The sequence below is a fragment of the Enterobacter sp. CPE_E863 genome, from assembly GCF_046521465.1.
GTDB lineage: Bacteria > Pseudomonadota > Gammaproteobacteria > Enterobacterales > Enterobacteriaceae > Enterobacter > Enterobacter adelaidei.
The window spans coordinates 1325087-1382757 of sequence record NZ_JBKFZX010000001.1 but is presented as its reverse complement, the minus strand read 5'-3'; the positions used below and the strand labels follow the sequence as shown (position 1 = coordinate 1382757).

The window sequence follows — 57671 nt, the reverse complement described above, 5'->3', positions numbered from 1 at the left end:
GGCATTGAGGAGAACAACCCTGTCATAGGGGTGTTGCGCCAGGCGTTTGCCTAATGAAGTTGCTTTCAGTTCCATGTCCCGCCAAATCCACAAAGAGATAATTTACCTGACAGTTTAACTGCCAGTTTTAAGGTGCTCCAGCCTAAAAAAACGTTACAATCATTAGGCGTTAATTTTATCGAAAGGAAGTGAGGATTTATGCGTACCGTTCTGAATGTGTTGAATTTTGTACTGGGGGGTTTTGCCACCACCCTTTCCTGGCTTTTTGCCACGCTGGTGAGCATCGTCCTGATTTTCACACTCCCTCTGACCCGCTCATGCTGGGAAATCACCAAACTATCCTTCATCCCGTATGGAAATGAAGCCATCCACGTTGACGAGCTGAATCCCGAGAGCAAAAACGCGTTGATGAATACGGGCGGCACCCTGCTCAACATTCTGTGGCTGATATTCTTCGGCTGGTGGCTGTGCATCATGCATATTTTTGCGGGTATTGCCCAGTGCATCACGATTATTGGTATTCCGGTCGGGATCGCGAACTTTAAAATCGCCGCGATCGCCCTTTGGCCCGTCGGGCGCAGGGTTGTTCCGGTTGAAGTGGCTCAGGCAGCACGTGAAGCAAACGCTCGTCGTCGTTTTCAGTAAATAAGGACTGGCCGCGCTTATGCTAAGCCCACTGCTTCGCCGTTATACCTGGAACAGCACCTGGCTTTATAACGTCAGGATTTTTATCGCGCTTTGCGGCACGGTAGCTCTGCCGTGGTGGTTGAATGATGTCAAGCTCACCATTCCGCTCACGCTGGGGGTGGTTGCGGGGGCGCTGGCGGATCTGGACGATCGTCTGGCCGGACGTTTGCGTAACCTGGTGATTACGCTGGTCTGTTTTTTTATTGCGTCCGCTTCCGTTGAGTTGCTCTTTCCGTGGCCCTGGCTGTTTGCCCTGGGTCTTACGCTCTCAACCAGTGGCTTTATTTTGCTGGGCGGCCTTGGGCAGCGCTATGCCACCATCGCGTTTGGTGCATTGCTGATCGCCATTTACACCATGCTGGGCGTTTCCCTGTACGACCAGTGGTACCAGCAGCCGGTTCTGCTGTTGCTGGGTGCCATCTGGTATAACCTGCTAACGCTAACCGGTCATCTGATCTTCCCGGTACGCCCTCTGCAGGATAACCTTGCCCGCAGCTATGAACAGTTAGCTCACTATCTGGAGCTAAAATCCCGGCTTTTCGACCCGGATATCGAGGAAGAAAGCCAGGCCCCGCTCTACGATCTGGCTCTGGCAAACGGCCAACTGGTTGCCACCCTTAACCAGACCAAAGCGTCACTGCTTACCCGTCTGCGCGGCGATCGCGGCCAGCGTGGGACGCGAAGAACCTTACACTACTACTTTGCCGCCCAGGATATACATGAGCGTGCCAGCTCCTCGCATGTTCAGTATGCCGCCCTGCGAGAAAAGTTTCGGTACAGCGACGTGATGTTCCGCTTCCAGCGTCTGCTGTCCATGCAGTCCCAGGCATGCCAGCAGCTCGCACGCTCTATTCTGCTGCGCACGCCTTATCAACATGACCCCCGTTTTGAACGTGTGTTTAGCCATCTTGATGCGGCAATTGACCGCGTTCAGGCCAGCGGGACGTCACCGGAACATATTAAAGCGCTGGGATATCTGCTGAATAACCTGCGGGCGATAGATGCTCAACTGGCGACCATTGAGTCAGAACAGGCGATGGCGCTACCCGGGAGTGATGCGGAAAATCAGCTTGCGGATGACAGCGTCCACAGCTTTAGCGATATGTGGCTGCGGCTGAGCCGAAACTTTACCCCAGAGTCGGCTCTCTTCCGTCACGCGGTGAGAATGTCGCTGGTATTGTGCGTCGGTTATGCCTTTATCCAGATAACCGGGTTGCAACATGGCTACTGGATCCTGCTGACCAGCCTGTTCGTTTGCCAGCCGAACTACAATGCCACCCGGCACCGCCTTGCGCTGCGTATTCTCGGCACGCTGGTCGGCGTCGCCATTGGGCTGCCGGTCCTCTATTTCGTGCCGTCCATTGAAGGCCAACTGATCCTGATCGTGATCACCGGTGTGTTGTTCTTCGCCTTTCGCAATGTGCAGTACGCCCATGCCACCATGTTCATCACGCTGCTGGTTCTGCTCTGCTTTAACCTGCTGGGTGAAGGGTTTGAAGTCGCGCTGCCCCGCGTGATTGACACCCTGATTGGCTGTGCGATCGCCTGGGCGGCTGTCAGCTTTATCTGGCCAGACTGGCGTTTCCGTAATTTGCCACGCGTGTTAGACAGGGCTATGAATGCCAACTGCCGGTATCTTGATGCCATCCTTGAACAATACCATCAGGGCCGCGATAACCGTCTGGCTTACCGGATCGCACGCCGGGATGCGCACAACAGCGATGCTGAACTAGCCTCGGTTGTCTCTAATATGTCAACAGAGCCTCGTGCCACCGCAGAGATTCGTGAGACAGCGTTCCGCCTGCTCTGTCTGAATCATACCTTTACCAGCTATATTTCTACGCTGGGTGCCCACCGTGAGAAACTCACCAACCCGGGTATCCTCGCCTTGCTGGATGACGCAGTCTGTTATGTCGACGACGCACTTCATCACCGGCCAGCGGATGAACCCCGTGTTCAACAGGCTCTGGATGAACTGGCTCAACGTATTGCCCATCTGGATCCCGGAAACGACAGCAAAGCGCCACTGGTTCTTCAGCAAATTGGTCTGCTTATCGCTCTGCTGCCAGAAATTTGCCGACTGCAACAGCAAATCGCTACCTGGAGGAGTGATTCTCCTGTGGCTCAGGCAGCGCATTAAACCACTCCGTCAGCTCCCGGCGTATTCCCGCCGGGAGTGCCGCTTCATGAAGTCCCTCAATGGCACCTTCCAGCGCGAAAAGCACTTTAATACTGAGTGCTTTATTTTTTGCCCGCATCTTCAGCCAGCTCGCTTTCGCACCCAGCGTCCGAAGCGTTTCTTCATCGGTAATACCCGCTTCAAAAAGCAAGACTTCAAGCTGAAACGTCAGGTTCGGGAGATCCTTAAGCCGATTTCGTTGATGACGCTGAGAGCGTTCTTTTCTTGCCGCTCTCAGTGCGAACGAGGAGAGCTGAAGCAGCCGCTCTCTGTCCTGCCACAATCCGTCATCCACGCGATAATAGTTCAGAAGCACCGGACGCCCCCGTTTCATGAGTGTCAAAAACGAGGCGGCATTCTTTACACAGTATTTCGCACTTTCCTCACAGGCGCGGAGGTAGAGTTCTCCCTCTGACACCATGGCAAAGACCGCATCATCCACTGCCAGGGTATAGCCTCCAAACAGTGCCCGATGTTGAATGTCCCCCAGCGGAGACAGATATTCCTGGGATTTATAGATCCGTTCATAAGATATCTTTTTCATGATATTTCCTTATAAATCAAAAATTAACAACGATGTTTCTTACTAGCGGATCCGTTAGCAGGAAAATAGGCAACTTATCGCTGTTGGGCAAGATGATTTTTCAAGGGGCATCAATATTGAATGAATTTTGCGAGTCGCTTTCCGAAAATGAGGTTGATCTTTATGCATACAGGGGTTACTGTATATCCATACAGTAACTACAGGGCTGGAATGAATATGCACACTTCAGGCTATGCAAATCGCTCAACCTTTCTCTCTTCTACCGCTGGCAACGTTGCGCAGAGCACCGTCGGCAGTGCTTCGACAGGGCTTATTAGCGAAGTGGTTTATCGTGAGGACCAGCCTCTGTTAACTCAACTGCTGCTGCTGCCGTTATTACAACAGCTTGGACAGCAGTCCCGCTGGCAGCTTTGGCTGACGCCACAGCAAAAACTGAGCCGGGAATGGGTTCAGTCCGCTGGCCTTCCGCTGGCAAAGGTCATGCAAATTAATCAACTCTCGCCGTGTGATACCGTTGAGTCGATGATCCGCGCATTACGCACGGGAAATTACAGTGTGGTGATTGGATGGTTACCGGAAGAATTGACGGAAGAGGAACATTTTCGTCTGACTGAAGCGGCTGAAGAAGGTAATGCGATCGGGTTTATCATGCGCCCGGTTCATCCAGATTCTTATCGCAGAGGACAACTTTCTGGGCTAAAAATTCACTCAAATTTGTATCATTGAGTGAAATTAAGATTTTTCCTGGAATTTTTTTTGACCACAAGATGTGCTTTTAGTTCCCGGCCTCAAAATTGCGGCAAGGCTTGTCTGGTGCGGTTCTCCTTAATTTTATTGCACAAAATTCGCGCAAAAAATGTTAAATAATAGGTATACGGAACTTTTTTTTTCATATGCCTGACGGACTTCACACTTGTAAGTTTTCAGCTACGTTGTAGACTTTACATCGCCAGGGTGCTCGGCCTAAGCCGAAGATATCGGTAGATTTATATTTGACCACGCCCCCGGTGAAGGATTTAACCGTGATTCTCTCCAGAGACTTTCATGGCGAATTTTGGATGATAACGAGGCGCAAAAATGAAAAAGACAGCTATCGCGATTGCAGTGGCACTGGCTGGCTTCGCTACCGTAGCGCAGGCCGCTCCGAAAGATAATACCTGGTATGCAGGTGGTAAACTGGGTTGGTCTCAGTTCCACGACACCGGCTGGTACAACAGCAAACTGAACAACGATGGCCCGACTCACGAGAGCCAGCTTGGTGCAGGTGCGTTCGGTGGCTATCAGGTTAACCCGTATGTTGGTTTTGAAATGGGTTACGACTGGTTAGGTCGTATGCCATACAAAGGCGACACCGTAAACGGCGCTTTCAAAGCACAGGGCGTTCAGCTGACCGCTAAACTGGGTTACCCAGTAACTGACGATCTGGACGTGTACACCCGTCTGGGCGGCATGGTATGGCGCGCTGACTCCAGCAACAACCAGATTGGCAGCGACCATGACACCGGTGTTTCCCCAGTATTCGCTGGTGGCGTTGAGTGGGCTATGACCCGTGACATCGCTACCCGTCTGGAATATCAGTGGGTTAACAACATCGGCGACGCTGGCACCGTTGGTGTTCGTCCAGACAACGGCATGCTGAGCGTAGGTGTTTCCTACCGTTTCGGCCAGCAGGAAGAAGCAGCACCAGTTGTTGCTCCAGCGCCGGCTCCAGCTCCAGAAGTACAGACCAAACACTTCACTCTGAAGTCTGACGTTCTGTTCAACTTCAACAAAGCAACTCTGAAACCAGAAGGCCAGCAGGCACTGGATCAGCTGTACTCTCAGCTGAGCAACCTGGATCCTAAAGATGGTTCTGTAGTGGTTCTGGGCTTCACCGACCGTATCGGTTCTGACGCTTACAACCAGAAACTGTCTGAGAAACGTGCTCAGTCTGTTGTTGATTACCTGATCTCTAAAGGTATCCCAGCTAACAAGATCTCCCCACGTGGTATGGGCAAATCTAACCCAGTTACTGGCAACACCTGTGACAACGTGAAAGCTCGCCCTGCACTGATCGACTGCCTGGCTCCAGATCGTCGCGTTGAGATCGAAGTTAAAGGCATCAAAGACGTTGTAACTCAGCCAGCGGCATAAGTTATCGTCTTATAAAAAAACCCCGCAATGCGGGGTTTTTTATTATCTGAAGAAAACAAAAGTCTATTTTTTGCCCAACAATGCCTGAAGGTCGTTCTTCAACGTCGACATCTGGTTGGCGTACTTCTCTTTATGCTCCGCATCCTCAATCAATTGCACAATCGTTTCCGACAGCGTTTTACCACGCCGTTGTGCCAGCCCCGCCAGGCGCTGCCAGACCACGAACTCAAGGTCGATTGATTTTTTGCGAGTGTGTTGATGCTCCGCATTAAAATGTCGTTTGCGTCGCGCGCGGATAGTTTGCTTCATTCGGTTCAACAACGCAGGATTGATGTGCTTCTCAATCCAGCCGTTAACCTGTACCGGTTCATTTTCGAGGGTCAGCAAAATATCCACGGCTTCTTGCGCAGCGCTGGCTTCGATGTAGCAGGTGATCAACTCCCCTTCACGGTGCTTTTTGACCAGGTACTTCCATTTCCAGCCGCTTTCGAGATTTTCCAGTTGTTGATATTTCATTGCGATCTCAGTGTTACCACGTAACTCTGTTCAGAATATCAGTTTTTTAGCAATCTGCTGAAAAGAAATCATATATGTGAGTGAATGCAGGCAATCCCCCTGTCGAAATCCCCAATCCTGCTTGGGTAGTCCCCCTCGCTTACGGTATACTCCACGCTTTTACATCTGACTAAAAAACATCAACTTTGACCATTACGAAACTTGCATGGCGTGACCTTGTTCCGGATACCGAGAGCTATCAGGAACTGTTTGCACAGCCAGATCTCGCAAAAGAACACGAATTCATCCTTAGCGATACGCAACCACGTTTGCATTATGCGCTGGAGCAGGTGTTAAGCCCATGGGCAACGGCGCCTTTCATGTTGCTTAAAGCCCCGGAAGAAGCGGAGTACCTGACGCTTGTCGGGGACGCCATGCGCCAGTTGCAGTCGGAAACGAATGCCCTCTTTGGCGGCGAATATCGTATCGCGGGACATGATGTCACTTTCGAACCGGCAGTTCAGGCGGATGGCCGTTTTGCCGCTAAAGGCGAAGTGATTACCGCTAACTGGGTCGAGGCGGAACAACTCTTTGGTTGTCTGCGCCAGTTTAATGGTGAACTTTCGCTGCAACCGGGGTTGGTACATCGCGCAAATGGCGGTGTACTTATCATCTCACTGCGTACCCTACTCTCGCAGCCGCTGTTGTGGATGCGTCTGAAAACGATTGTGAACCAGCAACGTTTTGACTGGGTCGGCTACGATGAGTCCCGTCCTCTGCCTGTCTCTGTTCCCTCTATGCCTCTGTCGTTGACCGTCGTGCTGACGGGTGACCGCGAATCTCTGGCAGACTTCCAGGAGATGGAACCGGAACTGGCTGAGCAGGCGGTCTACAGCGAGTACGAAGACAACATCCAGATTGCCGATGCCGACGATATGGCGCAGTGGTGCCAGTGGGTAATGGCTGTAGCTGAACGCTTTTCGCTGCCAACACCTGCGGCTGACGCGTGGCCAGGCTTGATTCGCGAAGCGGTGCGATATACCGGTGACCAGGAAACGCTGCCCCTCTGTCCGCTCTGGATCGGCAAACAGCTGCGTGAAGTGGGGGTGATCAGCGGTAACGGTGCGTTCACCGGAGAACAGCTCACACAGATGCTGGCTCAGCGTGAGTGGCGAGAAGGCTATCTTGCTGACCGTATGCAGGATGAAATTCTGCTGGAACAAATTCTGGTCGAGACAGAAGGCGAACGCGTCGGACAGATTAACGCCCTGTCGGTGATTGAATTTCCGGGCCATCCTCGCGCAATCGGCGAACCGTCCCGTATCAGCTGCGTTGTCCATATTGGCGATGGTGAGTTCACCGATATCGAACGGAAAGCCGAGCTGGGCGGAAACATTCACGCGAAAGGCATGATGATCATGCAGGCGTTTTTGATGTCAGAGCTGCAGCTCGAGCAACAGATCCCCTTCTCCGCCTCGCTGACGTTTGAGCAGTCCTACAGCGAAGTCGATGGTGATAGCGCCTCTATGGCAGAACTGTGCGCCCTAATCAGCGCCCTGGCCGAAGTGCCCATCAATCAGAACATCGCGATCACCGGCTCGGTGGACCAATTCGGTCGTGCCCAGCCAGTGGGAGGCCTCAATGAAAAAATTGAAGGCTTCTTCTCTATCTGTCAGCAGCGCGGTTTAAATGGCAAACAGGGTGTGATTATTCCTGCTCCCAATGCACGCCATTTGAGCCTCAGTCAGGATATTCTGGATGCGGTGGAGCAAGAGCAATTCGCCATCTGGGCCATCGAAGGGATTGAGGATGCACTACCCTTACTGACAAACCTGATATGGGATGGCGAAGGGCAAACCAACCTGATGCAGACTATTCAGGAGCGTATTGCTCAGGCGACACAGCAGGATGCTCGTCATCGTTATCCATGGCCGTTACGCTGGTTAGGCTGGTTTGGTTCGAACTGATCGGACTTGTTCAGCGTACACGTGTTAGCTATCCTGCGTCCTTCACTAAAATAAGGCTTACTGAGAACATGGTAGATAAACGCGAATCCTATACAAAAGAAGATCTTCTTGCCTCTGGTCGCGGTGAACTGTTTGGTGCGAAAGGCCCACAGTTACCGGCCCCGAACATGCTGATGATGGACCGTGTCGTGAAAATGACCGAAACCGGCGGCAACTTCGATAAGGGTTACGTAGAAGCAGAACTCGATATCAACCCGGATCTGTGGTTCTTCGGTTGCCACTTTATTGGCGATCCGGTAATGCCTGGCTGTCTGGGCCTGGATGCAATGTGGCAGCTGGTTGGCTTCTATCTGGGCTGGCTGGGTGGCGAAGGTAAAGGCCGCGCACTGGGTGTTGGCGAAGTGAAATTCACCGGTCAGGTTCTGCCTACTGCGAAGAAAGTGACCTATCGTATTCACTTCAAACGCATTGTTAACCGTCGCCTGATTATGGGCCTGGCGGATGGCGAAGTGCTGGTCGATGGTCGCCTGATCTATAGCGCGAGCGACCTGAAAGTGGGTCTGTTCCAGGACACTTCCGCGTTCTGATATTGCTTTTCGCAATCTCAAAAAGGCGAAACCTCCGCATTGCGGAGGTTTCTTTTTTTAAAGAGACGTTATCAGGCTATGAGTGCCCTGTCGCCGATGGCTTCTCGCCAGCCTCCAAGCCATTGTGACCTTTGGTTTATCGTCTGATAAGGACACATTTCTTTAGAACGTCCAGCGATGCCGGCCTGATAACCACGTTGATGAGCCCGTTCCAGGCGATCTCGTTTCTGTCTCTTCATGCCTCGTTTCCCTCATTCTTTTGTCTGGTGGAAAGAAAACAGTGTCTGCACAAATGCACAGGCACAGATAACGAATACCCCGAATTAGTCGCAGCGTCAATGTTCAAAATTCATACGGGTGTCATATTTGTGAGCTAGCTGGAAGATCATTTGTACAAAAATTGTGACCCGGCACAAGTAACAACCTGAAGTGAAAACGAAAAAAAAACCGCAATCAGTGGCAGACCGATTGCGGTTTTTGACGATGAATTTTACTTATGGCAGCCGGGAAATTTCCCTGGCGATACTGGCCGACTCCTGTGCCCAACCCTGAGCCAGGACTTTCACCATTTCGTCATAGCCATCTTTCTGCTGCTTCAGCTCCAGATGGAAAGGACGCTTAATCAGCTGCCCCTGATGATTCAGCAGCCACTCACCGCTGATCACCACCGCACCGTCATAACGGCCGTGGAAGCCTGTTACGGTGACGTTCAGCGTATCTTGATCGTTACCCAGCGGCTGCGAAGCGACAACCCAGCCCGGAAGCTGGCTGCCCAGATTGGCCACCAGCGTGTTGCGCAGTTGCTGATCCAGCGGGCTGGCCCACAGGTTGTTTGTCGCAATCACGTATTTCACATCGCTGGTTTGGTAGACCACACCGTTACCTGCCAGATAATCTGGCACGGCAACCTGCTCAACCCAGAGCTGACGATTTCCCTGACTGGCCGTACTTTGCCCGCTATTCTGCGTACTAACAGGCAACTGGTAGTAGCTTTTATTCTCTACACCTGAACTGCACGCCGTTAATAGCAGAGCGCCAACCATCAATAGCCACTTATTCATTCTTTTGCCCTCTTAGGCTCAGGATCCTTTTTATCTTTCGCTTCGAACACCAGCGCGTTGCTCTTCTCATTGAGCGTCTTCAGAACAGGCTGCAGTTCACGTAAGACCTGATCAAGGCGCTGCATATCAGCCACCATCTTGTTGTAAGCCGCAGAACCAGGCTGGAAGCCCTGCATACTGCGGTTCAGCTCACGCAACGTTTTCTGCATATCCTGCGGCAGTTGCTGCATGCTCTGGCTCGCTGTGATCTTGTTGATGTTATCCAGCGTGGTTTGCAGACGGCGCATCGTTGCCTGGCTCTCGCTCAGAGAGTTTGTCGCGGCTTCAATCATCGGATTCAGTGGCAGATTGTTAATCTTATCCAGCGTTTCCATCAGGCGCTGCTGGATCTGCGCCAGGCCGCTGCTCACCGTTGGGATAATCTTGTAGCCACCGAATTCACGGATACCGGTAATCGGCGGAGCTTTCGGGTAGAAGTCCATATCCACATACAGAGCACCTGTCACCAGGTTACCGGTTTTCAGCGACCCGCGCAGACCGCGTTCCATCAGTTGAGAGATGTGCGTGCCAATATCCTGATTTTCGCCAATCTGATTGACCAGACGCTCTGGCTCAATGCGGATCAGCACCGGGATGCGGTAATCATCATCCAGCACCTGCTGAAGTCCCGGAACGAAGAACGGAACTTGCCCAACCGTACCAAGACGAATGCCGCGGAACTCAACCGGTGCACCCGGCTGCAGGCCGCGGACGGAATCTTTGAAGAACATCAGGAAATCAACGTGGCTGGTATACAGCGCATCCTGGATGCTTTTTTGATCGTCAAAGAGTCTGAAAGCCGTGTTTTCTGTAACCGGCTGCCCCAAATCCAGGCCTTCCGGTACGTCAAAACTCACGCCACCGCCAAACAGCGTGGTCAGAGACCCCATTTCAACGCGCATACCCGCAGAGGTCAGATCCACCGCGATCCCGCTGTCTTTCCAGAAACGGACGTTACTGGTGACCAGCCGATCGTTCGGTGCATTGATAAACAGTTGATAGCTGATCGCGCGTTTCTGCGGATCAAAGGTACTTTTCTCAACCGACCCGACGCGATAACCGCGGAACAGCACGGGATCGCCCGCCGTAAGCTGACCCGCTTTTTTACTGTCGAGGATCACGCGGATACCCTTGGCATCAGGCGGCGCAAGCGGTGGTGAATCCAGAAGCTGGTATTTTCCCGGCTGGCTACCCTTCGTACCGGGCTGCAGTTCAATATAGGCCCCGGAGAGCAGCGTCCCTAAACCGCTAATCCCTTCACGTCCTACCTGAGGCTTAACCACCCAGAAAACGGAATCGCCATGCAGCAGTTTTTCCATGCCAGCATTAAGGCGCGCCTTAATTTCCACATGGGTTAAATCATCGGTCAGGGTTGCGCTTTCAACCACACCCACATCCACGCTGCGGCTCTTGATGGTCGTTTTACCGCCCTCAATCCCCTCGGCATTGGTGGTAATCAGCGTCACTTCCGGCCCCTGATGGCTGTAGTGATAAAACAGGATCCATGCCCCGATCAGCGCCGTCACGATGGGGAAAATCCACACCGGTGACCAGTTCTTGACCTTCTGCACTTTCGCCTCTCCACTCTTATTTTCCATGCTCTTACTCTTCCTCATGGCTTGATTCAGGCTCACGATCCCACGATAAACGAGGGTCGAAGGTCATGGCCGCAAACATAGTCATAATCACGACCAGTGCAAACATTAAAGCCCCCATCGCGGGATAAATACTCATCAATCCGCCCATCCGCACCAGTGCAGAGAGAACGGCAATAACAAACACGTCAATCATTGACCAGCGTCCGACAAACTCGACCACTTCATAAATCAGGTGCATGCGTTCGCTGTCGCGTTTACCGTGACCTTTCGCATCCCAACAGAGCCAGGCGATCGCGATCATTTTCAGGGTTGGCACCATAATACTGGCGATAAAGATTACACCGGCAACCGGATACGAACCTTCACCCCACAGCAATATCACCCCGGCCAGGATCGTCGAGGGCATTTTGTCGCCCAGCAGATCGGTGATCATAATCGGCAAGATATTAGCTGGCAGATACAGCATGACAGAGGTCACCAGTAGTGCCATCGTCCACTGCAGGCTGTTTTTACGCCGCACGTGCCCTTTGGTTTCGCAGCGCGGACAAACGTCGAGATCGGCGGGCAGCACGGCGGTACAGCACGGACACGAACGTAGCCCCTGACGAATACCGGGCACCCCGACCTTTACCGTCTGCGCAAGCGTCGGCGCTGGTGCGATATCGTCCCACGCCCAGCGCCTGTCCACACACTGGAAGGCGCGCAGCTGCAGGACGCAGTACAGACACCAGGGGATAAAGCTGCTGCCAATCCCCACGTCGCCATACGCCATCAGCTTCACGAAACTGACCAGAATCCCCGCCAGAAAGATCTCGGCCATCCCCCAGCTTTTAAGCTGAAAAAGGATACGCGCGAGTTTGATTTTCAGTGACGACGGCATCCTGACACGGTTCACCAGCAGCAGGATAACGACCAGGCAAAAAGCCGGGACTATCTGGACGAAGAGCAGAAAAAAGGTGCCGAGGCTGGCGTAATCTTCTGAGAACATCACGCCCGGGATTTCGAGCAAATCGACCTGGCTGGTAATTCCGCCCACCTTCATATAGATGAACGGGAAGAGATTGGAGAGCAGCAGCATGAATAATGCTGCCAGAGCGTAAGCAGTGGGACGCTGCCGCGGTGCGTCCCACTCGGTTGTCAACGTTGCGCCGCAACGTGGACACAGCGCTTTATGTCCGTGACCAAGCTCTGGCAACGCCACGAGCATGTCGCATTGCGAGCATAATATATGCCTGTCGGCATGGTGCTGGTCACACATATGTTATCCCTGTTTATGCGCCGTTTTTCAGAGACTCAAGGTACTCCCAGCGCTCAAATGCTTCTTCCAGGGCCTTTTCAGCCGCGGACAGTTCAGCCAGTATTTTCTGAGTATAGTCGTGCGATTGGGTAAAGAATGTCGCATCAGCAACCTGAGCTTGCAGATTTTCAAGCGCGGCCTCCAGCTCTTCCAGACGCTGAGGTAGCCCCTCCAGTTCGCGCTGCAGGTTATAGCTTAGTTTAGCCGAGCTTTTCTTGACAGTTTCTGCTTTTGTTACAGCAGGTTCAGAACTTATTTTGGACTTTGACTGTTTCTGCGCCAGAGACTGCGACTGCTGCCCTTTTGCATCGTGATAACCGCCGACATACTGACCAATTCGCCCTTCACCTTCGAAGATCCAGCACTCGGTCACGGTGTTATCCACGAATTGACGATCGTGGCTAACCAGCATCACCGTCCCCTGATAACCGTCGATCAGTTCCTCCAGCAATTCCAGGGTTTCGACATCCAGGTCGTTCGTAGGTTCATCGAGAATCAACAGGTTACTTGGCTTCAGGAACAGACGTGCCAGCAGAAGACGATTGCGCTCACCGCCTGACAGCGCGCGTACCGGCGTCATCGCACGTTTCGGATGGAACAGGAAGTCCTGCAGGTAGCCCAGCACATGGCGCGGCTTGCCGTTTACCATCACCTCTTGCTTACCTTCAGCGAGGTTATCCATCACCGTTCTGTCCGGATCCAGCTCTGCGCGGTGCTGATCGAAGTAGGCCACTTCAAGCTTGGTGCCGCAGTGGATACGACCGCTGTCAGCCTGCAATTGACCCAGCATCAGTTTCAACAGCGTGGTTTTGCCGCAACCGTTCGGACCAATCAGTGCAATTTTGTCCCCACGCTGAACCTGTGCCGAGAAGTCTTTCACCAGCACTTTACCGTCGACCTGATAGTTAACGTTTTCCATTTCGAAGACAATCTTGCCGGAACGGGACGCCTCTTCCACCTGCATTTTGGCGCTGCCCATCACTTCTCGGCGCTCGCTACGCTCACGGCGCATCGCCTTCAGCGCACGAACGCGACCTTCGTTACGTGTACGACGGGCTTTGATGCCCTGACGGATCCAGACTTCTTCCTGTGCCAGCTTGCGGTCGAACTCCGCATTCTGCAGCTCTTCCACGCGCAGGTTTTCTTCTTTTTCCAGCAGATAGGTATCGTAATCGCCAGGATAGGTCACCAGCTTACCGCGATCGAGATCGACAATGCGCGTCGCCATATTGCGAATAAACGAACGGTCGTGAGAGATAAAGATGATGGTGCCGCTGAAGGTTTTCAGGAACCCTTCCAGCCAGTCAATCGCTTCGATATCCAGGTGGTTCGTCGGTTCGTCCAGCAGCAGCACCTTCGGTCCGCTGACCAGCGCACGACCCAGTGCCGCTTTACGCAGCCAGCCGCCGGAGAGCGCTGACAGCTCCATATCGGCTTCCAGACCGAGCTGTGCCAGCACTTCATTAATACGGTTTTCCAGCTGCCACAGACCGTGGTGATCGAGCATCTCCTGCACTTTCGCCAGTTCGTTGAGGTTCTTATCGCTCGGGTCAGTCATCACCAGATGTGAAATCTCGTGATAACGCTTCAGGTATTCAGCCTGCTCAGAAATACCTTCAGCCACGAAATCGTAAACGCTGCCGGTCACATGACGCGGCGGGTCCTGCTGCAGGCGAGAAACGATAAGATCCTGCTCGTAAACAATACGCCCGTCATCCAGACCCTGTTCACGGTTGAGGATTTTCATCAACGTGGATTTGCCCGCGCCATTACGGCCCACCAGACAGACACGCTCGTTATCTTCGATGTGCAGTTCTGCATTATCGAGAAGCGGTGAGTCGCTGAAAGAGAGCCACGCGCCGTGCATACTAATTAAAGACATTTATTTTTCCTTTCAGGCCGCGGTAATCAACCAGCAGTTATGGATTTGACGGTTACGGGCGAAATCCTGAGACAGCGTTTTTTGGCTGATTTCTTGTGCTTTCAGTCCCAGGGCTGCTAAGCCGTCATGATCCATACGGAAGCCGCGTTTGTTGTTCGAGAACATAATCGTGCCGCCTCTACGCAGCAGGCGCTTCAGGTCGGTCATCAGGCGCAGGTGATCGCGCTGCACATCAAAGCTATCTTCCATACGCTTGGAGTTAGAGAAGGTCGGCGGATCGATAAAGATCAGATCGAACTGCTCGTCGGTATCACGCAGCCAACCCAGCACGTCGGCCTGCATCAGGCGATGCTGACGCCCAGTTAAACCGTTAAGGCGCAGGTTGCGCTCCGCCCACTCCAGATAGGTGCGGGACATATCCACCGTGGTCGTGCTCCGCGCGCCGCCCAGACCCGCATGCACGCTGGCGCTGCCGGTATAGGAGAACAGGTTGAGGAAATCTTTGCCCTTGCTCATCTGTCCGAGCATGCGGCGGGCGATACGGTGGTCAAGGAACAGACCGGTATCAAGGTAGTCAGTCAGGTTAACCCACAGACGAGCGTTGTACTCGCCCACTTCAATGAAGTCGCCCTTTTCACCCATTTTCTGATACTGGTTTTTGCCTTTCTGACGTTCGCGGGTTTTCAGCACCAGCTTGTTTGGCGCAATACCCAGCACGGCGATGGTTGCCGCAATGACGTCCAGCATACGCTGACGCGCTTTTTGCGCATCAATGGTTTTCGGTGGCGCGTATTCCTGAATCACCACCCAGTCCGCATAGCGGTCTACCGCCACGTTGTATTCCGGCAGATCGGCATCGTACAGGCGGTAGCATTCAATACCTTCCTGCTTCGCCCATTTCTCGAATTTCTTCAGATTCTTGCGCAGACGGTTGGCGTAATCTTCCGCCACGCCCGACGGTTTGCTGTCCGCCGCTTTCTCAGCCAGATGGTAGTTCTTCTGCACGCAGTCCAGCGGGCCGTTTTTCGCCTTAAACTGGCGATCGGCACGCAGCTGCAGGCAACTCAGCAATTCAGGTGAAGCACTGAACAGGGAGAGATTCCAGCCGCCAAAGTAATCTTTCATATTGCGGCCCAACAGGCTGTGCAGGGCAATCAGCGCCGGTTCGCTGTCCAGACGCTCACCGTATGGCGGGTTACTGATAACGGTACCGTACGGACCTTTTGGCAACGGGTTGGTCAGGTTCGCCACGTCTTTCACCTCGAAGGTGACCAGCTCGCCGATACCGGCGCGACGGGCGTTGCTGCGGGCACGTTCAATGACGCGCGGGTCGCTGTCCGAACCATAGAAATGGGAGGTATATTCCGCCAGGCCCTTACGCGCACGGGTCTGCGCATCATCTTTGACCTCTTTCCACAGTGCTTCATCGTGCTGTGCCCAGCCCTTGAAGCCCCAGTGACCACGGTGCAGGCCTGGGGCACGGTCGGTGGCCAGCATGGCAGCTTCAATCAGCAATGTACCAGAACCACACATCGGGTCCAGCAGCGGGGTACCCGGCAGCCAGCCAGAGCGCATCACAATGGCTGCGGCAAGGGTTTCTTTGATTGGTGCCATACCGGTACGATCGCGGTAGCCGCGCAGGTGGAGGCCTGCGCCGCTCAGATCCAGAGAGATGCTCGCGGTGTCGCCGTTCAGCCAGACGTTAATACGCAGATCCGGATTTTCGCGATCGACGTTTGGACGTTCCTTATTTTTACGGGTGAAGCAATCAACAATGGCGTCTTTAACGCGCAGGGCACCGTACTGGCTGTTGCGGATCTCATCATTCACGCCGTTGAAATGCACCGCAAAGGTGGCATTCGGAGTGAAGATCTCTGTCCAGTCGATCATCTGTACGCCGGTATAGAGGTCAAGGTCGCTATAGACCTTGCACTCTTTCATCGGCAGCATGATGCGCGACGCCAGACGGCTCCACATCAGGCTCTGGTAAATAAGCCGCGTGTCGCCCTCAAAATGGACACCACCCTGAACTACCTGGCACTCTTGCGCGCCCAGGGCTTCCAGTTCAGTTTTTAACAGCTCTTCCAGCCCACGGGCCGTACTGGCAAACAGAGAATTCATATCGTCACTTTTACTCTTAGAAAATTGTCGCGCATTATAGCTAATATGGCGTGTATGTCATAAAGTTGAAGGCTTATTTTCATTCGAGGGAGTGTGCAGTGGCGACGTTATCCAGGCTTTTTATTCATCCGGTGAAATCCATGCGCGGCATCGGCATTTCTCACGCACTTGCCGACATGAGCGGATTTGCCTTCGATCGTATCTTTATGATCACCGAGCCTGACGGTACGTTCATTACTGCACGCCAGTTCCCGCAGATGGTTCGCTTTATCCCTTCCCCCCTTCATGACGGTTTGCATCTTACCGCGCCGGATGGTTCCAGCGTGGTGATCCGCTTTGCTGATTTTGCGCCTGTGGATGCGCCAACAGAAGTGTGGGGCAATCATTTTACCGCGCGTATTGCCGCTGACGAGATTAACCGCTGGCTTAGCGGCTTCTTCTCGCGCGATGTGCAGTTACGTTGGGTAGGCCCGTCGCTGACGCGCCGCGTGAAGCGTCATGACGCAGTTCCGCTCTCATTTGCGGATGGGTTTCCTTTCCTGCTGACCAGTGAAGCCTCCCTGCGCGACCTGCAGCACCGTTGTAAAGCCAGCGTTCAGATGGAGCAGTTTCGCCCCAATCTGGTGGTAACCGGTACAAAAGCCTGGGAAGAAGACACCTGGAAAGTGATTCGCATCGGCAGTGTGATTTTCGATGTCGCTAAGCCATGCAGTCGTTGTATCTTCACCACCGTAAGCCCTGAGAAAGGCCAGAAGCACCCTTCCGGTGAGCCGCTGAAAACCCTGCAATCCTTCCGCACTGCACAGGACAATGGCGACGTGGATTTTGGCCTGAACCTGATCCCCCGTTCCAGCGGCGTGATCCGTGTCGGTGACGAGGTAGAAATTCTTGCCCGTGGACCCGCAAGAGTTTATGGCTCCGGTCAGGAAGACGAGTTTGTCGAGGTCGAGACGCAGGTCAGTTCATCAGTGGATATTCACTGGCAGGGCAACATCATCCGGGGAAATAATCAGCAGGTTTTACTTGAACAGCTGGAACAAGCAGGGATCCGCATACCGTATTCCTGCCGCGCGGGGATCTGTGGCTGCTGTCGAATCAAGCTGGTTGAGGGTGAAGTCAGTGCGCTGAAAAAATCCGCAATAGCCGACGACGGGACAATTCTGTGCTGTAGCTGCATCCCGACAACTTCAGTACAACTGGAAGCTTAAACAGCCTGTTCCAGGCTGAAAGAATCCACTCGAAGTTGGGGTTTCAGCCTGTCGTTCATGACCTTGATGGCATCCCCAAGTTGCATCGTCCGCCCGGCAATTGTCACGCCGGGCTGAGCCAGCAGACAGAGCGCGGCATTTTCGCCCGGCTCAACCACCAGCAGACTCACCTCTTCGGCGCTATCACTCAGGTTGACGCTGGCCGCGTCGCCCGTCGCCGGTGTCCAGCTCATACCATGCGGCAGGAAATGCCAGCTTTTTGGCATTTGTGGTTTCAGGAAACGGATAGCCACCAGCGCATTTAATACCAGTTCGGCACGCTGCTCTTTAGAGAGCACCAGATCGCGACATTTTTCTTCAAAGGAGAAATAAAGCGCAGCATCGTCAACACAGAATCCTGACGGAGAAAAAGCGTCCGGGGTTAACATTCGGCGGGCAAAACGAGAACGAAACAACATACCATTGGCTAAATCGAGCATCATACGGTCATGCTCGTCGCAAAAATACCAGCGCCAGTTATCGTCAGGTTTAATTCGCATGTTTCTCTCCCGTCCCAAACGTCCTGTACTAAAAATGTCCTGCTCGTCGCTTCGTTTTTAACACCATTTAATAAAAGACTATAATGTCTAAATAAGCAACAATGACGGAATATAAAACAACCAGGGCCGGAAATAAAGCCCTGGTTGTCTGATTAAGAGAAAAGATTAGATATGAGTGACGATTTCTTTAATCAGCGGTGGTCCTTTAAAAATAAAGCCGGAATAGATTTGCACCAGTGACGCACCTGCTGCCATCTTCTCGCGTGCAGCAATCACAGAGTCGATACCACCGACGCCGATAATCGGTAAACGACCTTTTAATTCCGCTGACAATGCACGAATAATTTCGGTGCTTTTTAATTGTACCGGACGTCCACTTAACCCACCCGCTTCGTCACAGTTTTTCATTCCCTGAACCAGGGAGCGATCGAGTGTGGTATTGGTCGCAATCACACCATCAATATTATGGCGAACTAAACTGTCGGCAACCTGGATCAATTCTTCGACAGAAAGATCCGGAGCGATCTTAACCGCGACGGGAACATATTTATGGTGGATCGACTGCAGCTCATTTTGTTTATTTTTAATGGCACTCAGAAGATCGTCCAGCGCTTCACCATATTGCAAAGAACGCAGTCCCGGGGTATTGGGTGAGGAAATATTCACCGCAATATAACCAGCATAGGCGTAGACTTTTTCCATACAAATCAGATAGTCATCTTTACCTTGCTCTACCGGCGTGTCTTTATTTTTGCCAATATTGATACCTAATACGCCATCAAAATGGGCTTTTTTTACATTCTCAACGAGGTGATCGACACCGAGGTTATTAAAGCCCATGCGGTTGATCAAGCCTTCAGCTTCGACCAGGCGGAACAGACGCGGCTTGTCATTTCCCGGTTGTGGGCGCGGCGTGACGGTACCGATTTCGATAGAGCCAAAGCCCATCGCGCCCAGGGCATCAATGCACTCGCCATTTTTGTCCAGACCTGCCGCAAGACCCAGCGGGTTTTTAAAGGTCAATCCCATGCATTGCACAGGTTTTTCCGGCACATTTTGACGCACCAGAGCGACCAGCGGCGTTCCTGTAATACGACGTAATTGCTGGAATGTAAATTCATGAGCGCGCTCAGGGTCGAGCTGGAAAAGGGCTTTACGAACGAAGGGGTAGTACATGAACTCTCCTGGATTCCCGGTGTGCAAACCGGGAGGGGATTATGGGCGATCCGACGCCGAAAGGGAATTGACCTGCGGCAAAAAATCAGCGTAAAACGCAATCGTTTACCTCCCGGCTCATTTCTTATTCACTTTTTCGCATTTAAATTGCAGATAAATCATTTAGTGGAATAACCGCTTAGTGTCACACTCCTGAAAATTGTTATGAATGTTAGATAAAAGCAAACAATTGGTTATAAGGAGAACGTATGCGCGTCATTACTCTGGCCGGAAGTCCACGATTCCCTTCACGCTCCAGCGCCCTGCTGGAATATGCCCGTGAAAAACTTAATGCCCTGGATGTGGAAGTGTGCCACTGGAACCTGCATAACTTCGAACCTGAAGATTTGCTCTATGCCCGTTTTGACAGCCCGGCGCTTCACACCCTGACGGAGCAGCTTAAAGGCGCTGATGGGTTAATCGTGGCGACCCCCATTTATAAAGCCTCTTTTTCCGGGGCACTGAAAACCCTGCTTGACCTGCTCCCTGAACGTGCGCTGGATGGCAAAGTGGTGCTGCCTCTGGCAACGGGCGGTACGGTGGCGCATTTACTGGCGGTGGATTATGCCCTGAAGCCGGTGCTGAACGCCCTGAAAGCACAGGAGATCCTCCACGGTGTGTTCGCGGACGACTCCCAGGTCATCGACTATCAACATAAACCGCACTTTACACCGAATCTGCAAACCCGCCTCGATAACGCCCTGGAAACCTTCTGGCATGCCCTGCATCGCAGGGATATCCAGGCACCTGCTTTTGGTCATCCGCAAGGAGTTGCACATGTTTAAAACCTTAACCCATATTGGACTAGCCGGACTGATGGCGCTGACGTCGCTGGCCCATGCCGGACAAACGGCACCTGAAAGCTTACGCATTGGCTACCAGAAAGGCAGCGTCAGCATGGTGCTGGCAAAAAGCCACCAGCTTCTGGAAAAACGCTTCCCGGACACAAAATTCTCCTGGGTTGAGTTCCCGGCTGGTCCTCAGATGCTGGAAGCGCTGAACGTGGGCAGTATTGATCTGGGCAGTACAGGCGATATCCCGCCGATATTCGCCCAGGCCGCGGGAGCAGACCTGCTCTATGTAGGTGTTGAACCGCCCAAACCGAAGGCCGAAGTGATTCTGGTACCTGAAAATAGCGACATTAAAAACGTCGCCGACCTTAAAGGGCATAAAGTTGCTTTCCAGAAAGGCTCCAGCTCACACAACCTGCTGCTGCGTGCTCTGCAAGAGGCCGGACTCAAGTTTACCGACATTCAGCCCGTTTACCTGACGCCTGCCGACGCGCGCGCCGCGTTCCAGCAGAAGAACGTTGATGCCTGGGCCATCTGGGATCCGTACTATTCCGCCGCATTACTGCAGGGCGGTGTACGGGTGCTAAAAGATGGCACCACGCTTAAACAGACCGGCTCGTTCTATCTGGCTGCTCGCCCTTATGCGGAAAAGAACGGCGCCTTTGTGCAAGAGGTTCTTGATACCTTTACTCAGGCGGATGCACTGACTCAAAGCCAGCGTCAGGAGAGCATTGCCCTGCTGGCGAAAACCATGGGCTTACCTGAGCCGGTGATCGCGAGCTATCTCAACCACCGTCCACCGACCACCATCACGCCCGTAGACGCGCACGTCGCCGCACTTCAGCAACAAACGGCTGACCTCTTCTATCAAAACCACCTGGTGCCAAAACAGGTCACTATTCGCGAACGTATCTGGCAGCCCGCCGGTAAAGAAGGAACAAAATCATGAGTCTGAATCTTTTCTGGTTTTTACCCACCCATGGTGATGGCCACTATCTTGGTACGGAAGAGGGGTCACGCCCGGTTGACCATGGCTACCTGCAGCAGATTGCACAGGCAGCGGACAGAATTGGTTTCACTGGCGTACTGATCCCGACCGGACGCTCGTGTGAAGATGCCTGGCTGGTCGCCGCGTCGATGATCCCGGTCACCCAGCGTCTGAAGTTTCTGGTGGCCTTGCGTCCGAGCGTGGTCTCCCCCACCGTGGCGGCGCGTCAGGCGGCAACCCTGGACAGACTGTCCAATGGCCGCGCCCTGTTTAACCTTGTTACGGGCAGCGATCCGCAGGAGCTGGCGGGCGACGGCGTGTTCCTCGATCACACTGAGCGCTATGAAGCCTCCGCCGAATTCACCCGCGTCTGGCGACGTCTGCTGGAAGGTGAAACCGTGACGTTCGAAGGTAAACATATTCATGTTCGCGACGCGAAACTCTACTTCCCGTCCGTCCAACAGCCACGCCCTCCTCTCTATTTTGGCGGGTCATCGGACGTGGCGCAGGACCTGGCGGCAGAGCAGGTTGATCTCTATCTGACCTGGGGCGAACCACCAGAGCTGGTGAAAGAAAAAATAGCCCAGGTACGCGCTAAAGCGGCCGCCTATGGCCGCAAGGTACGCTTCGGTATTCGCCTGCATGTCATTGTGCGCGAGACCAACCAGGAAGCCTGGCAGGCAGCCGACCGTCTGATTTCCCATCTGGACGATGAGACCATCGAGAAAGCACAGGCTGCGTTTGCCAAAACCGACTCCGTCGGGCAGCACCGAATGGCGTCCCTGCACAACGGCAAGCGCGAGAATCTTGAGATCAGCCCAAACCTGTGGGCAGGCGTTGGCCTGGTACGCGGCGGTGCGGGCACGGCGCTGGTCGGCGACGGTGCGACCGTGGCAGCCCGTATTAATGAATACGCTGACCTGGGCATCGACAGCTTTATTCTCTCCGGTTATCCGCATCTCGAAGAGGCGTACAAAGTGGGCGAGCTGTTGTTCCCGCATCTGGATGTCGCCATCCCGGAAATTCCTCAGCCGCAACCGCTCCAGCTTCAGGGCGAAGCCGTGGCGAATGAATTTATTCCACGAAAAGCCGCACAAAGCTAAGGAGTGACCATGTCTGCCATCTCACAAAAATGGCTCCTGCGCGCCGCGCCGTGGTTTTTGCCCGTCGGTATCGTGGCCGTCTGGCAGCTCGCGTCGTCCACCGGCTGGCTGTCGAGCCGCATTCTGCCCGCACCTATGGGCGTTATCGAAGCGTTCTGGTCGCTGAGCGTCAGCGGAGAGCTGTGGCAACATCTGGCGATCAGCTCCTGGCGCGCCGTGATTGGGTTTTCCATCGGCGGCAGCATCGGCCTGATTCTGGGTTTGATCAGCGGTCTTTCACGCTGGGGCGAGCGGCTGCTGGATACCTCCATTCAGATGCTGCGCAACGTGCCGCATCTGGCGCTGATCCCGCTGGTGATTTTGTGGTTTGGTATTGATGAGAGCGCCAAAATATTTCTCGTCGCGCTGGGCACCCTGTTCCCGATTTACATCAATACCTGGCACGGGATCCGTAACATCGATCGCGGTCTGGTCGAGATGGCGCGCAGCTATGGTTTATCGGGTTTCGCCCTCTTTACCCACGTGATTCTGCCTGGCGCTTTGCCCTCCATTATGGTGGGGGTGCGTTTTGCGCTCGGCTTGATGTGGCTAACGCTGATTGTGGCAGAGACCATTTCGGCCAACTCCGGCATTGGCTATCTGGCGATGAACGCTCGCGAATTCCTGCAAACGGACGTGGTGGTAGTCGCGATCATCCTTTATGCCCTGCTCGGCAAACTCGCCGACGTCAGCGCCCAGTGTCTGGAACGCAGCTGGCTGCGCTGGAACCCGGCCTATACCCTTCAGGAGTCGAAAGCATGAATACAGCACGACTGAACCAGGGGACGCCGTTACTGCTGAACGGCGTGACCAAACGCTACGGCGAAAACACCATTCTGAATGCGCTGGATCTGCACATTCCTGCCGGACAATTCGTAGCCGTTGTCGGGCGCAGCGGCGGCGGTAAGAGCACGCTGTTGCGCCTGTTAGCCGGACTGGAGGCCCCCAACGATGGAGAAATTCTTGCTGGTACAACGCCGCTGGCGAATATTCAGAACGATACCCGCATGATGTTTCAGGATGCACGCCTGCTCCCCTGGAAAACGGTAATTGATAACGTCGGGCTGGGGCTTAAAGGCAACTGGCGAGATGAGGCCCGCCAGGCACTTGCCGCCGTAGGGCTGGAAAATCGTGCGGATGAATGGCCTGCGGCGCTGTCAGGTGGGCAGAAGCAGCGCGTAGCGCTGGCGCGGGCGTTAATCCATCGTCCGGGCCTGTTGTTGCTTGATGAGCCACTCGGCGCACTCGACGCCCTGACGCGGATCGAAATGCAGGATTTGATTGGAGCCCTGTGGCAGAAGCACTGCTTTACGGTGCTGCTGGTGACGCATGACGTGTCTGAAGCGGTAGCGATGGCCGATCGCGTGCTGTTAATAGAAGAAGGGAAAATGGGTCTGGATCTGACGGTGGATATTGCGCGCCCTCGTCGCGTAGGTTCGGCAAGACTGGCGGAGCTGGAGGCAGAAGTGCTGGATCGGGTGATGAAGCGCGGGGGCACGGAGTTACAGCGAGCTAAGGCTAATGCCTGATGCCCTCACCCTGACCCTCTCCCGCAGGGAGAGGGAGGGTTATCTTTTATTACGCTAACGCTTTAGCAATCTTCTCGTACAGATCGCCAGACAGGTTTTCCAGTCCTTTCAGCTGCTCAAGCGCGGCACGCATTTTCGCCTGGCGCTTAGCATCGTAGCGCTTCAGACGGATAAGCGGCTCGATCAGACGTGATGCCACCTGCGGGTTACGGCTGTTCAGCTCGGTCAGCATTTCAACCATGAACTCATAACCGCTGCCGTCTTCGGCGTGGAACGCGGCCGGGTTGCTGCTGGCAAACGCGCCAATCAGGGAACGTACGCGGTTCGGGTTGCTCATGGTAAACGAACGGTGCTTCAGCAGGCTGCGTACTTTGCTGAGCGCGTCTTGCGCCGGGCTGGTCGCCTGCAGGATGAACCATTTGTCCATCACCAGGCCATCCTGATGCCACTTGTCGTCATACTCCTGCATCAGCGCATCACGGCACGGCAGTTCGGCGGCGACGCTTGCAGCCAGGGCAGCCAGCGCGTCAGTCATGTTATCCGCTTCATGATACTGCTTGCTTACCAGCGTGTTCGCCAACTCAGCCTCACCAAACGCCAGATAGCGCAGGCAGGTATTACGCAGAGAACGCTTACCGATGTCCGCGTGCTCTACGCGATAAGTATCAAGTTTATTGGCGTTATAAATCGCCAGGAACTCATCGGCCAGTTCTGCAGCCAGCGTACGGGTCAACGCTTCACGCACCGCGACGATGGCAATTGGGTCGATGATGTCAAACAACTCGGCGATTTCAGTCACTGACGGCAGGGTCAGAATTTCAGCCGCCAGCGCCGGGTCAATCTTCTCATCCAGCAGGACCGCGCGGAACGCGTCAGCCACATGGGCAGGCAGCGACAGCGGCTGGCCCTGCTGATGACGGTTTACGTTGAGCTTAATGTAGGTCGCCAGCAGACTTTGCGCGGCATCCCAACGGGAGAAGTCGTTGCGCGCGTGACGCATCAGGAACGTCAACTGCTGATCGCTCCATTTATACTCCAGTTTCACTGGTGCAGAGAACTCACACAGCAGCGCAGGGACCGGCTGGAAGTAAACGTTGTCGAAGATGAAGGTCTGCTCTGCCTGGGTCACATTCAGCACGTGGTGTACCGGGTGGCCGCCCTTCTGGAGAGGAATGACTTTGCCTTCGTTATCATACAGTTCAATGCTGAACGGAATGTGAAGCGGATGTTTCTCTTCCTGCTCCGCTGTCGGCGGCGTGCGCTGGCTGATGGTCAGGGTGTACTGCTCGGTTTCCGGGTTGTAATCGTCTTTGACGGTGACAATCGGCGTACCGGCCTGGCTGTACCAGAGGCGGAAGTGAGAGAGATCCACATTGGAAGCATCTTCCATCGCCTGCACAAAATCGTCGCAAGTGGCCGCGCTGCCGTCATGACGCTCGAAGTAGAGCTGCATGCCTTTCTGGAAGTTCTCTTCACCCAGCAGAGTGTGGATCATGCGGATAATTTCAGAACCTTTTTCATACACCGTCAGGGTGTAGAAGTTGTTCATCTCAATGACTTTATCCGGGCGGATCGGGTGCGCCATTGGGCTGGCATCTTCCGCAAACTGCAGGCCGCGCATCGTACGCACGTTGTTGATGCGGTTAACCGCACGAGAACCCAGATCGGAGCTTAACTCCTGGTCACGGAAGACGGTCAGTCCCTCTTTCAGACTCAACTGGAACCAGTCGCGGCAGGTGACGCGGTTACCCGTCCAGTTGTGGAAATATTCGTGACCGATAACGCGTTCAATATCGAGATAATCTTTATCGGTAGCGGTATCGGTGCGCGCCAGCACGTATTTGGAGTTAAAGATGTTAAGACCCTTATTCTCCATCGCGCCCATGTTGAAGAAATCGACAGCCACGATCATATAGATGTCGAGATCATATTCGAGACCAAAGCGCTCTTCGTCCCACTTCATGGAGTTGATAAGCGACGTCATCGCCCACGGTGCACGGTCCAGGTTGCCACGGTCAACAAACAGCTCTAGTGCCACTTCGCGGCCGGAGCGTGTTTTAAAGGTATCACGCAACACGTCGAAATCACCCGCCACCAGCGCAAACAGATAGCATGGTTTCGGGAACGGATCCTGCCATTGCACCCAGTGACGGCCGTTCTCCAGTTCGCCTTCGCCCACACGGTTACCGTTGGAGAGCAGGAATGGGTAGAGCGTTTTATCGGCGATAATTTTCGTTGTGAAGCGTGCCAGCACATCCGGGCGATCGAGATACCAGGTGATGTGACGGAAACCTTCCGCTTCACACTGAGTGCACAGCGCCACACCAGACTGGTAAAGTCCTTCCAGCGCCGTGTTGGCGGCAGGGCTGATTTCATTCACGATGCGCAGCGTAAAGTGTTCCGGCAGGTTGTCGATCACCAGCTGGTTGTTTTCTTCTTTATAGTCAGACCAGGCTTCATCATTAATATGCAGGGAGACCAGCGTCAGGTCTTCACCATCAAGACGCAGTGGCACGGCAGTCGCACTGTGGCGCGTCACCTGGCTTACCGCCGTCACAACGGTTTTAGTGGCATCCAGGTCAAAAGTCAGATCGATATCGCTAATCAGGTATTCCGGCGCACGGTAGTCGTGGCGGTATTTGGCTTGTGGCTGTTGTGTCATAGAAAACCTTATGCATCGTTTGTCGAGTAACGTTTCAATATATTCCTGTTGTGTAAAACGCGCTACGCAGAATGTTCATCTTTTCAGGTACAAAACCCTTTTTTGCTACATTTATATAACACGGGGCACAAAATGCCCTCGACCATAAAACGCGCTTATGTTGTGATCGGGGTTCAATAAATCACTAAACAAGGTATACTCCGGAGTTGTTTATTGTACTAAACGCTCCTGTGAGAGGATGCTACTGCGCACCTATGACTCAATTCGTTTCTCCTGTTCTGCATACGTTGCTGGATACTGACGCGTATAAACTGCATATGCAGCAAGCCGTTTTCCACCATTACTATGACGTTCATGTCGCGGCCGAATTCCGCTGCCGTGGCGACGACTTGCTCGGTATCTACGCAGACGCTATTCGTGAACAGGTCGATGCTATGCAGCATCTGACGTTGCAGGACGATGAATATCAGTGGCTTTCAGGCCTGCCTTTCTTCAAAGCTGACTACCTGAACTGGCTGCGCGACTTCCGCTATAAGCCAGAGCAGGTCACTGTACTTAACGATAATGGTAAGCTGGATATTCGTCTCGAAGGCCCGTGGCGTGAAGTGATCATGTGGGAAGTGCCGCTTCTGGCGGTGATCAGTGAACTGGCCCACCGCAATCGCTCGCCGGAAACCGGTGTTGAACAGGCGGTCGCAGCGCTGGAAACCAAGCTCGCGGGCTTCACCACGCTGACGGAAGGGCTGGATATGTCCCGCTTCCGCCTGATGGACTTTGGCACCCGTCGCCGTTTCTCTCGCGACGTTCAGGAGGCCATCGTTAAGCGTCTGCAGCAGGAACCGTGGTTTGTGGGCACCAGCAACTACGATCTGGCCCGTCGCCTTAATCTCACGCCTATGGGCACCCAGGCACATGAATGGTTCCAGGCGCATCAGCAGATAAGCCCAGACCTGGCGAACAGCCAGCGCGCGGCGCTGGCCGCATGGCTAGAGGAGTACCCAAATCAACTGGGGATCGCCCTCACCGACTGTATTACGATGGATGCCTTCCTGCGCGATTTTGGTCCCGAGTTCGCTGAGCGTTACCAGGGGTTACGCCATGATTCCGGTGATCCGGTTGAATGGGGTGAGAAAGCCATTGCCCACTATGAAAAGCTGGGTATTGATCCAATGAGCAAGGTTCTGGTCTTCTCCGATAATCTTGACCTGCCGAAAGCGGTTGAGCTCTATCGCCAGTTCAACACCCGGGTTAACCTGAGCTTCGGGATTGGTACCCGTTTGACCTGTGACATCCCTCAGGTGAAACCACTGAACATCGTCATAAAATTGGTGGAATGTAACGGCAAGCCGGTGGCGAAGCTCTCCGATAGCCCGGGTAAAACCATCTGCCATGACAAAGCGTTTGTCCGCGCATTGCGCAAAGCGTTCGATCTCCCGCAGATTAAAAAAGCCAGCTAAACGCTTACGGGAGCCTTCATGGCTCCCGACTTCTTATTTATTTCTCAATTCTTCCCTTTTGACTGCGAAATTTACTTGTCTGATGGCAGATGGCAGGTAACATAGATATCCCCCCATAAGGGTGGACAAGTGTCTATTTTTTCCGACTATTAACAGAGAGAATATTATGAGCGTTGTGCCTGTAGCCGACGTACTCCAGGGCCGTGTCGCCGTTGACCAGGAAGTCACCGTGCGCGGATGGGTGCGTACCCGCCGAGATTCTAAAGCTGGCATCTCCTTCCTTGCCGTCTATGACGGTTCCTGCTTTGATCCTGTACAGGCCGTCATTAATAATTCTCTGCCCAATTACAATGATGACGTTCTGCATCTGACGACGGGTTGTTCCGTTATCGTTACCGGCGTGGTTGTGGCATCACCGGGCCAGGGCCAGAGTTTCGAAATTCAGGCTTCTGCCATTGAAGTCACCGGCTGGGTTGAAGATCCGGATACCTATCCGATGGCGGCTAAACGTCACAGCATTGAGTATCTGCGCGAAGTCGCTCACCTGCGCCCACGTACCAACCTGATTGGTGCAGTGGCGCGTGTGCGTCATACGCTGGCGCAGGCGCTGCATCGTTTCTTCGATGAGCAGGGTTATTTCTGGGTGTCTACCCCGCTGATTACTGCTTCTGACACAGAAGGTGCAGGTGAAATGTTCCGTGTTTCGACGCTGGACATGGAAAACCTGCCGCGTACGCCAGAAGGTAAAGTGGACTATGACAAAGACTTCTTCGGCAAAGAGGCTTTCCTGACCGTATCCGGTCAGCTCAACGGCGAAACCTACGCCTGCGCGCTGTCTAAAATCTACACCTTTGGCCCAACCTTCCGCGCCGAAAACTCCAACACCAGCCGTCACCTGGCAGAATTCTGGATGCTGGAGCCTGAAGTGGCGTTCGCCAACCTGGACGATGTTGCCGGCCTGGCGGAAGCGATGCTGAAGTATGTCTTCAAAGCGGTGCTGGAAGAGCGTCCTGACGACATGAAATTCTTCGCCGAGCGCGTAGACAGCGATGCTGTAGCGCGTCTGGAGCGTTTCGTTTCCGCTGACTTTGCACAGGTGGATTACACCGACGCGGTAGCAATCCTTGAGAAATGCGGCGAGAAGTTCGAGAACCCGGTTTACTGGGGCGTTGACCTGGCGTCTGAGCATGAACGCTATCTGGCCGAGAAACATTTCAAAGCACCGGTTGTCGTGAAAAACTACCCGAAAGACATTAAGGCCTTCTATATGCGCCTTAACGAAGACGGTAAAACCGTTGCAGCGATGGACGTACTGGCGCCGGGCATTGGTGAAATCATCGGCGGTTCTCAGCGTGAAGAGCGTCTCGACGTACTTGACGCACGCATGGAAGAGATGGGTCTCAATCCGGCTGACTACAGCTGGTACCGCGATCTGCGTCGTTACGGTACCGTACCGCACGCTGGTTTTGGTCTGGGCTTCGAGCGTCTGATTGCCTACGTGACCGGTGTTCAGAACGTACGTGACGTGATTCCTTTCCCACGTACTCCACGTAACGCCAGCTTCTAATCGATAAAAGACTAAAATGGCCAGCGAATGCTGGCCATTATTTTATTCTGCATTGTCAGTTTACGTCAGCGTAAAGTCAGCATTTTTAAACCATCACCCCGTCACAACCGCTACCTGTTACGTATTGTTTCCGTGAAATATCCAGCCACAAAAAACAAACTCCATTCTTATTGCGATTATTACATCCTCAAGCAATAGCACAAATTTCAACCATTTTTTTAGCCATCCGGATGTCTTTTTTGCATCATAAGAAAAAACAAGTCGTTTAGCCTCTGTTTATATGAATTGCCTTTATCCAAATTAATCATAAGGAATTCATATATATAGGATAAACACTGCCGCTTAATTCGCCAGGGAGTTCTGAAGTTTGAGATGGTTCACAAAGTTCCGAAAAATACATATTTAGTTACACATATTTTCTTTCGGTTACTTAATCTTGAGAATTGTAGCACTTTCAGGCTAGCGAAACGCTTCGGTGAATGGAAAGATGCCTGTCAGATACATAAAGACACCAAACTCTCATCAATAGTTCCGGAAATATTTATTGACAGAATTTATTGACGGCAGTGGCGAGTGTCATAAAAAAACCAATGAGGGTAATAAATAATGATGAAGCGCAATATTCTGGCAGTGGTTATCCCTGCTCTGCTGGTAGCTGGTGCAGCTAACGCTGCAGAAATCTACAACAAAAACGCTAACAAGCTGGACTTCTACGGTAAAGCTGTAGGTGAACACATCTGGACCACCAACGGTGACACCAGCAACGAAGATACCACCTACGCCCGTATCGGCTTCAAAGGTGAAACCCAGATCAACGATCAGATCACTGGTTACGGTCAGTGGGAATACAACATGGACGCGTCCAACGCAGAAGGTTCTCAGGGTACTAAAACCCGTCTGGCATTTGCTGGTCTGAACTTCGGTGACGCGGGCTCTCTGGACTACGGCCGTAACTATGGCGCTATCTATGACGCGGCAGCATATACCGATATGCTGGTTGAATGGGGTGGCGACTCTTGGGTTGCGACTGATAACTTCATGAACGGTCGTGCTTCTGGCCTGCTGACCTACCGTAACAAGAACTTCTTCGGTCTGGTTGATGGCCTGAGCTTCGCCCTTCAGTATCAGGGTAAAAACGAGCGCAGCAACGCTGTCGCTGCAACTTACACCGCCGATGGTCAGTTGATCAACGTGGGTCGTGGTGGTAACGGCGCTAAAGGTAACGGTGATGGCTTCAGCTCCTCTGTTCAGTACGAACTGGGCGAAGGCTTCGCACTGGCAGCGGGTTATGAAACTGCTGACCGCACCAACGAGCAGGTTGCTGCTGGCAACTCCGCTGATTGGGCAAGCGCCGGCGGCGATCTCGTGCAGAAGCATGGTCTACTGCAGCGAAATACGATGCGAACAACATCTACGCAGCAGTTCAGTATGCTGAAACCACTAACATGACTCGTGAAGCTGATAACAACTTCGCTAACAAAACCCAGAACATCGAAGCTGTTGTTCAGTACCAATTCGACTTCGGTCTGCGTCCATCCCTGGGCTACGTCCAGTCTAAAGGTAAGGACCTGAAAGCACGTGGAACCTTCAACGGTGGCGATGCTGACCTGGTGAAATACATCGAACTCGGTACCTGGTACTACTTCAACAAGAACATGAACGTGTACGCTGCGTACAAATTCAACCTGCTGAACGACAACGATTACTCTGAATCTGCCAAACTGGCAACAGACGATCAGGCAGCAGTTGGTATCGTTTACCAGTTCTAATCAGTACACCACTTTGTTATATGCTTAATGAACAGGGCTTCGGCCCTGTTTTTTTATGCCTGACAGAAAATAATGGCGACTTTTGAAAAGCCGCACGCTTTTCGTCGCAAACGGTTGGCATTTTGTAAATCTACCGTTAACCTGATAGCGGATTTCACTTCTGTAATCACAATGGAACTTCGTCATGTTTGAGAACATTACCGCCGCTCCTGCCGACCCTATTCTGGGCCTGGCCGATCTGTTTCGTGCCGACGACCGCCCTGGCAAAATCAACCTGGGTATTGGTGTATATAAAGATGAAACCGGCAAAACTCCGGTACTGACCAGCGTTAAGAAAGCTGAGCAGTATCTGCTGGAAAACGAAACCACCAAAAACTACCTCGGTATTGATGGTATCCCTGAATTTGGTCGCTGCACCCAGGAGCTGCTGTTCGGTAAAGGTAGCGCAATTGTGAGTGACAAACGTGCCCGTACAGCACAGACCCCTGGCGGTACCGGTGCGCTGCGCGTGGCGGCGGATTTCCTTGCGAAAAACACCTCTGTTAAGCGTGTCTGGGTAAGCAACCCAAGCTGGCCGAACCACAAGAGCGTCTTTAACTCTGCGGGTCTGGAAGTGCGTGAATACGCTTACTACGACGCAGCAAACCACTCTCTCGACTTTGACGGTCTGCTGGCGAGCCTGAGCGAAGCACAGGCAGGTGACGTGGTGCTGTTCCACGGTTGCTGCCATAACCCAACCGGTATCGATCCGACGCTTGAGCAGTGGGAACACCTGGCGAAGCTGTCCGTTGAAAAAGGCTGGCTACCGCTGTTTGACTTTGCCTACCAGGGCTTCGCCCGTGGTCTGGAAGAAGATGCAGAAGGCCTGCGCGCGTTCGCAGCCGTGCATCAGGAGCTGATTGTCGCAAGCTCTTATTCCAAGAACTTCGGTCTGTACAATGAGCGTGTGGGTGCTTGTACGCTGGTCGCGGCAAACGACGAGACCGTCGATCGTGCGTTCAGCCAGATGAAATCGGTTATTCGCGCGAACTACTCTAACCCACCAGCACACGGTGCGTCTGTTGTTGCCACTATCCTGAGCAACGATGCGCTGCGCGCCATCTGGGAACAAGAACTGAATGACATGCGTCAGCGTATTCAGCGCATGCGCCTGCTGTTTGTGAACACCCTGGCTGAGAAAGGCGCGGACCGCGACTTCAGCTTTATCATCAAACAGAACGGCATGTTCTCGTTCAGCGGCCTGACCAAAGAGCAGGTTCTGCGTCTGCGTGAAGAGTTTGGCGTGTACGCCGTGGCGTCTGGCCGCGTGAACGTTGCAGGCATGACGCCTGACAACATGGCGCCACTGTGCGAAGCGATTGTCGCCGTACTGTAATTTGCGCCCATAAAAAAGCCTGCGTTATGCAGGCTTTTTTTATTCTGGTTACCAGACAGGCATTTCATCCTGAAGGAACGGGTTATGGAGTCGTTCATAGCCCAGCGTTGACATCGGACCGTGTCCAGGGATAAACGTAACGTCATCACCCAGCGGCAATAACTTTTGTTTAATCGACTGAATCAGTTGCCCATGGTCACCACGCGGAAAATCGCTGCGTCCTACGCCACCTTTGAAAATCACATCGCCGGAAATCAGCAGACGAGACTGGTCATCAAAGAAGACGATATGGCCTGGCGTATGCCCAGGACAATGCAACACCTGTAAAGTCACATTCCCTACGTTAACGCGCTCTCCCTCGTTCAGCCAGCGATCGGGCGTCAGAGGTTGACACTCATCAAGGCCAAACATGCGACTTTGGGCTGGCAAACCCTGCAGCCAGAACTCATCTTCTTTTTCCGGACCGATCACCGGCACACCATAGTGCTGTGCCAGTTCCGCCGCTGCGCCGACATGGTCAAGGTGACCATGCGTCAGTAATATCTGCATCAGCGTCACACCGCTATCTGCAACTTCCTGTTTGATCTTCTCAGCGTCGCCGCCGGGATCGACAAGCGCGGCCAGTTTGGTTTGTTCACACCAGATTAATGAACAATTCTGGGAGAACGCCGTAACCGGAATAATACGATAGTTCATACTGCTCCTGTGTTTCGTTATTACCAGTGCCGAACCGGACCGGTATCAATATGTACAAAGTTGCTGCTGGGGTAATATCCTACACCACCTGCGCGCATAGATAACGCAGCTTTGCGAATATTGGCTAACGAAACGCCCTCAATATGGAAATCCATTGCCTGTCCCTTCGTGTGATAGCTTTTTTTGGCTACCCCGCGACTGTGGGCACGCAGTTCATTATTGGTATCAATAGAGCGATAACCAGAAATAAGCTGCACCGGCTTGCTGGTACCCAGCAGGCCCTGAAGGCGGAAAAGCTGATCAAACAGTCCTGGATCGATGGCTTTTATTTTATTCGCGCGGTAATCACGGAAAAAGTGGTTAAGTCTTGCTAATTCATCCTGAATATAGCCTCTGCCATCGAAGAATTCCGCTTTTAACGACTCACCGGTATGGAGATTGTTGAGCGTTAAAACTCGCGGACGAGGTGTCGAGAGGGTGGCAAATGCTGGCGTCGGCAAGATGGCCGCTGCGCCGAGCGCAACACCACCTAACGCCAGCAGTTTGCGGCGATTAGCGTCAAATTTGTCCATGATAATCAGGTCTACAGGTCAATGTTTATCGTAATATGCTTAGCGCACGAAGGGCACCTTAACTGGCAAAACAGGGTACGTCAAGGCGCCCAACCCCAGTGAATACGCGGCTTACAGCGATATTGCCCCTTATTCACCATAACTTACGACAATCATTTCTCCCGAACTACTTCATTTACCTGATTAATTGTTCAGCTTTTGGCAAAATTTGTGCGCCGGATCGCGCGGTGAGATCATAATTGTAAATATCTGTACGATACTGAGTACGCCCGTCTTCGCCAACAAACGCGGTCAGATAGTAAAGATTGACCGGAATATTGTGTCGAATATTAACGTACCGCGTATCCCCCTGTTTCAGGGCGTCAGAAATACGCGTATCGTTCCAGCCCGCATCCTGCAACAGCATATTGGCAAGCTCTGAGGCTTTGTTCACGCGCACACAGCCAGAACTCAGGGCGCGAGTATCTTTCTGGAACAGGTTGTGGTTCGGCGTATCGTGCAGATAGATAGCTTCTGAACTCGGCATATTGAATTTGTAGCGTCCCAACGAGTTATGCGCCCCTGGAGCCTGCTGGAAGCGGAACGGCAGATTTGAAGCCGTGATCGTCGACCAGTCGACCATATACGGATCGATGGCCTCTTTGCTGTTCCATCCCCGCATGACCGTATAGCCATGACGTTCCAGATAACCCGGATCGTTCCAGACTTTAGGCAGAATATCTTTGCGTGCCAGGGTCGGCGGTACGTTCCACGGTGGGTTAACCACCACGTTATTCAGCGCACTGCTCATCATCGGTGTTTTACGATCGGGACGTCCGACAATCACGCGCGACGCCAGTACTTCACTACCGTTCTGATAATAGACCAGCGAATACGCAGGAATGTTAACCATGATCCCGGTAGAGAGCGTTCCCGGCAGTAAGCGCAAACGCTGGATATTCAGCGCCAGCACCCCTGCCCGCTGCGCAGGTGATACGTTCAGCCAGTCACGCGTCGTCTGGCCGATGACGCCATCGGCCCCCAGCCCCTGAGCGGCCTGGAATTGTTTAACTGCCGCAACCAGTTCGCGATCGTAAACCGCCGGTTTGTCGCTCACGACCACCGCTTTCTTCTCTTTCACAGAAGCTGATGGACTGACCACGACGTTTTGCGGATCATCGCCGGGCAGTGCAATCTTTGGCCCACCGTCCAGAATACCGGAACGCTTTAAGATCTCACGCAGGGCAGGAACATCGCTGCTCCACTGCCCCGGACGCAGTGTCGCACTGCCACGCATTTGCGGCCACGGACGTGATTCGCCCACCAGTTCAAGAAGCGACTGGTGCAGGGTGGCATATTGCGGATGCGCTGGCGCAAGACTGGCTATAAAGCGGGGTAGATCGCCATTATCGAGGGCTAACTGCCACTGATTAATCACCGACAGCGCCGGCGTCGCCAGCTTATAAGGCTTATCACTGTACAACCAGCGGTTGCCATTGACCGGAATACCTGCCACAAACTGCAGGTAGCCCATCATTGCATCAGAAAGCACCACGTCCCGCGCTTGCCCGGTAACGGCAGGATCGGTTAACAGCTCAACCCACGCAGTAAACTGCGGCTGGAACCCGGCAATGGCCACTTCCGCAAGCTGTTGCTGAAAGGCGCGTACTGCGTCACGGTTGTCCCACATCGGTTTCATATCGCGGGCAGCATAGAGCAGCGTGAGCTGATTGATATAGATAGGTGTGTACCCTGAAGGCAGCCCAGCGTGTAGCTGCTGGCGGAGAGAGTCGACGTCAATGCCTTCGGGCAACGGCTTAATACCGGCCATAATAGCCGTTGCAGGTGACTGTTCCAGCGGTTGAGACAACGACGTTGGCTGTGCGCCTGTCGTTGCGGAGCTGTCAGTCGGCACAATTTCAGGCTCATCGGCCTGAGCGGTTAACAGCGGAGCAAACATCACTGCCAGGCATAAGCTGAGCGCAGACAGCTGACGACCACATTTTTTCTTTAGCAACATCCCTTGCCCCCTGTTTTCACGACATGCCCATCACGGTGGGGCTTTCTTCTATTATAGGTAGACGGCAAATCAGTTGCCTTACCTTATGTAAAGAAGTTTAAAGATAACGCAGCCCTAAGCACAAGTTAAGTTTAAAAAAAAAGCGGCGCCAATGCGCCGCTCCCGATCAGAAGACGCTTCAGGAAGCGTCCGCCGTGGTTTCCGGTAATGACTCTGGCGGCTGAGGGGCGAAGCCTCGCAGCCCAACAACGTGAACGTGTTCGCTGTTCTGGAACACCTTACGCACCAGCTTATAGGTGGTCCCTTTTTCAGGACTGATGTTTTCCGGTGCCGCAATGATGAGCTGCATATCAAGACGCTCGCAAAGCTCAAACAGCGTAGCAATAGAGCGGGCATCAAGGCGCGCCGCTTCATCCAGGAACAGCAGTCGACATGGGGAGATGTCTTTGCCGCGCAGGCGGCGTGCTTCATCTTCCCAGCTCTGTACCACCATCACCAGAATGGACATCCCGGTACCGATCGCTTCACCCGTAGAGAGCGCCCCCGATTCCGCACGCAGCCAGCCGTCGGAACCACGGTTAACCTCAACTTCCATTTCCAGATAGTTACGGTAATCCAGCAGCTCTTCACCGATGGTTTGCGGCGTGCGTTGTCCCATATCAATCTGCGGGTTCAGACGCTGATACAGCTTCGCCAGGGCTTCAGAGAAGGTCAGACGGTTGCTATTGAACAGATCCTGATGCTGTTCGTGCTGCTCTGAGAGCACTTCCAGCAGCGTCGAGTGGGCTTCACGCACATTGACGTTAAGACGCACGCTGTTTACCTGGCCAAACGACACGCTCTGCAGGCCCTGGTTCAACTGACGAATACGGTTCTGCTCACGCTGAATGGTTTTGCGGATGATATTCGCCACGCTGCGAGAGCTGATCGCCAGCTTCTGCTCACGTGAGGTCAGTTCTTCCGTCAGACGACCCAGCTCAATTTCCATCTGTTCGATGGCTTCGACCGGATCGTCGGTACGAATGATATCCTGACGAATACGTTCACGCAGGTGCTGATAAACGGCCACAAAGAACTGAATTTTACGCTCAGGACGTTTCGGATCCTCTGACATGCGCAGTACATCGCGCAGGTGCTCGTTGTCCGCGACCGCCAGACGCAGCGCACCCAACGCCTTATCCGACATAGAGCGCAGTTCATCGGCAGAGAGATACGCCAGCTCGCGACGGTGCAGACGTCGCTCAACGTTGTTGTCTTTCACCATCCGCATTACTGCGCACCAGCCCGCCTTCGCGGTCACGACCTGCTCGCGCATTTCATGGTAGTCACGTTCCAGTTTACGCAGGCGACGCGTCAGGTTATCCATTTCTGCTTCGCAGAAGGTCAGCGCTTTTTCCAGCTGATTGCGGCGTGCGCGGTTATTACTGAGCTGGGAATGCAGTTCGTCACGGCGTATACGCGCCCGCTCTTCTGCCCCGCTGTCGGCACGAACGCCGATGTCCTGAAGCTCTTTCTGCAGGTCGTTTAACAGCTCTTTCTTGGTGTCGAAGGAGCTTTTCAGCGAGGCCAGCACCTGGTTGTACTGGTTCAGCTGTGCCGAGTGGCTGCGCATCGCTTCGCGAGCACGCGTACGTTCCGCTTCAGCCTGCTCAAGACGCTGACGCAGCTTTTCATTCAGGTCGCTGTTGCCGCTCAGCATTTCAGCCGAGTCGGAGTAGCCGAAATGTGCACGACGCTGCACGACTTCCGTCAGGGCAAATGCCTGCTGACGCGCTTCGCGCTGCACCTGTTGCGACCAGGCATAGTCTTCTTTTAACTGCTCAAACTGTTCCGGGTCACTCTGCAGAACAGAGACAACCGACTCCAGCTTCGCCAGTTGATTACCATGCTGCTGAATGAAACGCGCAGCTTCCTGGGCTTCATCCAGACGTTCCTGGATCTCATCCACACGGTCGGCCAGGGTTTCATCCGCCAGCAGATTCAGGCGTGGCAAAATGCGGTTAAGAGCAGCAACGCCCTCTTTCGCTTGTTCGAACTGAACACGGCTCTGCTGGTTGTCATTTTCATGACTGGCAATGGCGCGTTCCAGTTCACCACGACGGGTATTGAGCTTACGGATTTCCGCTTCCGGGTCAGCATCAAACGCCACGCCCAGGTGGCTGCCGATAAAGCGGCTAAATGCCTGGTGCAGGCGCTGGGTTTTCTGCACGTCAAACGACAACGTCGCAAAACGTTCAGACAACGTTTCTCGCTCGGCGTGCAAACTTTCAATGCGGCTTTCACGTGCAGCGCGACCAAACAGAGGCAGCTCAGGGAAGCGGGAATAACGCCACTGACGGTCAGCGATTTTCACCACCACCGCTTTTTCCAGCTCGTCGACACTGAATACGCTGTCATCGAACGACTGCGGATCCCCTTCGATCAGGTAGAGATCTTCCGGGCAATCTTCCAGACCAGCAAGCTGCTCGGAAACCAGCGACAAATCCGGCACCACAATCGCGTTACGCGATGGGCCATAAAGTGCTGAGAAGTACGGGGCATCGTCCAGTCCGACATCGTCATAAATTTCGGACAACAGCACACCGCCGAAACGTTCAGCCAGGGTATTCAGACGCGGATCTTCCGCACCACCCGGCTGGCTTAAACGTTCAATCTCTTCATCAACGTCACGCTTACGCGCGCCCACTTCATCACGCTCAACAATGGCCTCGCGCTCGCGCTCCAGCAGTTGCTGCAGGTATTCGGTCACTTCCTGGCTGGATGTAAACTCTTCGCCGCACTGCTCGCTGAGCTGGTTCAGGCTGCTTTGCGCCGCCAGCCAGACAGGCGCACGCTGCAACAGAGTTTGAGAACGAGACTGAAGCTGCTCCATCTCCTGACGCAGGGTCATACGCTGTTCGCTGGCGCTGGAGACGGTGTCGGAGAGTGCGGCGATACGCGCTTCCAGCTCCTGATGCAGAGCCTCGAGATCGTCGATATCGTAATTTTTACCCTGACGCTTGCAGAACTCCGCCAGCAGACGCTCCGCTTCCTGTTGCTCGCGCAAGCGCTGTTCCAGCTCGTTCAGACGCATACGCAGTGGCTGCATCTGCTCGGCCAGATGTCGCTGGTTCACGCCGTCGCGCAGCAATTCGCGGGCGATGTCCCATGCTTCATTGCGCGCCAGCGGACCGTTAATCGCCACCACCAACTGATAAGCTTGTTCAAACTGGCTGTGTGCCGTTTGCGCGACGCTCATTTTCTGTTCGAGAGAGAGCAGCTTCTCGGTTGCTTCCTGCTCTTTAGCCTGGAAGGTATCCAGCCACTCATCAGCGCTTTCTGGTGTCAGATCAGGCAGGTGGCACAGCTCTTTTGCACGCTGTAACGCCTGCAATGCCTGGGTGTATTGAATTGCACGCGTCTGCTGCACATCCAGCGCCTGCTGATAATCAGCAAGCTGGCTTTTCAGCTCATCGACTTCCAGTTCGGCGGCTTCAGCGCGGGCTTCATTCTCTTCCTGCATGTCGGCAGCTTCAGCCACCACTTCATTCTGTTCTTCGAGACGAATTTGCAGCTCATCGAGGTCCGCTTCGTAGCGTTCGATTTTCTCCTGCTGGCGCAGTGCGGTCTGCACCAGATTCAGGTGATCGCTGGCGGCCTGGTAATCCGCTTCCAGATCGCCCTCAGCACCGGTGTGCTCGCCCAGCTCGCGCGCCATTTCGACGTGCTTGTACTGCTCGGCCACCAGCTGTTTACGGGAGGTAAACAGCTCGCGACGGTACTCTAATGCCTGATCGAGATGCACGCGGCGCTCGTTGGCGTGACGCATGTAGTCCGCAGCCACGTAGTTAGTAGCTTCGCTGATCAGGTGTTTAAACAGGTCGCGGTCAGACTGGGTAACGCGAATCGCTTCCAGCGTCATGCGGTTTTCACGCAGCGCGGCTTCCATATCCTGGAAGGCTTTACGCACGCCGCTGTTTTCCGGCAGCAGGTAGTCACGCAGGGAGCGGGTAATGGCGCTGGAGATACCGCCGTACAGCGACGCTTCGATCAGGCGATAGTATTTGCTACGGTCTGACGCCGTGCGCAGACGACGCGCCACCACGCCCAGATCGAACATCAGCGAGTGGTAGTCGGTAATCGAGTTGAACTGCTTGAACTGCACGCCTTCGATGGCTTCGAGCTTGTCTTTCAGCTCCTGCAGCGTCAGCACGCGCGCCTGGCGCTCGTTCAGGGTTTCCGTTAGCAGCGCCGTCGGCTGCATAGATGTTGGCAGCCCCTGGATCGCAAATGGTTTGATATCCACTTTACGGTCGCGACCCGCGACCTGCTGCAGACGTACGCCCACCACCACACGCTGATGACGGGAGTTAATGACGTCCAGCACCGAATAGCAGACGCCAGCCTTCAGCTTACCGTGCAGACCTTTATCACGGGAGCCGCTTGTTGCCCCCGCTTCGGTGGTGTTACGGAAGTGAAGCAGCGTCAGATCGGGAATCAGCGCCGTAACAAACGCCGCCATGGTGGTGGATTTACCCGCACCGTTACCGCCGGAGAGCGTCGTGACCAACTCATCCAGATCGAACGTTCGGGCGAAGAAGCCGTTCCAGTTAATCAGCGTTAGTGAGCGAAATTTACCGCGTTCAATCATTACTCTTCCTCCCCGCTATCCGGCAGATTCTCTTCATGCTCATCATTGAGCTGCAAATGGTTTTCCACCGGCATCGCTTCACCATCGCGGATCATGCGAAGCTGCGCCTCACGCGCGTCATCGCCCGCACGCACATCGGCGCCGAAGCGGAAGACAGATTCCGTGATGCGGAATTTGCTACTGTCGTGGCCCATAAACCAGACCATACCCAGACGACGCAGACGGTTCAGGGAAGAACGAACCTTTTCCTGTAATTTCTGACGATCGAGATCCGAACCCGTGGAGCGGTTGTTCACCAGCTTAAGCAGCTTGCTCTCATCTGCCAGCGTCAACAGCTCGTCGTAAAGTTCCTGCTGGGTGAAGATCCCTTCATTCGCCAGACGTTCCGGGCTGAGATAGAGATAGCAAAGAATTTTGCCGACCATCATATCCAGCTCGGAGAGCACGGAGCGCGGAATCAGCGTCGTGGAGCGTGGACGCAGGTAGAAAAACCCTTCCGGTGCGCGGATAAGCTCCACGTTATAGCGTGCATAAAACTCTTCCAGGTACTCCTGGAAGTCCATCAAAAAGGCGTGATTATCCAGCTCGTCTAAGCCAATGTGACGACCGGCACGCAGCTGGCTGTCCAGCGCCGGAAATAACGGATTCGCCAGCGCCTGTGCCAGCTTAACTGGCATCACTTGTTCAATATTTGTCAATGACATGCGCCTGTACCTTGGCTCCGTAATCGTTAATTGGCTGCCACTTCGGCGGCAGTCCGGTGAAATCTGCTTGTGCGACACCCAGGCGCACCGCCTGGTCTACCACAATGCGGGCAACATCGAAGTGGCGTGCACGAGGATATTGCGCCAGATAGTCGCGCACCACGAGACCAAGATCCAGCGGCACTTGTCTGGTTTTGTAGACAGCGAGCTGTTCTTCGATCATGGCCGCAAGTTGCTCACGAATTTCGTTGAATTCTTCGTATTCCAGATCCGGTGGCAGTTCACCGGTCACCTCTTCGTCACGCAGCGCCATCTCTTCGTCGCGCATATCCAGCAGACGATCGGCATTGGCGTAGGTCAGCGCCCACGGCGCATCGAAATAGGTTTGCACAGACTGACGCAGACGCTGGGCAAAGACGCGGTTTTTATCCATATCAATCGCGGTACGGATAAATTTATGCACATGGCGGTCGTAGCCGATCCACAGGTCGATCGACTGCTGTCCCCAGCTAATAATGCGATCGAGTTTACTCTGCAAATCAAAGACCAGACGGTCGACAAAATGCAGATCGTCATGTGCCATGGTCGCATCCTGAATGCGTAGCAGGTTGGCCTGGAGCTTATCCCCTGCGGCCTCCAGCGTATCCTGCAGTTCACGCAGCGTGCCGGAGGTTTCCGACAGCAACAGTTCGCAGCTGGAGATAGCCGCGCGCCAGTCTTTGTTCAGCAACTGCGCAATATCGTCTTTCACCTGCTGCTGCTGTTCGTCCATCAGACGCTGAGTCAGATCGATACTGTCGAAAATCTCCGCTACCGAGTATTTCAGCGGTGCGTAAACATTGCGGTGCCAGTGGAATTCGTCACCGTTTTCATCCGCCGCGTCGGCAGCACGCTTAAGTTCACCCGCAACAATCGAGAGCTGCATGGAAAGACGCAGCGTGGAAAATTCACGCTGGCGAATGTAGTAATCGGTGATGCCGATGCCCAGTGGCGTCAGGCGATAGATGGCGTTTCCTTCCGCCTGCTCGCTGGTAAAGCGGTTCAGCAGACGTTGACGCACCATATCGTTGATTGCGTTGTTGGCACGCACGCTAATGGTTTCGCTGGTTTGCTCAAACGCATCACTGACATGGCGGAACGCATCCACCAGTTCACCCTCGCTCACTTCACCATCCAGCCGTTCGCCGTTCAGCGTGGCAACCGCCAGCAGGAAAGAGAGTCTGTCTACCGGCAGCGAGATGGAGAAATCGTTTTTCCTGGCCCAGGCAACCAGTTCGGGGACTGTCTGGGAAAATTCACTCATAGGTTATCCTTGCATCTGCGGCTTGTGCGCGGTGACGTGAATATAGCGGCCAAGGCTGATAAAAGGCTCCTGACGGCAATACCGCGTTTCTAATTCTGTTAAGGTGTCAAAACAGTCACGCTGTTTGTGTTTTTCACGCAGATAATCATGAAACACCCTGACGCCCGTCTTCCCAACGATCTGCCAGCCAATCTCTTCCAGCCAGCCGTACACCTGCTGTGGATCGCGCGGATAGTCCGGGGAAAGCGTGCGCTTTTTCTTTTTCGGCATCCCGACCTGAACATAGTCGAAATTACCTGCAACCATGTTATGCATCAGGAAGCCGTTAGCATTGTAGAACATCAGCGACAGCGTGCCGCCCGGGCGTAACATCGACCACAGGGTTTGTAATACGCTTTGCGGATCGGCAACCCACTCCAGCACCGCATGAAACAATATCAGATCAACCTGGGTTTCCAAATGCTGTGAGATATCCTGAGCGGCGCATTGTATAAAATGCATGTTGTCGCTCACACCTTTCTCTTCTGCTGCACGCGTCGCACGGGCGACCATTTCAGCAGAAAGATCGCAAAGCGTGACGTGATGACCGCGCTCGGCCATTTTTATCGCCGTCTGCCCTTCACCGCCTCCGGCGTCCAGCACACGCAACGTTTGACCGCCAAAGGTGGCAAGAATGTTGTCCAGATCCTGCCAGAGGATCGTCTGACGTAACTGCCCTTTCGTGGTGCCATAAATGTTGCGCGAAAACTTTTCCGCGATGTCATCAAAATTGCGATCCCGCATTGGGAGAGTTCCACTCGCTAACTGCAAAACCGCTATTTTGTCACACCCGCGCGGAGAATGAACCTCTCTGGTGTAATATCACGGGTAATCACCTGCTATATGGTCAAAAAAGGAACCAAAAAGGATGCTTTTTACCCTTAAGAAATACATTGGAGGGATGATGCTTCCCCTTCCTCTGTTGCTCATCATCATCGCGCTGGGGCTGGCGCTGGTGTGGTTCAGTCGCTTTCAGAGAAGCGGCAAAACGCTTATCACGCTTGGCTGGTTTGTCTTGCTGCTGTTGAGCCTGCAGCCGATCGCGGATGGCCTGTTACGCCCAATCGAAAATAAGTACCCGACATGGCAGGGAAATCAGAAAGTAGCGTACATCGTGGTGCTGGGTGGCGGATATACCTGGGACCCTGACTGGGCACCCAGCTCAAACCTGATCAACAATAGCTTGCCACGGTTAAACGAAGGTATTCGCCTGTGGCTTGCGAACCCGGGATCAAAAATGATCTTCACCGGCGCGGCGGCCAAAACAAACCCGGTGAGTACGGCTGAAGCAGGTGCCAGAGTCGCGGAATCACTCGGCGTGCCACGATCCGCTATCATCACTCTGGACAGCCCAAAAGATACCGAAGAAGAGGCGGCAGCAGTGAAGCAGGCGATTGGCGATGTCCCGTTCTTACTGGTGACCTCCGCCTCACACCTGCCACGAGCGATGATTTTCTTTGAAAAACAAGGTCTGCACCCGCTTCCCGCACCGGCAAACCAGATGGCCATTGATGCGCCGCTCAACCCATGGGAACGGGCAATCCCGTCCCCGGCGTGGCTGATGCATAGCGATCGCGTCGGCTATGAGACGCTCGGTCGCCTCTGGCAGTGGCTGAAAGGTTCCTCAGGCAAGCCAGGGCAAGAGTGATTTTGTCGCCAGATCGAAGTTTGCGCGATTAAAACGCCCGGTATTGACCAATTGCGCGACTTCGTCCCAAAGCAGATAAAGCCAGCGTCGCCAGAGAAACGCTTCTGCAACGGGCGCGCGTTGAAGGTAGTGCCAAAGTAAACCTTCCGCCGCCCCGCTGTCGCTGAGCCTGAATAACTCATATTCGCGCGGAGCCCAGAGCATGATCCCCGGCCCGACCATCGCCAGAAGCTGATCGCTGCGGGAATCTTTCAGCATGCTGCGCAGGGTAAAATTACCGTGGATCAGCACGCAGTTATCATTAAAGCCTTCAAACAGCGCCGGTAAGCACTCGCGGGTGCGAAACAGAATACGTTTATCCTGCATCGTTAAACCGGTGTTATTGAACTGGTTAAGCGTCCCCCACAGCACTTCAACCCGCTGGCGATACCACAGCGGCCACAGGTTTTCCTGGGTGCTGTCGACCGGACCGACAAGACCGCGGCTATCCTGACGGTGCCAGGCCAGCAGTCCCTCGACAATCTGGTCCTTCAGCTGTTCCCAGCGCTCCGGCGTACGCGCCGGTGCTTCAACAGGCACGCCCCGCAAACGCTCGATCAGCAATACATCCGGGCCGGGATGTTCCTCATGGGTCATCACGCCGTACACCGTTGGCATACGGACGGTCCCCTCCCGTGCCAGCATCGACATTTTCCACGCAAGCTGCCTGGCAACCCCGGGCGAGGTAAAACTTCTGGCCATCAGTGGCATTGGGTTACCCTGACTGTCATATAACGACCAGAGCGCGGTATCGGCCTTTTCACTCACGCACTCAACCCGGCTTAACTTCTCGCCCAGCAGATGGCTAAGTTCGGCACGCAGCTGTTCCATATGAGATTACCCCCATCAAGACTACTGCTTTTATAATGAGCGCGCAGAATGAAGATGTCACCCGGAAGAGATCAATTATGGAAAAGAAAGGGAAAAAATAGCAGGGAGAGAACATCCCCCCGAAAGGAGGGATGAAGGCAATATTAACGCAGTTCGGCGCGAACGCGCTCAAGATCTTCCGGTGTATCAACGCCCGTTCCAGGCACTTCCATGGCAACAGCAACGTGGATTTTTTCACCGTACCAGAGCACACGAAGCTGCTCCAGCATTTCAATATGTTCCAACGGGCTGGGTGCCCAGGTGACATATCGACGAATAAAGCCGGCGCGATAGCCGTAAATCCCCAGATGGCGCAGGAATGAATCACCGATAGTCTCTTTAGAGAGCGCAAAGCGATCGCGATCCCACGGAATCGTGGCGCGGGAGAAATAGAGCGCATAACCTTCGGTATCCATCACCACCTTCACCGCATTCGGGTTGAATGCTTCTTCAGCGTGGTGAATGGGTACTGCGAGTGTGGCCATACCGACCTGACGTTGTGCCAGGTTTTCCGCCACCTGACGGATAATAACCGCCGGGATCATCGGCTCGTCGCCCTGGACGTTAACGATGACCGTATCGTCACTAAAACCGCATTTTTCAACCACTTCCGCCAGACGTTCAGTGCCGGACTGGTGATCGGCACGGGTCATGCACACCTCTCCGCCGACTGCCTCGACCGCGCGGGCGACGTCCGGATGATCGGTAGCAACGATAACGCGATCGGCACCCGATTCACGTGCACGCTCCAGGACATGCACAATCATCGGCTTGCCGTTGATATCCACCAGTGGTTTACCCGGCAGTCGCGTTGACGCATAACGCGCAGGAATAATGACAACAAAACTCATGGCTTGCTCTCTTCTGCCACCAGGGAGCGGGCTTCGTTTTCCAGCAAAACCGGAATGCCGTCACGCAGCGGGAAAGCCAGGCTGTCCAGCTTGCAAATCAGCTCTTGTTTGTCCTGGCTATAGTAGAGTTTGCCGTTGCACACCGGGCAGGCAATAATTTCAAGTAAACGGTGATCCATAGTTCCTCCGTATGGGTAATCATTAAAGCTTACCACATTCCCTTTTCAGAGAGTGCCTGTTTCCCAGCCACTTCGGCAGGTTGTAAACAGTCCGTCAGGTACCCGCCCCAGCGTCACGTTGCTGGCCCCCTGCCAGCGAGCAAAATCGCTTATAGCGGACGCTAACCCTTTTTCCAGACTCGCTGACACTCTGATCCCCTCTTCCAGATAGAGCGCGATGACCTCAAGCGTATCGGTTTTACGGTGCATTTTGGCGTCCATGCGCCCGACAAGCTGCCCCTTGTGCAGCAGAGGCAGAACAAAGTAACCATACTGGCGCTTCGGGGCTGGAGTGTAGCACTCCAGTCGGTAAGTAAAACCGAACAGTTGCTCGGCTCTTTTTCTGTCCCAAACCACCGGATCGAAAGGAGACAGCACCGCGCTATGTGTTGCCTGAAGTTTTCCTTCCTGAGCCTGAGGCAGAAGCGGAAGTAGCTCCGAATGCAGCCACATTTCTCCCAGTGTTTCCACTGTGACTGGAACGACTCGCTGTTCGCGCTGCCATATTTCCAGCAATGGTTTCAGCGCGGGCTGGCGCAGGCGGTAATAATCTGCCAGCCACTGTGGGCGGAAAATACCCAGACTGCGGGCACTGTTTTCCAGCATGACATCCTCAGCCGCTTCCTGAGTCAATAAGTCACGCTCATCGTCCCAGTGAGGCATCACACGATGGGTCAGGTCGTATACACGCTGAAAATTACGCCGTTCAATCACCATGACCTGGCCTGACGTAAACAGTCCTTCAAGATGGCGTTTGTGCGGCTTCCACTCCCACCAGCCGCTCGTACCTTTTCGCGGATGCTCAAAATCGGCAGAACGTACAGGTCCGTTTTCCTGAATGTGGCGGATGAGTTGCTCAATCTCAGTTGCATGTTCCAGCATCCACTCTTGCCGGTACTTCCAGCCCATCTTCTCCGGAGCAAGCATCCGGTGACGAACCAGGGCAAAATCACTGCGAGGCAGGAAACAGGCTTCGTGCGCCCAGTACTCCATTAACTCCCCTTTGCTGAGAGCCTCATCCAGCCATTGCGAGGGATAATTCCCCAGACGGCTAAACAGCACCAGATAAGGGCTACGGGCCACGATGTTAATGGTGTCGATTTGAAGTAGCGACATGCGCTGGATGGTAGAGAGGATATCGGCAGATTGCGCGCGGCGACGGGGTTTTTTGAGTAACCCCTGCGCAGCAAGGTGCAAATTACGTGCGGCTGAAAGCGAGAGTTGCGGTAAAGACATGCGTTTTCCTGTCAGTCAAAGCGCCACCAGAACCGCGTAAGCCTTCACTTCACCAACGCGATCAGTTCCTTGAGTAATTGTTCCGGCTGCTCGCCGCTGAGTTCAGCGTCAACCGGCAGGTACCACCAGTTTTCTTTTGCAAAGGCACGGCATTTCACCGCATCTTTTTCGGTCATGATCAGCGTCTGTCCCGGCATAGTCAGGGCATCGACCTGCTCTTCCACCAGCGCCTGGTGGTCCGCCAGCGGCACACATTTTTCAAGCTGTGCGCCACACTGTTCCAGCGTCGTGAAGAAACGTGGAGGATGGCCAATACCGGCCATCGCCACCAGGGCGGGAAGTTGTGCAACTTCCCGGCGTTCCCCGGTCTGCAAATTCACCGCCAGACCAGGATGGAGATGCATAGGGATTTCACCCGCTTTTGCCACACCACCATTCACAATGACCGCATCTACGGATTTCAGACGTGAAGCGCGTTCGCGCATCGGCCCGGCCGGCAGCCACCAGCCATTGCCAAAACGACGAACGCCATCAATAACCACAATCTCTTTGTCACGCGCCAGAGCATAATGCTGCATACCATCATCAGTGATGATGATTTGTACCGCATGTTCTGCAAGCAGTGCCTGTACGGCGTCGCTGCGCACAGGAGAAACCGCAACCGGAGTGCCGGTACGCTGGTAAATTAAAACCGGTTCATCACCCGCTTCAGCAGTCGATGTTTCATCCGTCAGCAGCAGTGGGTAATGCGTTGCCTTGCCGCCATACCCGCGCGACACTACGCCGGGGCGTATACCGCGTTTTTGCAACTGTTCCACCAGCCAGATAACGACCGGTGTTTTACCGTTGCCACCCGCGGTGAGGTTACCGACAACCACTACCGGAACCGGCGCGCGCCATGCGCGTTTGAGCCCCAGACGATAAAGAAGACGAATGACACCGCTCACCAGGCCATAAAGCCAGGAGAACGGCAGAAGCAGTAGCCACAGCGGCGATTCACCGGACCAGATGCGTGCAATCATGCGCCAAACTGCATCTTATGAAGCTGGGCGTAAACACCACGGTGCTCCAGCAAATCAGTATGGCTTCCGCGTTCAACAATGACGCCATCTTCAACCACCACGATTTCATCAGCCTGCTCGATAGTCGACAGACGGTGTGCAATCACCAGCGATGTACGGTTCTTTTGCAGTTCATCCAGGGCTGACTGAATCGCGCGTTCCGATTCCGTATCCAGCGCCGAGGTCGCTTCATCAAGGATCAGAATTGGGCTATCGCGCAGCAGCGCACGCGCAATGGCGATACGTTGACGCTGCCCACCGGAGAGTAGCACCCCGTTCTCACCGATTATGGTATCCAGTCCGTTATCCATCTTGTTGATAAAGTCCATTGCGTACGCCATACGCGCGGCGTTTTCAATCTGCTCGCGGCTGTATTCATCAGTGCGTGCATAAGCAATGTTGTTTGCAACAGTATCGTTGAACAGATGCACGTTCTGTGAGACCAGCGCAACCTGGTTACGCAGCGACTGCAGGGTGTACTCTCGCAGGTCATGGCCATCCAACAGAATCTCACCTTCGTTAATATCGTAGAAACGGGTGATCAGGCTGGCAATGGTCGATTTACCTGAACCGGAACGACCAACCAGTGCAACGGTTTTCCCCGCCGGAATGGTCAGGTTGATGTTGCGCAGGGCCGGAGTTTCACGGCCAGGATAGGCGAAAGTGACATTGCGGAATTCGACATCGCCACGGGCGCGCTCAATCACGCGTGTACCTTCATCTTTCTCCTGCTCGGAATCCAGAATGCTGAAGAGAGTCTGACAAGCAGCCATCCCACGCTGGAACTGGGCATTGACGTTTGTCAGCGATTTCAGTGGACGCATCAGAGCAATCATCGAGGAGAAGACCACGGTGATAGTACCCGCCGTCAGCGTCTCCATCACGCTAGGGAAACTTGCCGCATACAGGACGAATGCCAGTGCCAGAGAGGCAATCAGCTGAATAACAGGGTCAGAGATTGAAGAGGCCGAAACCATTTTCATCCCCTGCAGGCGCATTTTGTTGCTGACTTTGTCAAAGCGGTGGGTTTCGACTTCCTGACCGCCGAAAATCAACACCTCTTTATGTCCTTTCAGCATCTGTTCTGCACTGGTCGTCACCTGCCCCATGGTGTTCTGCATATTCTTACTGATATTGCGGAAACGTTTTGAGACGACGCGAATCGCAATAGAAACCACCGGTGCCAGAACGATAAGGATGATCGACAGCTGCCAGCTATAATAGAACATCATCGCGAACAGGCCGATAATCGACGCGCCCTCACGCACAACGGTAATCAGTGCACTTGATGACGAGGAAGCAACCTGTTCTGAGTCGTAGGTAATGCGGGACAGCAGCGTCCCGGTCGACTGCTTGTCAAAGAACGAGACCGGCATGCCCATCATGTGACTGAACAGGCGGCGACGCATAGTCATAACCACTTTTCCCGATACCCAGGAAATACAGTAGCTGGAGATATAGCTGGTGATGCCGCGTAAGATCATCAGTCCGATAACCACCAGAGGCATCCATAGCAACACTGAGCGATCCGTTTTACCAAAACCGTCGTCCAGTAACGGTTTGAGAAGCGATAGCATAAAAGTATCGCTGGCTGCGTTGAGGATTAACGCTACACCCGCCACGATCAAGCCTGGTTTAAAGGGCGCAATCATCGGCCAGAGTCGGCGGAAGGTTTGCCACGTGGAGAGATCTTTGTCGTTATGCATTCAAAAAACCAGCATTTGTTGAAATAGCCGCATATTCTACCCGTTATCTACGGGCGCGCCAAACCACTGATGATACCAACGTGGTAAAAATTGCTCTCGCAAGCGCAGGATTTGCCAGCGATGTTGCGAAAATGTCACCGATATTTGTCCAGAATGGGGGGTATCGTGCCAGATATATCCCTCTTTTCGATAACGTCGAACCACTTTCGCCGACGGAAATCGCCATGCGTTATAGCGTGCCGCCGAATCCAGGGCAATTTGCCCTTCTACCCGTTGAACCAGTGGCAATGAAGAAGACGTCTTACTGCCATGATGAGGTACCTGTATGAGTGTAGACGTCACATTACGCCAGTAATGGCTGAGCATTGCCTGTTCCGCTTGCGCTTCAATGTCCCCTGTCAGCAGAACACTCTGCTCGCCGTCGTCAATTTTTACCACACAGGAGTGGTTGTTTCCTTGAGCAGGATAATTTTCAGGTGGCCAATGGACGGCGAAGGTCAACCCCTGCCAAATCCATCTCTGCCCACGAAAACAGGGATGATGTCCCGCCCGGCGTAATGGACTTCTTATCCACAAATCAGGCCATGTTTTTTGCAGCGATATCAGCCCTCCCGCATGGTCAAGATGCTCGTGACTGAGAATTACGCCTTCTGGTCGCAGGTGATGCCAGCGGAGCCACGGAATAATTAACCGCTGCGCACTATCGCCACCTGGCCAGGCGAGCCCGGTATCATAGAGAATCGCTTTTCCCTGTCTTTCAATAACCATTGCCAGGCCCTGCCCCACATCCAGCATATGTAACGTCCAGCTATCGCTTTTTGCCGTTCGCCAGAGGGGAAATGTGAGTATGACACTTCCAGCCAGGCAAACGGCAGGAACACTGTTCCAGGCACGAAACCGCCAGCCAAAAATGATAAGCCAGGGGAGTAATGTGAGGAACTGCCAGCGTTGATCCACATTTTGCCAGCCATAAGGCAGGCGCATCAGCAGCCAGAACAATACCGCCAGAGACTTTTCGGCTGCAAACCAGATGGTACTTTCCAGGGCCGTCAGTGGAAGCAGATGAAGCAGCATACCGAGCAGGATCAGCGGGACAGAGACCAATGTCACCAGGGGAACGGCAAAGAGATTCGCAACCAGGGAAGAGATGCTGAAGCCATGGAAAATCAGGACCTGCAAAGGCATGAGCAACAGCAGCATTCCTATCTGAAGATAAAGCAGATTCAGTAGTGGCCGCATCCAGTGAGCCCTGTGTCCGTGAGGAAGAGGCAACCACTGAAACCAGAAAATCAGTGCGGTAACCGCAAAGGCTGACAAAAGCAGACTCTGTGAAAGCACAGCTAATGGATCGATTAGCAGGATTGCCGCAACACAGCAAAACCAGATCTCCCAGGGGGACCATTGACGGGCGGCGATCCGCAACGCCGCCAGCATAGTAATGGCGGTAACCGTTCGCAATGCCGGGGGTTGCAGACCAGTAAGCCAGGCATAGAAGGCAGCAAAAACCACCCCAGCCAGCAGAGGCATCTGCCAGCGGATCCAGTGGCAGGGTAATAAAAACTGGAACCCACGTGCGAGTAGCCAGGCGATGGATGCTGCCATCGCGATATGCAGTCCTGAAATTGCCATCAGATGGAGTGTGCCGGTTTCCCGCATCAGGTCTTTTATTTCCTGGGGTACGTCCAGACGTTCTCCCATCCCCAATCCAAGGATAACAGCCCCCCATTGATAAGAAGAAAGCCGGTTTTGCAGTGACATCAGGTATTGAGCACGCAGGCTACAGCGTCCATCGACGAGTTCCGCATGGGTGAAGCGCCCACTCAGTGTTTGATGTTGGGCAAACGAGCTTCGCTGAAGATCGTAGCCCCCGTCATTTAATTCTCCATGTACAGGCCTAAGTCTGAGCGTCATGGCCCAGCGCTGGCCGGCACAAACCTTTTGCGGCAGTGCATTGCCATACAATGTTACGCCAGCCGATGTCCACCCGCGTTGGCCATCGACGCTGATAATCTTTCCCTGATGCATTGTTGAACCATCAGTGGCGGTGATCTCTACCTCAGCATGTACAGCATCTGACGTTAAATGTTGCATTGGCCAGACGCTCTCTTGAGCGGAAAGAATTCCCCATACGCAAAATAATAAACCGATCCCCACATATTTCAGTCGTACGCGCCGCTGCGCGGCCAGCCCTATTCCGCCAACAATCATTATCCACACGAAATAGCGTGGTGGCAGTTCAGGTAACCAGAGTAACGGAGTTATCGCCAGAATGGCACAGACGCTAATAGCGGGAATTCTCATGACTACCTCCCTGTCTCAGGAAAGGCAGTATGCAGGCAGGCAGGGTGAGCCGTCAGTTGAGAAAAATGCGTTTTACAGCAAGCGCTGTATTGATTTTATTGGTTTGCAGAAAGCGAAATGAAAAATGCGCGGTTTCTTCAGAATTGAAACGATAAAGACAAAAAAAGCACCCGCAGGTGCTTTCTTTCGAACCCAGTTTAACCCGATGGCTAAACTCAGTTACCGTAAATATTGGCGCGGTCGCGCAGTTCTTTACCCGGCTTAAAGTGTGGAACGTACTTACCTTCCAGCTCGACTTTATCACCCGTTTTCGGGTTACGCCCGGTGCGTGGAGCACGATAGTGCAGAGAAAAACTACCGAAACCGCGGATTTCAATGCGCTCGCCCTGGGCAAGAGTGGAGGCCATATGCTCCAGCATCTCTTTTACGGCATCTTCCACTGCCTTGGCAGGGATATGCGGTTGCTGACTGGCAAGTCTTTCAATCAATTCTGACTTGGTCATGATTCCTCCGGTTCCTTTCAAACCAATTAGCTGAACAGCTCATTAAACAAGGGCGGCCGTAGCCGCCCTTTGTTATTGATTACAGGACGAATCCTGCAATCTGTCAAGTTTGCTCCTCATCCTTCACGCTGTAAATGCGTTACAGCTCAAATGATGCTGAGAACTTGATATTACTCGCCTTTAGCTGCTTTGAAAGCTTCAGCCATTGCGTTGTTAGAGAAGTTTGCATCTTCCTGTTTGTTAACAGTTGCGATTGCATCTTTCTCATCAGCTTCGTCTTTAGCACGAACAGACAGGCTGATTGCACGGTTCTTACGGTCAACACCGGTGAACTTAGCTTCAACGTCGTCGCCTACGTTCAGAACCAGAGTGGCATCTTCAACGCGGTCACGGGAAGCTTCAGAAGCGCGCAGGTAACCTTCAACGCCGTCAGCCAGTTCTACGGTTGCGCCTTTAGCGTCAACTGCAGTCACTTTACCGTTTACGATTGCGCCTTTCTTGTTCAGTGCAACCCAGTTGTTGAACGGATCTTCTGCGAGCTGTTTAACGCCCAGGGAGATACGCTCACGCTCTGCGTCAACCTGCAGAACAACTGCAGCGATTTCGTCGCCTTTTTTGTATTCACGAACTGCTTCTTCGCCTGCAACGTTCCAGGAGATGTCAGACAGGTGAACCAGGCCATCGATGCCGCCGTCCAGGCCGATGAAGATACCGAAGTCAGTGATAGACTTGATTTTACCTTCAACACGGTCACCCTTGTTGTGGGTTTCCGCGAACTGCTGCCATGGGTTGTTTTTGCACTGTTTCAGGCCCAGGGAGATACGACGACGTTCTTCGTCGATATCCAGAACCATCACTTCCACTACATCACCAACGTTAACAACTTTGGATGGGTGGATGTTTTTGTTGGTCCAGTCCATTTCGGAAACGTGCACCAGACCTTCAACGCCTTCTTCGATTTCAACGAAGCAGCCGTAGTCAGTCAGGTTAGTAACACGACCAGTCAGTTTAGTACCTTCTGGGTAACGCTTAGCGATAGCTACCCATGGATCTTCGCCCAGCTGTTTCAGGCCGAGGGATACACGAGTACGCTCGCGGTCGAACTTCAGCACTTTAACAGTGATTTCGTCGCCCACGTTCACGATTTCGCTTGGGTGCTTAACGCGTTTCCACGCCATGTCGGTGATGTGCAGCAGGCCATCAACGCCGCCCAGGTCAACGAATGCGCCGTAGTCAGTGAGGTTCTTAACGATACCTTTGACTTCCATGCCTTCCTGCAGGTTTTCCAGCAGCTGATCGCGTTCTGCGCTGTTTTCGGACTCGATAACAGCACGACGGGAAACAACAACGTTGTTACGCTTCTGGTCCAGCTTGATTACTTTGAACTCAAGCTCTTTGCCTTCCAGGTGCAGGGTGTCACGGACTGGACGAACGTCTACCAGAGAACCTGGCAGGAACGCACGAATACCATTCAGCTCAACAGTGAAGCCGCCTTTAACTTTGCCGTTGATAACACCGACCACAGTTTCAGCTTCTTCGTAAGCTTTTTCCAGCGTGATCCATGCTTCGTGACGTTTAGCTTTCTCACGAGAGAGCAGGGTTTCACCGAAGCCGTCTTCTACTGCGTCCAGAGCAACGTCAACTTCGTCACCAACCTGGATTTCCAGCTCGCCCTGGGCGTTTTTGAACTGCTCTGCCGGAATGGCGGACTCAGATTTCAGACCGGCGTCAACCAGTACTACGTCTTTGTCGATAGCAACAACAACACCGCGAACGATGGAACCCGGACGGGTTTCGATTTCTTTTAAGGATTCTTCAAACAGTTGAGCAAAAGATTCAGTCATGTTTAATCTTCAGGTTAATATTAACGTCCACCTGGCTCCGTGCCGGATGGGGTTGTTTCACATACCCGCCGTCAATCCATTGCAGCGGGGGTACTGCTAAATCGGTCGCGATTACGCGAGTGCCAGTTTTTGGCGCGCATATTGTAGCGCTTTTTCAATCACTTGCTCAATAGTTAAACTGGTTGAATCCAGAACTAATGCATCTTCTGCAGGAACAAGTGGGGCGACGGCGCGGTTACGATCGCGGTCATCACGCTCTTTTATCTCGGATAAAAGGCGATCAAAGTTAACACTAAACCCCTTCTCCTGCAACTGAAGCATGCGGCGTTGAGCGCGTTCTTCAGAAGAGGCGTCAAGGAAAATTTTCACGGGTGCATCAGGGAATACCACGGTTCCCATATCGCGTCCGTCGGCGATCAGACCCGGGGCTTCACGGAAAGCGCGCTGACGGCGCAACAACGCCTCGCGAACGCGCGGAAATGCTGCAACCTGAGAGGCCGCATTCGCGACTTCCTGAGTACGAATTTCGCCACTTACGTCTTCCCCTTCCAGGATGACTTCCAGGTTGCCATCGGTCGAAATAAAACGTACATCAAGATGCGCAGCCAGCGGTACCAGCGCTTCTTCAGACGCAACATCCACATGGTGATGCAGCGCTGCCAGAGCCAGCACGCGATAGATTGCTCCCGAATCTAAAAGATGCCATTGCAATGCTTCCGCCATCGCTTTGCACAGAGTACCTTTCCCTGCACCACTCGGCCCATCAATGGTGATTACCGGGGCAACTGCCGTCATCTTTTTCTCCTTAAATAAGGCATACCGTTTACATGAACGCCGCGCATTATACGCGCCAACGTGCGCAACTGTTACCTTTGCGTGCAAATTACGGAATGATTGAAGCAGAGTGTAGAAGAAATGAACGGAAGTGTTCGTCAGGAAACGTAAGGAAATGCCGCATCAGATGATGCGGCAAAACGTTATCAGGCCAGCGTGCTAATGCGCGCCAGTTGCTCAAAGTAGTCCGGGAAGGTTTTCGCGGTACATTTCGGGTCAAGAATGGTGACAGGCGTATCTGACAGCGCCACCAGCGAGAAGCACATCGCCATACGGTGATCGTTGTAGGTTCCGATTTCCGCAAACTGCAGTTTTGCCGGAGGGGTCACGCGAATATAGTCTTCGCCCTCTTCCACCTCGGCACCGACTTTTCGCAACTCTGTCGCCATTGCGAACAGGCGGTCCGTCTCTTTTACGCGCCAGTTGTAGATGTTACGCAGCGTGGTGGTTCCTTTGGCAAACAGCGCCGCCGTGGCAATGGTCATCGCCGCATCCGGGATATGGTTCATGTCCATGTCGATGGCGTTCAGCTCGCCGTGGGTACAGGAGATGAAGTCCTCGCCCCAGGTGACAATAGCGCCCATTTTTTCCAGCACGTCCGCAAAACGGATATCGCCCTGCACGCTGTTTCGGCCAATACCGGTCACTTTTACGGTGCCGCCTTTAATTGCTCCAGCGGCCAGGAAATAGGATGCAGAGGAAGCATCACCTTCAACAAGGTAGCTACCCGGGGATTGATATTGCTGTGCTCCACGCACCACGAAGCGCTGATAAGACTGGTTCTCCACCTCAACACCGAAGGTTTTCATCAGGTGCAGAGTGATATCAATATACGGTTTGGAAACCAGATCGCCCTTAATGGTGATAACCGTGTCCTGCGGTGCCAGCGGTGCAGTCATCAGCAGTGCCGTCAGGAACTGGCTGGAGACGCTGCCGTCAACCTCAACGCTTCCGCCGGTAAAACCTCCGCGCAGACGCAGCGGTGGGTAGTTTTCCTGCTCCAGATACTCAATCTGCGCGCCGCCCTGACGCAGCGCATCCACCAGATGACCAATCGGGCGCTCTTTCATGCGCGGCTCGCCGGTCAGCACAATATTGTTGCTGCCCAGACACAGGGCTGCCGCCAGCGGACGCATTGCGGTACCGGCGTTCCCCAGAAACAGCTCCAGCTCTTCACCAGAGCGCAGTGCACAGCCGTTGCCAGTCACTTCACAACGCGTGCGGTCGTCAGACAACGTGTATTGAACTCCCAACGCTTTCAGCGCATTGAGCATGTGGCGTACGTCATCGCTATCCAGCAGATTTGTGAGGACAGTGGTGCCGTTTGCCAGAGCTGCCAGCAGCAGAGCGCGGTTCGAGACACTTTTTGAACCAGGCAGATTAATGGTGCCATCTACCCGCGCGATAGGTTGTAACGTCAGGGATTCCATGAAAACTTAACTCTCAAATCAACATAATAAAAACCCCGCAGCAGGGCTACGGGGGTGAAAACAGCGTAATTAACCGTGGCGACGTTCGAAGTCGATCATGAAATCGGTTAGAGCTTTAACGCCTTCCAGCGGCATCGCGTTATAGATGGAGGCACGCATACCACCAACAACACGGTGTCCCTTCAGCGCATGCAGGCCGGCCGCGAAGGACTCTTCCAGGAAGACTTTATCCAGGTTGCTGTCAGCCAGCTGGAACGGCACGTTCATGCGGGAACGATTGGTTTTCGCGACATCGTTACGGTAGAAATCGCTCTTGTCGATGACGCCATACAGCAGTTCAGCTTTCTGCTGGTTA

The 57671-nt window shown here is 53.7% G+C and carries 50 protein-coding genes (2 of these 50 running past the window's edge); 19 read left to right on the top strand and 31 right to left on the bottom strand.

The window, feature by feature from the left end; genetic code table 11:
* Positions 1-75, bottom strand: partial view of a DNA helicase IV gene (gene helD, locus ACLHV8_RS06615; protein ID WP_208594469.1) — the 5' end (the start) only. Its footprint begins 1980 nt before the window's first position; the window shows 75 of its 2055 coding nt (coding positions 1-75); its start codon is at positions 73-75; its stop codon lies beyond the left edge, outside the window.
* A 123-nt stretch (positions 76-198) separates the two neighbouring features.
* Here helD and ACLHV8_RS06610 point away from each other — a divergent pair, with 123 nt between their 5' ends.
* The gene (locus ACLHV8_RS06610; protein WP_023335159.1) at positions 199-645 is read left to right on the top strand and encodes a YccF domain-containing protein; all 447 of its coding nucleotides are present in this window, start codon (positions 199-201) and stop codon (positions 643-645) included.
* A 19-nt stretch (positions 646-664) separates the two neighbouring features.
* Positions 665-2827, top strand: coding sequence for a YccS family putative transporter (gene yccS, locus ACLHV8_RS06605; protein WP_049006702.1), 2163 nt, complete (start codon positions 665-667; stop codon positions 2825-2827).
* On the opposite strand, the gene ACLHV8_RS06600 is transcribed toward yccS, so the two are convergent.
* The gene (locus ACLHV8_RS06600) at positions 2784-3410 is read right to left on the bottom strand and encodes a TfoX/Sxy family DNA transformation protein (RefSeq protein WP_049006699.1); all 627 of its coding nucleotides are present in this window, start codon (positions 3408-3410) and stop codon (positions 2784-2786) included. The two genes, yccS and ACLHV8_RS06600, sit on opposite strands and share 44 nt — an antisense overlap.
* 216 nt (positions 3411-3626) lie before the next feature.
* Here ACLHV8_RS06600 and sulA point away from each other — a divergent pair, with 216 nt between their 5' ends.
* Positions 3627-4136, top strand: a complete 510-nt coding sequence (gene sulA / locus ACLHV8_RS06595) for an SOS-induced cell division inhibitor SulA (protein ID WP_049006697.1) — start codon at positions 3627-3629, stop codon at positions 4134-4136.
* A gap of 351 nt (positions 4137-4487) precedes the next feature.
* On the top strand, positions 4488-5543 hold the full coding sequence (gene ompA, locus ACLHV8_RS06590) for a porin OmpA (RefSeq protein ID WP_049006694.1): 1056 nt from the start codon (positions 4488-4490) through the stop codon (positions 5541-5543).
* A 63-nt stretch (positions 5544-5606) separates the two neighbouring features.
* Here ompA and matP read toward each other — a convergent pair whose 3' ends face one another.
* Positions 5607-6059, bottom strand: coding sequence for a macrodomain Ter protein MatP (gene matP / locus ACLHV8_RS06585; RefSeq protein ID WP_008499929.1), 453 nt, complete (start codon positions 6057-6059; stop codon positions 5607-5609).
* 185 nt (positions 6060-6244) lie between these two features.
* Between matP and ACLHV8_RS06580 the strand changes: the two genes are divergently transcribed.
* Both ACLHV8_RS06580 and fabA read left to right on the top strand, forming a co-directional pair.
* Positions 6245-8005, top strand: a complete 1761-nt coding sequence (locus tag ACLHV8_RS06580) for a Lon protease family protein (RefSeq protein ID WP_208594468.1) — start codon at positions 6245-6247, stop codon at positions 8003-8005.
* 68 nt (positions 8006-8073) lie between these two features.
* Positions 8074-8592: a 3-hydroxyacyl-[acyl-carrier-protein] dehydratase FabA gene (fabA, locus tag ACLHV8_RS06575; protein ID WP_008499931.1), complete on the top strand. Its 519-nt coding sequence runs from the start codon at positions 8074-8076 to the stop codon at positions 8590-8592.
* 71 nt (positions 8593-8663) lie between these two features.
* On the opposite strand, the gene rmf is transcribed toward fabA, so the two are convergent.
* The 6 genes from rmf to rlmKL form a co-directional block, all read right to left on the bottom strand.
* On the bottom strand, positions 8664-8831 hold the full coding sequence (gene rmf, locus ACLHV8_RS06570) for a ribosome modulation factor (RefSeq protein WP_013097261.1): 168 nt from the start codon (positions 8829-8831) through the stop codon (positions 8664-8666).
* A gap of 255 nt (positions 8832-9086) precedes the next feature.
* Entirely contained in the window at positions 9087-9653 is a 567-nt protein-coding gene (gene pqiC / locus ACLHV8_RS06565; RefSeq protein ID WP_028019216.1) for a membrane integrity-associated transporter subunit PqiC, read from the bottom strand.
* On the bottom strand, positions 9650-11290 hold the full coding sequence (gene pqiB, locus ACLHV8_RS06560) for an intermembrane transport protein PqiB (RefSeq protein ID WP_129324412.1): 1641 nt from the start codon (positions 11288-11290) through the stop codon (positions 9650-9652). The genes pqiC and pqiB overlap by 4 nt, the downstream gene beginning before the upstream one ends.
* 4 nt (positions 11291-11294) lie before the next feature.
* Entirely contained in the window at positions 11295-12548 is a 1254-nt protein-coding gene (pqiA, locus tag ACLHV8_RS06555; RefSeq protein ID WP_028019218.1) for a membrane integrity-associated transporter subunit PqiA, read from the bottom strand.
* A 13-nt stretch (positions 12549-12561) separates the two neighbouring features.
* Positions 12562-14469, bottom strand: coding sequence for an ABC transporter ATP-binding protein (locus ACLHV8_RS06550; RefSeq protein WP_208594467.1), 1908 nt, complete (start codon positions 14467-14469; stop codon positions 12562-12564).
* A gap of 12 nt (positions 14470-14481) precedes the next feature.
* Positions 14482-16590 carry a bifunctional 23S rRNA (guanine(2069)-N(7))-methyltransferase RlmK/23S rRNA (guanine(2445)-N(2))-methyltransferase RlmL gene (rlmKL, locus tag ACLHV8_RS06545; RefSeq protein ID WP_028019220.1) on the bottom strand — a complete coding sequence of 703 codons (2109 nt, stop codon included), beginning with the start codon at positions 16588-16590 and terminating at the stop codon, positions 14482-14484.
* 98 nt (positions 16591-16688) lie between these two features.
* Between rlmKL and ACLHV8_RS06540 the strand changes: the two genes are divergently transcribed.
* On the top strand, positions 16689-17798 hold the full coding sequence (locus tag ACLHV8_RS06540) for a YcbX family protein (RefSeq protein WP_208594466.1): 1110 nt from the start codon (positions 16689-16691) through the stop codon (positions 17796-17798).
* Here the strand turns inward: ACLHV8_RS06540 and zapC are convergent.
* Entirely contained in the window at positions 17795-18337 is a 543-nt protein-coding gene (zapC, locus tag ACLHV8_RS06535; protein ID WP_028019222.1) for a cell division protein ZapC, read from the bottom strand. The genes ACLHV8_RS06540 and zapC overlap by 4 nt on opposite strands.
* Positions 18338-18502: 165 nt before the next feature.
* Positions 18503-19513 carry a quinone-dependent dihydroorotate dehydrogenase gene (pyrD, locus tag ACLHV8_RS06530; RefSeq protein WP_028019223.1) on the bottom strand — a complete coding sequence of 337 codons (1011 nt, stop codon included), beginning with the start codon at positions 19511-19513 and terminating at the stop codon, positions 18503-18505.
* A gap of 248 nt (positions 19514-19761) precedes the next feature.
* On the opposite strand from pyrD, the gene ssuE reads away from it, so the two are divergent.
* Genes ssuE through ssuB form a run of 5 tightly spaced genes read left to right on the top strand, consistent with a single transcriptional unit; the run spans position 19762 to position 24002 of the window.
* Positions 19762-20337 (top strand): NADPH-dependent FMN reductase, encoded by a 576-nt coding sequence (gene ssuE / locus ACLHV8_RS06525; RefSeq protein WP_028019224.1) that lies wholly within the window; start codon positions 19762-19764, stop codon positions 20335-20337.
* Complete coding sequence (locus ACLHV8_RS06520; protein ID WP_049006677.1) at positions 20330-21292, top strand: sulfonate ABC transporter substrate-binding protein; 963 nt, start codon at positions 20330-20332, stop codon at positions 21290-21292. The genes ssuE and ACLHV8_RS06520 overlap by 8 nt, the downstream gene beginning before the upstream one ends.
* Positions 21289-22434 carry an FMNH2-dependent alkanesulfonate monooxygenase gene (gene ssuD, locus ACLHV8_RS06515; RefSeq protein ID WP_208594465.1) on the top strand — a complete coding sequence of 382 codons (1146 nt, stop codon included), beginning with the start codon at positions 21289-21291 and terminating at the stop codon, positions 22432-22434. Before ACLHV8_RS06520 ends, ssuD begins: the two co-directional genes overlap by 4 nt.
* A gap of 9 nt (positions 22435-22443) precedes the next feature.
* Positions 22444-23235 (top strand): aliphatic sulfonate ABC transporter permease SsuC, encoded by a 792-nt coding sequence (gene ssuC / locus ACLHV8_RS06510; RefSeq protein WP_208594464.1) that lies wholly within the window; start codon positions 22444-22446, stop codon positions 23233-23235.
* Positions 23232-24002, top strand: a complete 771-nt coding sequence (ssuB, locus tag ACLHV8_RS06505) for an aliphatic sulfonates ABC transporter ATP-binding protein (RefSeq protein ID WP_049006668.1) — start codon at positions 23232-23234, stop codon at positions 24000-24002. Before ssuC ends, ssuB begins: the two co-directional genes overlap by 4 nt.
* 49 nt (positions 24003-24051) lie before the next feature.
* On the opposite strand, the gene pepN is transcribed toward ssuB, so the two are convergent.
* Positions 24052-26664 (bottom strand): aminopeptidase N, encoded by a 2613-nt coding sequence (gene pepN / locus ACLHV8_RS06500; RefSeq protein ID WP_208594463.1) that lies wholly within the window; start codon positions 26662-26664, stop codon positions 24052-24054.
* Between the two features lie 254 nt (positions 26665-26918).
* Between pepN and pncB the strand changes: the two genes are divergently transcribed.
* The 5 genes from pncB to aspC all read left to right on the top strand — a co-directional run bounded on the left by pncB (position 26919) and on the right by aspC (position 32832).
* Positions 26919-28121 carry a nicotinate phosphoribosyltransferase gene (pncB, locus tag ACLHV8_RS06495; RefSeq protein WP_208594462.1) on the top strand — a complete coding sequence of 401 codons (1203 nt, stop codon included), beginning with the start codon at positions 26919-26921 and terminating at the stop codon, positions 28119-28121.
* A gap of 166 nt (positions 28122-28287) precedes the next feature.
* Positions 28288-29688: an asparagine--tRNA ligase gene (gene asnS, locus ACLHV8_RS06490; protein WP_049005482.1), complete on the top strand. Its 1401-nt coding sequence runs from the start codon at positions 28288-28290 to the stop codon at positions 29686-29688.
* Positions 29689-30294: 606 nt separating this feature from the next.
* The gene (locus ACLHV8_RS06485; protein WP_410376832.1) at positions 30295-31137 is read left to right on the top strand and encodes a porin; all 843 of its coding nucleotides are present in this window, start codon (positions 30295-30297) and stop codon (positions 31135-31137) included.
* Positions 31029-31457: a porin gene (locus ACLHV8_RS06480; protein WP_410376831.1), complete on the top strand. Its 429-nt coding sequence runs from the start codon at positions 31029-31031 to the stop codon at positions 31455-31457. The genes ACLHV8_RS06485 and ACLHV8_RS06480 overlap by 109 nt, the downstream gene beginning before the upstream one ends.
* Positions 31458-31641: 184 nt before the next feature.
* Positions 31642-32832 carry an aspartate transaminase gene (aspC, locus tag ACLHV8_RS06475; RefSeq protein ID WP_008499949.1) on the top strand — a complete coding sequence of 397 codons (1191 nt, stop codon included), beginning with the start codon at positions 31642-31644 and terminating at the stop codon, positions 32830-32832.
* A gap of 48 nt (positions 32833-32880) precedes the next feature.
* On the opposite strand, the gene ACLHV8_RS06470 is transcribed toward aspC, so the two are convergent.
* From ACLHV8_RS06470 to cmoM, 7 genes are all read right to left on the bottom strand, one after another.
* Complete coding sequence (locus tag ACLHV8_RS06470; protein WP_025755996.1) at positions 32881-33528, bottom strand: MBL fold metallo-hydrolase; 648 nt, start codon at positions 33526-33528, stop codon at positions 32881-32883.
* Between the two features lie 20 nt (positions 33529-33548).
* Positions 33549-34100, bottom strand: a complete 552-nt coding sequence (locus tag ACLHV8_RS06465) for a YcbK family protein (protein ID WP_168112384.1) — start codon at positions 34098-34100, stop codon at positions 33549-33551.
* A 175-nt stretch (positions 34101-34275) separates the two neighbouring features.
* Positions 34276-36099, bottom strand: a complete 1824-nt coding sequence (gene ldtD, locus ACLHV8_RS06460; protein WP_208594461.1) for a L,D-transpeptidase — start codon at positions 36097-36099, stop codon at positions 34276-34278.
* A 178-nt stretch (positions 36100-36277) separates the two neighbouring features.
* On the bottom strand, positions 36278-40729 hold the full coding sequence (mukB, locus tag ACLHV8_RS06455) for a chromosome partition protein MukB (RefSeq protein ID WP_028019235.1): 4452 nt from the start codon (positions 40727-40729) through the stop codon (positions 36278-36280).
* A complete protein-coding gene (gene mukE / locus ACLHV8_RS06450; RefSeq protein WP_008499954.1) occupies positions 40729-41433 on the bottom strand; it encodes a chromosome partition protein MukE in 705 nt (234 codons plus the stop codon). The genes mukB and mukE overlap by 1 nt, the downstream gene beginning before the upstream one ends.
* A complete protein-coding gene (mukF, locus tag ACLHV8_RS06445; RefSeq protein ID WP_208594460.1) occupies positions 41414-42736 on the bottom strand; it encodes a chromosome partition protein MukF in 1323 nt (440 codons plus the stop codon). The genes mukE and mukF overlap by 20 nt, the downstream gene beginning before the upstream one ends.
* 3 nt (positions 42737-42739) lie before the next feature.
* Positions 42740-43519 carry a tRNA uridine 5-oxyacetic acid(34) methyltransferase CmoM gene (cmoM, locus tag ACLHV8_RS06440; protein ID WP_028019238.1) on the bottom strand — a complete coding sequence of 260 codons (780 nt, stop codon included), beginning with the start codon at positions 43517-43519 and terminating at the stop codon, positions 42740-42742.
* A 124-nt stretch (positions 43520-43643) separates the two neighbouring features.
* Between cmoM and elyC the strand changes: the two genes are divergently transcribed.
* The gene (elyC, locus tag ACLHV8_RS06435; RefSeq protein WP_049005478.1) at positions 43644-44423 is read left to right on the top strand and encodes an envelope biogenesis factor ElyC; all 780 of its coding nucleotides are present in this window, start codon (positions 43644-43646) and stop codon (positions 44421-44423) included.
* Here the strand turns inward: elyC and ACLHV8_RS06430 are convergent.
* The 7 genes from ACLHV8_RS06430 to ACLHV8_RS06400 all read right to left on the bottom strand — a co-directional run bounded on the left by ACLHV8_RS06430 (position 44400) and on the right by ACLHV8_RS06400 (position 52705).
* Complete coding sequence (locus tag ACLHV8_RS06430; protein WP_114978554.1) at positions 44400-45293, bottom strand: YcbJ family phosphotransferase; 894 nt, start codon at positions 45291-45293, stop codon at positions 44400-44402. The two genes, elyC and ACLHV8_RS06430, sit on opposite strands and share 24 nt — an antisense overlap.
* Before the next feature lie 143 nt (positions 45294-45436).
* On the bottom strand, positions 45437-46183 hold the full coding sequence (gene kdsB, locus ACLHV8_RS06425; protein ID WP_108090342.1) for a 3-deoxy-manno-octulosonate cytidylyltransferase: 747 nt from the start codon (positions 46181-46183) through the stop codon (positions 45437-45439).
* Positions 46180-46362, bottom strand: a complete 183-nt coding sequence (gene ycaR / locus ACLHV8_RS06420) for a protein YcaR (RefSeq protein ID WP_006174474.1) — start codon at positions 46360-46362, stop codon at positions 46180-46182. The genes kdsB and ycaR overlap by 4 nt, the downstream gene beginning before the upstream one ends.
* Positions 46363-46407: 45 nt before the next feature.
* Positions 46408-47637 carry a winged helix-turn-helix domain-containing protein gene (locus tag ACLHV8_RS06415; RefSeq protein WP_128348087.1) on the bottom strand — a complete coding sequence of 410 codons (1230 nt, stop codon included), beginning with the start codon at positions 47635-47637 and terminating at the stop codon, positions 46408-46410.
* Positions 47638-47681: 44 nt separating this feature from the next.
* Positions 47682-48659 carry a tetraacyldisaccharide 4'-kinase gene (gene lpxK / locus ACLHV8_RS06410; protein ID WP_208594459.1) on the bottom strand — a complete coding sequence of 326 codons (978 nt, stop codon included), beginning with the start codon at positions 48657-48659 and terminating at the stop codon, positions 47682-47684.
* Positions 48656-50404, bottom strand: a complete 1749-nt coding sequence (gene msbA, locus ACLHV8_RS06405; RefSeq protein ID WP_049005473.1) for a lipid A ABC transporter ATP-binding protein/permease MsbA — start codon at positions 50402-50404, stop codon at positions 48656-48658. The genes lpxK and msbA overlap by 4 nt, the downstream gene beginning before the upstream one ends.
* Before the next feature lie 36 nt (positions 50405-50440).
* Positions 50441-52705, bottom strand: coding sequence for a ComEC family protein (locus ACLHV8_RS06400; RefSeq protein ID WP_410376830.1), 2265 nt, complete (start codon positions 52703-52705; stop codon positions 50441-50443).
* Between ACLHV8_RS06400 and ACLHV8_RS06395 the strand changes: the two genes are divergently transcribed.
* Positions 52704-52826: a hypothetical protein gene (locus ACLHV8_RS06395; RefSeq protein WP_255660271.1), complete on the top strand. Its 123-nt coding sequence runs from the start codon at positions 52704-52706 to the stop codon at positions 52824-52826. The genes ACLHV8_RS06400 and ACLHV8_RS06395 overlap by 2 nt on opposite strands.
* Positions 52827-52920: 94 nt before the next feature.
* Here ACLHV8_RS06395 and ihfB read toward each other — a convergent pair whose 3' ends face one another.
* From ihfB to serC, 5 genes are all read right to left on the bottom strand, one after another.
* Positions 52921-53208 (bottom strand): integration host factor subunit beta, encoded by a 288-nt coding sequence (gene ihfB, locus ACLHV8_RS06390; RefSeq protein ID WP_008499965.1) that lies wholly within the window; start codon positions 53206-53208, stop codon positions 52921-52923.
* 170 nt (positions 53209-53378) lie between these two features.
* Complete coding sequence (gene rpsA, locus ACLHV8_RS06385; protein WP_008499966.1) at positions 53379-55052, bottom strand: 30S ribosomal protein S1; 1674 nt, start codon at positions 55050-55052, stop codon at positions 53379-53381.
* A 111-nt stretch (positions 55053-55163) separates the two neighbouring features.
* Positions 55164-55847, bottom strand: a complete 684-nt coding sequence (gene cmk / locus ACLHV8_RS06380; RefSeq protein ID WP_028019246.1) for a (d)CMP kinase — start codon at positions 55845-55847, stop codon at positions 55164-55166.
* A 185-nt stretch (positions 55848-56032) separates the two neighbouring features.
* Positions 56033-57316 (bottom strand): 3-phosphoshikimate 1-carboxyvinyltransferase, encoded by a 1284-nt coding sequence (aroA, locus tag ACLHV8_RS06375; protein WP_410376829.1) that lies wholly within the window; start codon positions 57314-57316, stop codon positions 56033-56035.
* A 69-nt stretch (positions 57317-57385) separates the two neighbouring features.
* Positions 57386-57671 carry the end of a 3-phosphoserine/phosphohydroxythreonine transaminase gene (serC, locus tag ACLHV8_RS06370; RefSeq protein WP_028019248.1) on the bottom strand. The gene runs 803 nt beyond the window's last position, so the window shows 286 of its 1089 coding nt (coding positions 804-1089); its start codon lies beyond the right edge, outside the window; its stop codon occupies positions 57386-57388.

What these genes read in the sequence shown, in the direction of transcription:
- mukE (WP_008499954.1), bottom strand. Translation starts at nt 41,433, where the DNA reads ATGTCATTGACAAATATTGAACAAGTGATGCCAGTTAAGCTGGCACAG.
- fabA (WP_008499931.1), top strand. Translation starts at nt 8,074, where the DNA reads ATGGTAGATAAACGCGAATCCTATACAAAAGAAGATCTTCTTGCCTCT.
- ACLHV8_RS06470 (WP_025755996.1), bottom strand. Translation starts at nt 33,528, where the DNA reads ATGAACTATCGTATTATTCCGGTTACGGCGTTCTCCCAGAATTGTTCA.
- ACLHV8_RS06520 (WP_049006677.1), top strand. Translation starts at nt 20,330, where the DNA reads ATGTTTAAAACCTTAACCCATATTGGACTAGCCGGACTGATGGCGCTG.
- ACLHV8_RS06465 (WP_168112384.1), bottom strand. Translation starts at nt 34,100, where the DNA reads ATGGACAAATTTGACGCTAATCGCCGCAAACTGCTGGCGTTAGGTGGT.
- ompA (WP_049006694.1), top strand. Translation starts at nt 4,488, where the DNA reads ATGAAAAAGACAGCTATCGCGATTGCAGTGGCACTGGCTGGCTTCGCT.
- ACLHV8_RS06550 (WP_208594467.1), bottom strand. Translation starts at nt 14,469, where the DNA reads ATGTCTTTAATTAGTATGCACGGCGCGTGGCTCTCTTTCAGCGACTCA.
- pqiB (WP_129324412.1), bottom strand. Translation starts at nt 11,290, where the DNA reads ATGGAAAATAAGAGTGGAGAGGCGAAAGTGCAGAAGGTCAAGAACTGG.
- ACLHV8_RS06395 (WP_255660271.1), top strand. Translation starts at nt 52,704, where the DNA reads ATGACTACCTCCCTGTCTCAGGAAAGGCAGTATGCAGGCAGGCAGGGT.
- elyC (WP_049005478.1), top strand. Translation starts at nt 43,644, where the DNA reads ATGCTTTTTACCCTTAAGAAATACATTGGAGGGATGATGCTTCCCCTT.
- pqiC (WP_028019216.1), bottom strand. Translation starts at nt 9,653, where the DNA reads ATGAATAAGTGGCTATTGATGGTTGGCGCTCTGCTATTAACGGCGTGC.
- pepN (WP_208594463.1), bottom strand. Translation starts at nt 26,664, where the DNA reads ATGACACAACAGCCACAAGCCAAATACCGCCACGACTACCGTGCGCCG.
- ssuE (WP_028019224.1), top strand. Translation starts at nt 19,762, where the DNA reads ATGCGCGTCATTACTCTGGCCGGAAGTCCACGATTCCCTTCACGCTCC.
- ACLHV8_RS06400 (WP_410376830.1), bottom strand. Translation starts at nt 52,705, where the DNA reads ATGAGAATTCCCGCTATTAGCGTCTGTGCCATTCTGGCGATAACTCCG.
- aroA (WP_410376829.1), bottom strand. Translation starts at nt 57,316, where the DNA reads ATGGAATCCCTGACGTTACAACCTATCGCGCGGGTAGATGGCACCATT.
- pyrD (WP_028019223.1), bottom strand. Translation starts at nt 19,513, where the DNA reads ATGTACTACCCCTTCGTTCGTAAAGCCCTTTTCCAGCTCGACCCTGAG.
- ACLHV8_RS06430 (WP_114978554.1), bottom strand. Translation starts at nt 45,293, where the DNA reads ATGGAACAGCTGCGTGCCGAACTTAGCCATCTGCTGGGCGAGAAGTTA.
- pqiA (WP_028019218.1), bottom strand. Translation starts at nt 12,548, where the DNA reads ATGTGTGACCAGCACCATGCCGACAGGCATATATTATGCTCGCAATGC.
- ssuB (WP_049006668.1), top strand. Translation starts at nt 23,232, where the DNA reads ATGAATACAGCACGACTGAACCAGGGGACGCCGTTACTGCTGAACGGC.
- cmk (WP_028019246.1), bottom strand. Translation starts at nt 55,847, where the DNA reads ATGACGGCAGTTGCCCCGGTAATCACCATTGATGGGCCGAGTGGTGCA.
- rpsA (WP_008499966.1), bottom strand. Translation starts at nt 55,052, where the DNA reads ATGACTGAATCTTTTGCTCAACTGTTTGAAGAATCCTTAAAAGAAATC.
- ssuD (WP_208594465.1), top strand. Translation starts at nt 21,289, where the DNA reads ATGAGTCTGAATCTTTTCTGGTTTTTACCCACCCATGGTGATGGCCAC.
- sulA (WP_049006697.1), top strand. Translation starts at nt 3,627, where the DNA reads ATGCACACTTCAGGCTATGCAAATCGCTCAACCTTTCTCTCTTCTACC.
- lpxK (WP_208594459.1), bottom strand. Translation starts at nt 48,659, where the DNA reads ATGATTGCACGCATCTGGTCCGGTGAATCGCCGCTGTGGCTACTGCTT.
- ACLHV8_RS06415 (WP_128348087.1), bottom strand. Translation starts at nt 47,637, where the DNA reads ATGTCTTTACCGCAACTCTCGCTTTCAGCCGCACGTAATTTGCACCTT.
- yccS (WP_049006702.1), top strand. Translation starts at nt 665, where the DNA reads ATGCTAAGCCCACTGCTTCGCCGTTATACCTGGAACAGCACCTGGCTT.
- ldtD (WP_208594461.1), bottom strand. Translation starts at nt 36,099, where the DNA reads ATGTTGCTAAAGAAAAAATGTGGTCGTCAGCTGTCTGCGCTCAGCTTA.
- asnS (WP_049005482.1), top strand. Translation starts at nt 28,288, where the DNA reads ATGAGCGTTGTGCCTGTAGCCGACGTACTCCAGGGCCGTGTCGCCGTT.
- ACLHV8_RS06485 (WP_410376832.1), top strand. Translation starts at nt 30,295, where the DNA reads ATGATGAAGCGCAATATTCTGGCAGTGGTTATCCCTGCTCTGCTGGTA.
- kdsB (WP_108090342.1), bottom strand. Translation starts at nt 46,183, where the DNA reads ATGAGTTTTGTTGTCATTATTCCTGCGCGTTATGCGTCAACGCGACTG.
- ACLHV8_RS06610 (WP_023335159.1), top strand. Translation starts at nt 199, where the DNA reads ATGCGTACCGTTCTGAATGTGTTGAATTTTGTACTGGGGGGTTTTGCC.
- mukF (WP_208594460.1), bottom strand. Translation starts at nt 42,736, where the DNA reads ATGAGTGAATTTTCCCAGACAGTCCCCGAACTGGTTGCCTGGGCCAGG.
- rmf (WP_013097261.1), bottom strand. Translation starts at nt 8,831, where the DNA reads ATGAAGAGACAGAAACGAGATCGCCTGGAACGGGCTCATCAACGTGGT.
- pncB (WP_208594462.1), top strand. Translation starts at nt 26,919, where the DNA reads ATGACTCAATTCGTTTCTCCTGTTCTGCATACGTTGCTGGATACTGAC.
- ycaR (WP_006174474.1), bottom strand. Translation starts at nt 46,362, where the DNA reads ATGGATCACCGTTTACTTGAAATTATTGCCTGCCCGGTGTGCAACGGC.
- ssuC (WP_208594464.1), top strand. Translation starts at nt 22,444, where the DNA reads ATGTCTGCCATCTCACAAAAATGGCTCCTGCGCGCCGCGCCGTGGTTT.
- matP (WP_008499929.1), bottom strand. Translation starts at nt 6,059, where the DNA reads ATGAAATATCAACAACTGGAAAATCTCGAAAGCGGCTGGAAATGGAAG.
- rlmKL (WP_028019220.1), bottom strand. Translation starts at nt 16,590, where the DNA reads ATGAATTCTCTGTTTGCCAGTACGGCCCGTGGGCTGGAAGAGCTGTTA.
- cmoM (WP_028019238.1), bottom strand. Translation starts at nt 43,519, where the DNA reads ATGCGGGATCGCAATTTTGATGACATCGCGGAAAAGTTTTCGCGCAAC.
- msbA (WP_049005473.1), bottom strand. Translation starts at nt 50,404, where the DNA reads ATGCATAACGACAAAGATCTCTCCACGTGGCAAACCTTCCGCCGACTC.
- ihfB (WP_008499965.1), bottom strand. Translation starts at nt 53,208, where the DNA reads ATGACCAAGTCAGAATTGATTGAAAGACTTGCCAGTCAGCAACCGCAT.
- mukB (WP_028019235.1), bottom strand. Translation starts at nt 40,729, where the DNA reads ATGATTGAACGCGGTAAATTTCGCTCACTAACGCTGATTAACTGGAAC.
- aspC (WP_008499949.1), top strand. Translation starts at nt 31,642, where the DNA reads ATGTTTGAGAACATTACCGCCGCTCCTGCCGACCCTATTCTGGGCCTG.
- zapC (WP_028019222.1), bottom strand. Translation starts at nt 18,337, where the DNA reads ATGCGAATTAAACCTGACGATAACTGGCGCTGGTATTTTTGCGACGAG.
- ACLHV8_RS06600 (WP_049006699.1), bottom strand. Translation starts at nt 3,410, where the DNA reads ATGAAAAAGATATCTTATGAACGGATCTATAAATCCCAGGAATATCTG.